The organism is Saccharothrix xinjiangensis (assembly GCF_039527585.1).
Lineage (GTDB): Bacteria > Actinomycetota > Actinomycetes > Mycobacteriales > Pseudonocardiaceae > Actinosynnema > Actinosynnema xinjiangensis.
Map to the genome: position 1 here is coordinate 284,316 of NZ_BAAAKE010000001.1, position 56,715 is coordinate 341,030.

The 56,715-nt window shown below is 73.8% G+C and carries 55 protein-coding genes and 1 pseudogene (2 of these 56 running past the window's edge); 18 read left to right on the forward strand and 38 right to left on the reverse strand.

From position 1 onward, the window contains the following. Positions 1 to 1,042, forward strand: the 3' portion of a protein-coding gene (locus tag ABD223_RS01335) for a glutamate-cysteine ligase family protein (RefSeq protein ID WP_344033928.1). The gene continues 458 nt to the left of window position 1, outside the view; 1,042 of the gene's 1,500 nt are visible here — the last part of the coding sequence; the start codon falls outside the window, past its left edge; the stop codon is at positions 1,040 to 1,042. A gap of 436 nt (positions 1,043 to 1,478) precedes the next feature. Here the strand turns inward: ABD223_RS01335 and ABD223_RS01340 are convergent, their stop codons facing one another. Continuing rightward, positions 1,479 to 1,889 (reverse strand): hypothetical protein, encoded by a 411-nt coding sequence (locus tag ABD223_RS01340; protein WP_344033929.1) that lies wholly within the window; start codon positions 1,887 to 1,889, stop codon positions 1,479 to 1,481. A 4-nt stretch (positions 1,890 to 1,893) separates the two neighbouring features. Beyond that, entirely contained in the window at positions 1,894 to 3,510 is a 1,617-nt protein-coding gene (locus ABD223_RS01345) for an ABC-F family ATP-binding cassette domain-containing protein (RefSeq protein WP_344033930.1), read from the reverse strand. 104 nt (positions 3,511 to 3,614) lie between these two features. Between ABD223_RS01345 and ABD223_RS01350 the strand changes: the two genes are divergently transcribed. Continuing rightward, on the forward strand, positions 3,615 to 4,244 hold the full coding sequence (locus ABD223_RS01350; protein WP_344033931.1) for a superoxide dismutase: 630 nt from the start codon (positions 3,615 to 3,617) through the stop codon (positions 4,242 to 4,244). Positions 4,245 to 4,410: 166 nt separating this feature from the next. Here the strand turns inward: ABD223_RS01350 and ABD223_RS01355 are convergent, their stop codons facing one another. The 4 genes from ABD223_RS01355 to ABD223_RS01370 all read right to left on the reverse strand — a co-directional run bounded on the left by ABD223_RS01355 (position 4,411) and on the right by ABD223_RS01370 (position 9,395). Then, positions 4,411 to 5,166 (reverse strand): ABC transporter permease, encoded by a 756-nt coding sequence (locus ABD223_RS01355; RefSeq protein WP_380646579.1) that lies wholly within the window; start codon positions 5,164 to 5,166, stop codon positions 4,411 to 4,413. A 720-nt stretch (positions 5,167 to 5,886) separates the two neighbouring features. Then, complete coding sequence (locus ABD223_RS01360) at positions 5,887 to 7,236, reverse strand: MFS transporter (protein ID WP_344033933.1); 1,350 nt, start codon at positions 7,234 to 7,236, stop codon at positions 5,887 to 5,889. 4 nt (positions 7,237 to 7,240) lie between these two features. Further along, on the reverse strand, positions 7,241 to 7,690 hold the full coding sequence (locus ABD223_RS01365; protein WP_380646380.1) for a MarR family winged helix-turn-helix transcriptional regulator: 450 nt from the start codon (positions 7,688 to 7,690) through the stop codon (positions 7,241 to 7,243). 235 nt (positions 7,691 to 7,925) lie between these two features. After that, the gene (locus tag ABD223_RS01370; protein ID WP_344033936.1) at positions 7,926 to 9,395 is read right to left on the reverse strand and encodes an NCS2 family permease; all 1,470 of its coding nucleotides are present in this window, start codon (positions 9,393 to 9,395) and stop codon (positions 7,926 to 7,928) included. A 73-nt stretch (positions 9,396 to 9,468) separates the two neighbouring features. On the opposite strand from ABD223_RS01370, the gene ABD223_RS01375 reads away from it, so the two are divergent. After that, the gene (locus tag ABD223_RS01375; protein WP_344033937.1) at positions 9,469 to 9,741 is read left to right on the forward strand and encodes a DUF2530 domain-containing protein; all 273 of its coding nucleotides are present in this window, start codon (positions 9,469 to 9,471) and stop codon (positions 9,739 to 9,741) included. A gap of 34 nt (positions 9,742 to 9,775) precedes the next feature. Here the strand turns inward: ABD223_RS01375 and ABD223_RS01380 are convergent, their stop codons facing one another. Together ABD223_RS01380 and ABD223_RS01385 are read right to left on the reverse strand one after the other, a co-directional pair. Next, on the reverse strand, positions 9,776 to 12,607 hold the full coding sequence (locus ABD223_RS01380) for a sacsin N-terminal ATP-binding-like domain-containing protein (RefSeq protein ID WP_344033938.1): 2,832 nt from the start codon (positions 12,605 to 12,607) through the stop codon (positions 9,776 to 9,778). Further along, on the reverse strand, positions 12,604 to 13,506 hold the full coding sequence (locus ABD223_RS01385; RefSeq protein ID WP_344033939.1) for a DUF3027 domain-containing protein: 903 nt from the start codon (positions 13,504 to 13,506) through the stop codon (positions 12,604 to 12,606). Before ABD223_RS01385 ends, ABD223_RS01380 begins: the two co-directional genes overlap by 4 nt. Before the next feature lie 58 nt (positions 13,507 to 13,564). On the opposite strand from ABD223_RS01385, the gene ABD223_RS01390 reads away from it, so the two are divergent. From ABD223_RS01390 to ABD223_RS01400, 3 genes are all read left to right on the forward strand, one after another. Further along, the gene (locus tag ABD223_RS01390) at positions 13,565 to 14,338 is read left to right on the forward strand and encodes a glutaminyl-peptide cyclotransferase (protein WP_344033940.1); all 774 of its coding nucleotides are present in this window, start codon (positions 13,565 to 13,567) and stop codon (positions 14,336 to 14,338) included. A gap of 71 nt (positions 14,339 to 14,409) precedes the next feature. Beyond that, positions 14,410 to 16,170: an MFS transporter gene (locus ABD223_RS01395; RefSeq protein WP_344033941.1), complete on the forward strand. Its 1,761-nt coding sequence runs from the start codon at positions 14,410 to 14,412 to the stop codon at positions 16,168 to 16,170. A 67-nt stretch (positions 16,171 to 16,237) separates the two neighbouring features. Next, a complete protein-coding gene (locus ABD223_RS01400) occupies positions 16,238 to 16,708 on the forward strand; it encodes a DUF2771 family protein (protein WP_344033942.1) in 471 nt (156 codons plus the stop codon). 3 nt (positions 16,709 to 16,711) lie between these two features. Here ABD223_RS01400 and ABD223_RS01405 read toward each other — a convergent pair whose 3' ends face one another. Beyond that, positions 16,712 to 17,098, reverse strand: coding sequence for a cold-shock protein (locus ABD223_RS01405; protein ID WP_033432288.1), 387 nt, complete (start codon positions 17,096 to 17,098; stop codon positions 16,712 to 16,714). A gap of 126 nt (positions 17,099 to 17,224) precedes the next feature. Between ABD223_RS01405 and ABD223_RS01410 the strand changes: the two genes are divergently transcribed. Beyond that, positions 17,225 to 17,422: a hypothetical protein gene (locus ABD223_RS01410; RefSeq protein ID WP_344033943.1), complete on the forward strand. Its 198-nt coding sequence runs from the start codon at positions 17,225 to 17,227 to the stop codon at positions 17,420 to 17,422. Here the strand turns inward: ABD223_RS01410 and ABD223_RS01415 are convergent. Continuing rightward, positions 17,382 to 18,032 (reverse strand): HAD family hydrolase, encoded by a 651-nt coding sequence (locus ABD223_RS01415; RefSeq protein WP_344033944.1) that lies wholly within the window; start codon positions 18,030 to 18,032, stop codon positions 17,382 to 17,384. The two genes, ABD223_RS01410 and ABD223_RS01415, sit on opposite strands and share 41 nt — an antisense overlap. A 43-nt stretch (positions 18,033 to 18,075) precedes the next feature. Here ABD223_RS01415 and ABD223_RS01420 point away from each other — a divergent pair, with 43 nt between their 5' ends. Next, positions 18,076 to 18,675, forward strand: a complete 600-nt coding sequence (locus tag ABD223_RS01420; RefSeq protein WP_344033945.1) for a TetR/AcrR family transcriptional regulator — start codon at positions 18,076 to 18,078, stop codon at positions 18,673 to 18,675. Positions 18,676 to 18,857: 182 nt separating this feature from the next. On the opposite strand, the gene ABD223_RS01425 is transcribed toward ABD223_RS01420, so the two are convergent. Continuing rightward, the gene (locus tag ABD223_RS01425) at positions 18,858 to 19,832 is read right to left on the reverse strand and encodes a Gfo/Idh/MocA family protein (RefSeq protein ID WP_344033946.1); all 975 of its coding nucleotides are present in this window, start codon (positions 19,830 to 19,832) and stop codon (positions 18,858 to 18,860) included. Between the two features lie 32 nt (positions 19,833 to 19,864). Between ABD223_RS01425 and ABD223_RS01430 the strand changes: the two genes are divergently transcribed. Then, complete coding sequence (locus ABD223_RS01430) at positions 19,865 to 20,239, forward strand: YccF domain-containing protein (protein WP_344033947.1); 375 nt, start codon at positions 19,865 to 19,867, stop codon at positions 20,237 to 20,239. Positions 20,240 to 20,469: 230 nt separating this feature from the next. Here the strand turns inward: ABD223_RS01430 and ABD223_RS01435 are convergent. The 4 genes and pseudogenes from ABD223_RS01435 to ABD223_RS01450 all read right to left on the reverse strand — a co-directional run. Next, a pseudogene (locus ABD223_RS01435) lies at positions 20,470 to 21,240 on the reverse strand (metallophosphoesterase); the annotation flags it as partial. A gap of 302 nt (positions 21,241 to 21,542) precedes the next feature. Then, positions 21,543 to 22,283 (reverse strand): maleylpyruvate isomerase family mycothiol-dependent enzyme, encoded by a 741-nt coding sequence (locus ABD223_RS01440; protein WP_344033948.1) that lies wholly within the window; start codon positions 22,281 to 22,283, stop codon positions 21,543 to 21,545. 47 nt (positions 22,284 to 22,330) lie between these two features. After that, the gene (locus ABD223_RS01445; protein WP_344033950.1) at positions 22,331 to 23,137 is read right to left on the reverse strand and encodes an HAD-IIA family hydrolase; all 807 of its coding nucleotides are present in this window, start codon (positions 23,135 to 23,137) and stop codon (positions 22,331 to 22,333) included. An 18-nt stretch (positions 23,138 to 23,155) separates the two neighbouring features. Then, entirely contained in the window at positions 23,156 to 23,620 is a 465-nt protein-coding gene (locus tag ABD223_RS01450) for a MarR family winged helix-turn-helix transcriptional regulator (RefSeq protein ID WP_344033952.1), read from the reverse strand. 112 nt (positions 23,621 to 23,732) lie between these two features. Between ABD223_RS01450 and moaA the strand changes: the two genes are divergently transcribed. The 3 genes from moaA to ABD223_RS01465 all read left to right on the forward strand — a co-directional run bounded on the left by moaA (position 23,733) and on the right by ABD223_RS01465 (position 26,095). Then, on the forward strand, positions 23,733 to 24,791 hold the full coding sequence (gene moaA / locus ABD223_RS01455; protein WP_380646373.1) for a GTP 3',8-cyclase MoaA: 1,059 nt from the start codon (positions 23,733 to 23,735) through the stop codon (positions 24,789 to 24,791). Position 24,792: 1 nt separating this feature from the next. Further along, positions 24,793 to 25,047, forward strand: a complete 255-nt coding sequence (locus tag ABD223_RS01460; protein WP_344033955.1) for a MoaD/ThiS family protein — start codon at positions 24,793 to 24,795, stop codon at positions 25,045 to 25,047. Positions 25,048 to 25,426: 379 nt separating this feature from the next. After that, complete coding sequence (locus tag ABD223_RS01465; RefSeq protein ID WP_344033956.1) at positions 25,427 to 26,095, forward strand: transglycosylase family protein; 669 nt, start codon at positions 25,427 to 25,429, stop codon at positions 26,093 to 26,095. Positions 26,096 to 26,175: 80 nt separating this feature from the next. Here ABD223_RS01465 and ABD223_RS01470 read toward each other — a convergent pair whose 3' ends face one another. The 5 genes from ABD223_RS01470 to ABD223_RS01490 form a co-directional block, all read right to left on the reverse strand. After that, positions 26,176 to 26,601 carry a molybdenum cofactor biosynthesis protein MoaE gene (locus tag ABD223_RS01470; RefSeq protein WP_344033957.1) on the reverse strand — a complete coding sequence of 142 codons (426 nt, stop codon included), beginning with the start codon at positions 26,599 to 26,601 and terminating at the stop codon, positions 26,176 to 26,178. Continuing rightward, positions 26,598 to 27,071, reverse strand: coding sequence for a MogA/MoaB family molybdenum cofactor biosynthesis protein (locus ABD223_RS01475; protein WP_344033958.1), 474 nt, complete (start codon positions 27,069 to 27,071; stop codon positions 26,598 to 26,600). Before ABD223_RS01475 ends, ABD223_RS01470 begins: the two co-directional genes overlap by 4 nt. Continuing rightward, entirely contained in the window at positions 27,068 to 27,541 is a 474-nt protein-coding gene (moaC, locus tag ABD223_RS01480; protein WP_344033959.1) for a cyclic pyranopterin monophosphate synthase MoaC, read from the reverse strand. The genes ABD223_RS01475 and moaC overlap by 4 nt, the downstream gene beginning before the upstream one ends. Positions 27,542 to 27,601: 60 nt before the next feature. Next, complete coding sequence (locus ABD223_RS01485) at positions 27,602 to 28,990, reverse strand: NAD-dependent malic enzyme (protein ID WP_344033960.1); 1,389 nt, start codon at positions 28,988 to 28,990, stop codon at positions 27,602 to 27,604. Positions 28,991 to 29,110: 120 nt separating this feature from the next. Further along, positions 29,111 to 29,296 (reverse strand): hypothetical protein, encoded by a 186-nt coding sequence (locus ABD223_RS01490; RefSeq protein WP_344033961.1) that lies wholly within the window; start codon positions 29,294 to 29,296, stop codon positions 29,111 to 29,113. A gap of 442 nt (positions 29,297 to 29,738) precedes the next feature. Between ABD223_RS01490 and ABD223_RS01495 the strand changes: the two genes are divergently transcribed. Continuing rightward, a complete protein-coding gene (locus ABD223_RS01495; RefSeq protein ID WP_344033962.1) occupies positions 29,739 to 32,003 on the forward strand; it encodes a helicase-associated domain-containing protein in 2,265 nt (754 codons plus the stop codon). 141 nt (positions 32,004 to 32,144) lie between these two features. Here ABD223_RS01495 and ABD223_RS01500 read toward each other — a convergent pair whose 3' ends face one another. The 4 genes from ABD223_RS01500 to ABD223_RS01515 are packed head-to-tail and all read right to left on the reverse strand — an operon-like array spanning position 32,145 to position 37,285. Beyond that, the gene (locus ABD223_RS01500) at positions 32,145 to 32,750 is read right to left on the reverse strand and encodes a GTP-binding protein (protein ID WP_033432210.1); all 606 of its coding nucleotides are present in this window, start codon (positions 32,748 to 32,750) and stop codon (positions 32,145 to 32,147) included. Next, positions 32,731 to 33,501, reverse strand: coding sequence for a DUF742 domain-containing protein (locus ABD223_RS01505; RefSeq protein WP_344033963.1), 771 nt, complete (start codon positions 33,499 to 33,501; stop codon positions 32,731 to 32,733). The genes ABD223_RS01500 and ABD223_RS01505 overlap by 20 nt, the downstream gene beginning before the upstream one ends. 29 nt (positions 33,502 to 33,530) lie before the next feature. Then, positions 33,531 to 33,950 carry a roadblock/LC7 domain-containing protein gene (locus ABD223_RS01510; protein WP_344033964.1) on the reverse strand — a complete coding sequence of 140 codons (420 nt, stop codon included), beginning with the start codon at positions 33,948 to 33,950 and terminating at the stop codon, positions 33,531 to 33,533. Next, complete coding sequence (locus ABD223_RS01515; RefSeq protein ID WP_344033965.1) at positions 33,947 to 37,285, reverse strand: nitrate- and nitrite sensing domain-containing protein; 3,339 nt, start codon at positions 37,283 to 37,285, stop codon at positions 33,947 to 33,949. The genes ABD223_RS01510 and ABD223_RS01515 overlap by 4 nt, the downstream gene beginning before the upstream one ends. Positions 37,286 to 37,771: 486 nt before the next feature. On the opposite strand from ABD223_RS01515, the gene ABD223_RS01520 reads away from it, so the two are divergent. Then, the gene (locus tag ABD223_RS01520) at positions 37,772 to 38,707 is read left to right on the forward strand and encodes an ABC transporter substrate-binding protein (protein ID WP_344033966.1); all 936 of its coding nucleotides are present in this window, start codon (positions 37,772 to 37,774) and stop codon (positions 38,705 to 38,707) included. A 57-nt stretch (positions 38,708 to 38,764) separates the two neighbouring features. Here ABD223_RS01520 and ABD223_RS01525 read toward each other — a convergent pair whose 3' ends face one another. The 3 genes from ABD223_RS01525 to ABD223_RS01535 form a co-directional block, all read right to left on the reverse strand. Next, positions 38,765 to 39,658: an LppU/SCO3897 family protein gene (locus ABD223_RS01525; RefSeq protein WP_344033967.1), complete on the reverse strand. Its 894-nt coding sequence runs from the start codon at positions 39,656 to 39,658 to the stop codon at positions 38,765 to 38,767. Positions 39,659 to 39,730: 72 nt separating this feature from the next. Further along, positions 39,731 to 40,204 carry an LppU/SCO3897 family protein gene (locus ABD223_RS01530; RefSeq protein ID WP_344033968.1) on the reverse strand — a complete coding sequence of 158 codons (474 nt, stop codon included), beginning with the start codon at positions 40,202 to 40,204 and terminating at the stop codon, positions 39,731 to 39,733. A gap of 56 nt (positions 40,205 to 40,260) precedes the next feature. Beyond that, positions 40,261 to 41,550, reverse strand: coding sequence for an LppU/SCO3897 family protein (locus ABD223_RS01535; RefSeq protein WP_344033969.1), 1,290 nt, complete (start codon positions 41,548 to 41,550; stop codon positions 40,261 to 40,263). A gap of 138 nt (positions 41,551 to 41,688) precedes the next feature. On the opposite strand from ABD223_RS01535, the gene ABD223_RS01540 reads away from it, so the two are divergent. The 3 genes from ABD223_RS01540 (at position 41,689) to ABD223_RS01550 (ending at position 45,051) form a co-directional block, all read left to right on the forward strand. Further along, positions 41,689 to 43,350: a DNA repair helicase XPB gene (locus ABD223_RS01540; RefSeq protein WP_344033970.1), complete on the forward strand. Its 1,662-nt coding sequence runs from the start codon at positions 41,689 to 41,691 to the stop codon at positions 43,348 to 43,350. A gap of 96 nt (positions 43,351 to 43,446) precedes the next feature. After that, positions 43,447 to 44,085: a hypothetical protein gene (locus tag ABD223_RS01545; protein ID WP_344033971.1), complete on the forward strand. Its 639-nt coding sequence runs from the start codon at positions 43,447 to 43,449 to the stop codon at positions 44,083 to 44,085. A gap of 9 nt (positions 44,086 to 44,094) precedes the next feature. Beyond that, on the forward strand, positions 44,095 to 45,051 hold the full coding sequence (locus ABD223_RS01550; protein ID WP_344033973.1) for an o-succinylbenzoate synthase: 957 nt from the start codon (positions 44,095 to 44,097) through the stop codon (positions 45,049 to 45,051). Between the two features lie 41 nt (positions 45,052 to 45,092). On the opposite strand, the gene ABD223_RS01555 is transcribed toward ABD223_RS01550, so the two are convergent. The 8 genes from ABD223_RS01555 to ABD223_RS01590 form a co-directional block, all read right to left on the reverse strand. Beyond that, positions 45,093 to 46,151, reverse strand: coding sequence for a CapA family protein (locus ABD223_RS01555; RefSeq protein ID WP_344033974.1), 1,059 nt, complete (start codon positions 46,149 to 46,151; stop codon positions 45,093 to 45,095). 47 nt (positions 46,152 to 46,198) lie between these two features. Next, the gene (locus ABD223_RS01560; RefSeq protein ID WP_344033975.1) at positions 46,199 to 46,819 is read right to left on the reverse strand and encodes an SRPBCC family protein; all 621 of its coding nucleotides are present in this window, start codon (positions 46,817 to 46,819) and stop codon (positions 46,199 to 46,201) included. Further along, positions 46,816 to 47,694, reverse strand: a complete 879-nt coding sequence (locus tag ABD223_RS01565; protein ID WP_344033976.1) for an FAD binding domain-containing protein — start codon at positions 47,692 to 47,694, stop codon at positions 46,816 to 46,818. Before ABD223_RS01565 ends, ABD223_RS01560 begins: the two co-directional genes overlap by 4 nt. Continuing rightward, positions 47,691 to 50,123, reverse strand: coding sequence for a xanthine dehydrogenase family protein molybdopterin-binding subunit (locus ABD223_RS01570; RefSeq protein WP_344033977.1), 2,433 nt, complete (start codon positions 50,121 to 50,123; stop codon positions 47,691 to 47,693). The genes ABD223_RS01565 and ABD223_RS01570 overlap by 4 nt, the downstream gene beginning before the upstream one ends. Continuing rightward, positions 50,120 to 50,638 carry a (2Fe-2S)-binding protein gene (locus ABD223_RS01575; protein ID WP_344033978.1) on the reverse strand — a complete coding sequence of 173 codons (519 nt, stop codon included), beginning with the start codon at positions 50,636 to 50,638 and terminating at the stop codon, positions 50,120 to 50,122. The genes ABD223_RS01570 and ABD223_RS01575 overlap by 4 nt, the downstream gene beginning before the upstream one ends. A 78-nt stretch (positions 50,639 to 50,716) precedes the next feature. Then, a complete protein-coding gene (locus ABD223_RS01580) occupies positions 50,717 to 51,823 on the reverse strand; it encodes an XdhC family protein (RefSeq protein WP_344033979.1) in 1,107 nt (368 codons plus the stop codon). Continuing rightward, positions 51,816 to 52,901, reverse strand: coding sequence for a vWA domain-containing protein (locus ABD223_RS01585; RefSeq protein WP_344033981.1), 1,086 nt, complete (start codon positions 52,899 to 52,901; stop codon positions 51,816 to 51,818). Before ABD223_RS01585 ends, ABD223_RS01580 begins: the two co-directional genes overlap by 8 nt. Before the next feature lie 19 nt (positions 52,902 to 52,920). Further along, a complete protein-coding gene (locus ABD223_RS01590) occupies positions 52,921 to 53,781 on the reverse strand; it encodes an AAA family ATPase (protein WP_344033982.1) in 861 nt (286 codons plus the stop codon). A gap of 344 nt (positions 53,782 to 54,125) precedes the next feature. On the opposite strand from ABD223_RS01590, the gene ABD223_RS01595 reads away from it, so the two are divergent. Continuing rightward, entirely contained in the window at positions 54,126 to 54,347 is a 222-nt protein-coding gene (locus ABD223_RS01595) for a PspC domain-containing protein (protein ID WP_344033983.1), read from the forward strand. A 12-nt stretch (positions 54,348 to 54,359) separates the two neighbouring features. On the opposite strand, the gene ABD223_RS01600 is transcribed toward ABD223_RS01595, so the two are convergent. The 3 genes in view from ABD223_RS01600 to ABD223_RS01610 are tightly spaced (each overlapping or abutting the next) and all read right to left on the reverse strand, a layout consistent with a single transcriptional unit that may run on beyond the window. Further along, the gene (locus tag ABD223_RS01600) at positions 54,360 to 55,715 is read right to left on the reverse strand and encodes a beta-N-acetylhexosaminidase (protein WP_380646363.1); all 1,356 of its coding nucleotides are present in this window, start codon (positions 55,713 to 55,715) and stop codon (positions 54,360 to 54,362) included. Further along, a complete protein-coding gene (locus ABD223_RS01605) occupies positions 55,712 to 56,557 on the reverse strand; it encodes a carbohydrate ABC transporter permease (RefSeq protein ID WP_344033984.1) in 846 nt (281 codons plus the stop codon). Before ABD223_RS01605 ends, ABD223_RS01600 begins: the two co-directional genes overlap by 4 nt. Continuing rightward, on the reverse strand, positions 56,554 to 56,715 hold the end of the coding sequence (locus ABD223_RS01610) for a carbohydrate ABC transporter permease (protein WP_344033985.1). Its footprint extends 792 nt past the window's final position; only the last 162 of its 954 coding nucleotides appear in the window; its start codon lies beyond the right edge, outside the window — the gene reads right to left on this strand; it ends in the stop codon at positions 56,554 to 56,556. Before ABD223_RS01610 ends, ABD223_RS01605 begins: the two co-directional genes overlap by 4 nt.

Genomic DNA, 56,715 nt, shown 5'->3' on the forward strand with positions numbered 1-56,715 from the left:
CGACCGGATCCTCGCCGAGCGCGGCGAGGAGGTCGCGCTGAACATGGAGGGCGCGCCGCTGCCGGGGCGCGCCGGGGAGCGGCTGTCCAGCTACGCCGAGTCGATCATGCCGGAGGCGGCGTGCACGTCGGTGCAGCTGCACCTCCAGGTCGCGCCGGACGACTTCGCGGCCCACTGGAACGCGGCGCAGGCGCTGGCCGGGGTGCAGGTGGCGATCGCGGCGAACTCGCCGTTCCTGCTCGGGCGGGCGCTGTGGCACGAGACCCGCATCCCGCTGTTCCTCCAGGCGACCGACACCCGCACGCAGGAGCTGAAGAACCAGGGCGTCCGGCCGCGCGTGTGGTTCGGGGAGCGGTGGATCACGTCCATCTTCGACCTGTTCGAGGAGAACGTGCGCTACTTCCCGGCGCTGCTGCCCGAAACCGGCGACGAGGACCCGGTGGACGTGCTCGGCGCGGGCGGCACCCCGTCGCTGACCGAGCTGCGCCTGCACAACGGGACGGTGTGGCGCTGGAACCGGCCGGTGTACGACGTGGTGGACGGCGTGCCGCACCTGCGGGTGGAGAACCGGGTGCTGCCGGCCGGGCCGACGGTCCTGGACACCATGGCGAACGCCGCGTTCTTCTACGGCGCCCAACGCGCCCTGACCACCTCGGAACGTCCACTGTGGAGCCAGATGTCGTTCCAGGCGGCCGAGGAGAACCTGTACTCGGGCTCGCGGCACGGCATGAACGCGCAGCTGTACTGGCCGGGGATCGGCTGGGTGCCGCCGGACGAGCTGGTCCTGCGCCGACTCCTGCCGCTGGCGCACGAGGGGTTGAAGGACTGCGGGGTGTCCGACGAGGCGCGCGAGCGGTACCTGGGCGTGATCGAGGCGCGGTGCCTGGCGCGCCGCACGGGGTCCCAGTGGCAGCGCGAGACCGTGACGCTGATGGAGGAGAGGGGCGTGAACCGCGACGAGGCGCTGTCGGCGATGCTCGCGCGGTACGTCGAGCTGATGCACGAGGGCGAACCGGTCCACACCTGGCCGGTCACGCCGTGAGCGCGCCGGGGTGCGCGTTCCCGCGCCGGGGTGCGCGTTCCCCGGCTGTCGGGACGCGCACCCCGGTCACACCGGTCGTCCTGAACGCCCGTAGGTGAGCCGCCGCAACAGGGACTCGACCGACTCCCGGCCCCCGGCCCCGCCCGACCCCCGGCGTCCGCCCGGCCCCCGACCCCCGGCGTCCGCGCGGCCCGGGGAGCGCCGCGAGCGCCACGGTGCCCAGCCACGTGACCACCGCGATGCCCGACGCTGCGGCGTCACCCACGCGCGAACCCGCACCACCCGCGTACTCGTCCCGCCCTGCCCCACCCCCGCCCGCCGCGCCGCCTCCATATCTCGGCAACGTCGACGGCGTTGACATCGATCCCGGATCCGGCGCCGTTAACTCGTACGTGTCGTCCTTCTGACGACACGTACCCGCACGGCAGATCCCGCCTCAGCGGCGACGGCCGGCCTTCAGCGGTGCCACGTCGGCCCCGTCGTGCGTGTTGCGGCACTCGTCGGGCGTCACCGCCTCGACCGCGAGCGTCAGCATCCCCTTCACCCCGGTGTAGATGCTCTCGCCCATCGACGCCAACGAGGTGTGCACGCGGTTCGAGTCGGAGAAGTCGCGCTCGTCCTTGGTGCGCTTCTTCCCGGCTTCCTCGGGCTTGGTCGCACTGCGCAGGTTGACCTCCAGCCACGCGGCCACCTCCGCCGGCGTGGTGAGGACCTCCTCCGGCGTCCGCTCCAGGCGCTCGGACCTCGGGGACGCGTGATCAAGAGAGGTGTGCTCCACGTACGCGTGCCAGTGCGTGTTGCGCAGCGACCACGTCTGCTCGATCGGCCAGTCCTCCTCGGTGTCCATGCGTCTATCTTGCCAGGGCTGTCACGTCCAGGGTGTGGTCCACCCCCACCGCCTTCGCCAACCTCCGGTCGTGCGTCACCAGCAGCAGCGTGCCCGCGTAGTCCTCCAGCGCCCACTCCAGCTGTTCGATGGCCGCCAGGTCGAGGTGGTTCGTCGGTTCGTCCAGCACCAGGCACGTGGTGCCGCGCGCCTGGAGCACGGCGAGCCCGGCCCGGGTCCGCTCGCCCGGCGACAGCGACGCCGCAGGTCGCAGCACCGCGGTGGCCCCGACGCGGAACTTCGCCAGCAGGGTGCGGGCCTCGACGTCGGCGAGGCCGGTCAGCCCGGTCACCACCTCCAGCACCGGCGTGGTCACCGCGAACTCGGCCCGCAGCTGGTCGACCTCGCCCACGACCACGTTCGGTCCTTCGCCGCGCGAGCCGGCGGTCAGCGGCAGGCGGCCGAGGAGGGCTGCCAGCAGGGTCGACTTGCCCGAGCCGTTCGGTCCGGTGATGCGCCAGCGCTCGCCGGCGCCGACGGTCCAGTCGACCGGGCCGAGCGTGACGTCGCCGCGGCCGAAACGGGCGCCGCGCAGGGTGAACGCGACCTGGCTGCCGCGTCCGGCGCTGGGCAGGGTCAGCCGCAGCTCCCACGGTTCGCGTGGTTCTTCGACCTCTTCCAGCCGTTCCAGCGCGCGTTCCGCGGCGGACGCGCCGCCGGCGGTGTTCTCGGCGCCCTGCTTGCGCGCGAACTTGATGTTCTTGTCGCTCTCGTCGGACTTGGCGTTGCGCCGCACGCCGGCCCTGGACCACTCGCGCGCCTGCCGGGCGCGTTGCACGAGCCCGTCCCGTTTGGCGGCGTACGCGTCGTAGTCCTCGCGCGCCCGCCGCCGGGCGTTGGCCTGTTCCTGGACGTAGGCGTCCCAGCCGCCGCCGAAGACGGTGACCCGGTGGGTGAACTCGTCGAGTTCGGCGACGGCGGTGGCGGTGCGGGCGAGGAACTCGCGGTCGTGGCTGACCAGGACGGCGGCGGCGGGGCTGCGGAGGACGTGGTCCTCCAGCAGTTCCAGGCCGGCGAGGTCGAGGTCGTTGGTCGGTTCGTCGAGCAGCAGCACGTCGGCGGTGGTCAGCAGGACGGCGGCGAGCCTGAGCCTGGCCGACTGGCCGCCGGAGAGCTGGTCGGCGCCGCGGCCGTCGAGGAGGCCCGCGGGCAGGCCGAGCCGGTCGCAGACCTCGTCGGCGCGTTCGTCGAAGTCGGGCGCGCCGGAGGCGGTCCACTCGTCGAACGCCCGCGCGTAGGTGTCGTCGGCGCCGGGCGCGCCGTCGGCGAGCAGGCTGGTGGCCTCCTCGAACGACCGGACGGCGGCGGTGACGCCGGTGCGGCGGGCGAGGTGGTCCCGCAGCGACTCGCCGGCGTGGACGGAGGTCTCCTGCGCGAGGTGGGCGACCGCGCCGCGGGCGGTGACGGAGCCGTGGTCGGGTTTGAGCTCGCCGGCCAGGACCCGGAGCAGGGTCGACTTGCCGGCGCCGTTCGGCGCGAGGAGGCCTATGCGTTGGCCTGCCGGGACGTCGAGGTCCACCTCCGAGAGCACGGTCCGCGGACCGAACGACAGCGTGACGTTCCGGGCTGTCAGTACGGACACGTCCCCGATGGTGGCAAACCGACCGTGGTGGGCGCACCCGACTTTCGCGTCCTCCCAGTTGCAAGTAGATTGCAACTACAAGTGATCTGCAACGAGGGGATGCCATGGCGCGGTACGTCCTGCCGGACCTGGAGTACGACTACGGCGACCTGGAGCCGGCGATCATCGGCGAGATCAACGAGCTGCACCACGGCAAGCACCACGCCGCCTACGTCAAGGGCGCCAACGACACGCTGGAGCAGATCGACGAGGCGCGCGACAAGAACTCGTTCGGGTCGATCGTCGGGCTGGAGACCACGCTCGCGTTCCACCTGGCGGGCCACGCGCTGCACCAGGTCTGGTGGAAGAACCTGTCCCCGAACGGCGGCGACAAGCCGACCGGCGAGCTGGCCGCGGCGGTCGACGAGCACTTCGGGTCGTTCGACGGGCTGCGCGCGCAGCTCACCGCGGCGGCGGGCAGCATCCAGGGTTCGGGCTGGGGCGTCCTGGCGTGGGAGCCGATCGGGCAGCGGCTGATCACGCAGCAGCTCAAGGACCACCACTCGAACCTGTCGATCGCCACCACGCCGCTGCTGGTGTTCGACATCTGGGAGCACGCCTACTACCTGCAATACCGCAACCTGAAGGCGGACTACATCTCGGCGCTGTGGAACGTCGTGGACTGGGACGACGTCGCGGCCCGCTTCGAGGCGGCCCGCGCGGGCCGGAACGGGCTGCGGCTGCCGCAGCAGTGAGCGCACGGCCGGGTCGACCCCCGGCGGTGGTGGATCTTCGGCGGTGGATGCTCCGACAAGCCCTCACCGCCGAACTCGACGAGGCCCCGCCCCCGGCGGTACGACCGGGGGCGGGGCCTCGTCTGTTCCCGAACTGACTGCCGCTCCCACCACGAAGCGACGCGACTTAGGTTAGCCTAACATCACCTTCTTGGGAACCCCGCCGCACCAAACCGCGCGCGACCAGCTCCACCACCGCGATCGCGGTCGACTCCACCAGCAGCAACCCCAGCAGCACGACCAGCTGGAGCGCACCCGCCTGCCACACCGGAGCTCCGCCGAGCAGCATCCCGACGAACGCGCCGGGCAGCGTCACCAGGCCGACCGTCCGGGTCTGGTCGAGCGCCGGCAGCAACGCCTCGGCGGCGGGCCGGCGCACCAACTCCCGCACCGCGACCGGCTCGGTGAAGCCCAGCGCCAACGCGGCCTCGTACTCGCCGTGCCGGTCGCGCAGGGTGTCGAGGGCCCGCCGCACGGACAGGGTGGTCGCGGTCATCGCGCCGCCGACCAGGATGCCGCCGACCGGCACCAGCGCGATCCCCTCCACCGGCACCAGACCGCTGACCAGCAGCACCGCGATGGTCGGCCCCGTGCCCGCGAGGATCGCGACGGCCACCCACCACCCGCGACGACCGGTCTTCGCGCGCGCCGCCGACGTGCCCGTCGCGACCACCGCCATCAGCAGCAGGAACGCGGCGGTCAACGGCAATGAAGCCAACACCGCCACGATCACCGCCGACACGACGGCCAACTGGACCGCCGCGCGCAGGGCCGCCCGAACCACCGGCCGAGGCGAAGCCAACCCACCCGACCACAACACCGCGCCCGCGCCGGCGGTGAGCACCAGGCACACGACGAGCAGGCGGCCCCAGTCCGCGTTGATCACCACAACCCGATTGTGAGGTTCCACCACCACGAGCACCTGCGGTAGCCTGAAGGCGGATGTCATCATGTCGATGACACGAACGAGCTAACGGCACCGAATGCGGGATCAATGTCAACACCACGAACGTTGCCGGAAACATGGAGGCGGCGCACGGCGGATGGCATGGGCACGCGGCGATGAGGGATGGCGATCAGGGATGAGGATGAGGTGAGAGGAAAGGAGGAGATGGGAGAAGGACGAAAGGTGGGCGGGAGGCGCTGGGCCAAAGCTCAGGCACGAGACCTCTGAGCCCAGGCACGGAGGCGACGAGGCCCGAGCACAGAAGTGGCGAGACCTGTGCGCGGGGGCGGCGCGGCCTGAGCGTGGAGGCGCGAGGCTCAAGCGCAGAGCTGGCCGCAACGCGAGCTAGGGATAACTCAGCCTGGACCAGAAATAGCTTGGCCTGAGTTGGAGATACTCCGCCTCGGGTCGGAGATGACTGAGCCGGGATTGGAGACAGCTCGGGCTGGGCTGGAGCCAGCTCAGCTCAGGTTCGACGACAGAGCCCAGCCCCAGAACTGGACCCGGACCTGGACCTGGACCTGGAGACGGCTTAGCCCAGGTCCGAGGTCGGCTCGGCCCAGGAACAGCTGGGCACGCTCTGGGGGAGGGAGCGAGGTGCGGCCCTGAGACAGCGCCGACCGAGGCGCGCGCGGCACTGAGGTAGTGCGGCTCAGCTCAAGCTCGGAGGCGGCGGCGCAGTCCGAGGCGGGGCATTGGCAGGGTGATCCCACCGCGACGGGCCAGGACTATGCCGCCGATCAGGGCTGCCAGGATTGAGACCACGCCGCCGAACACTATGGGTGCGCGGGCGGTGAAGTGTTCGGCCAGCCATCCCATCACCGGGCCGCCTACCGGGTTGCCGCCCAGGAACACCAGCATGTAGAGGCCCATGACGCGACCGCGCATGGCGGGCTCGACGGCCAGCTGGACCGTGGCGTTCGCGGTGGTCGTGAAGGTCATCATGGCGATGCCTACCGGGATCAGGGCTGCGCCTGCCAGCCACATGGTGGGCATCAGGCCGACCACGATTTCGAGTACGCCGAACGCCAGGGCGCCGGTGATCAGCAGGCGCAGGCTGGGTTTGCCGCGCGTGCTGCGCTTGGCGGCGAGGGTCGCGCCGGCGAACGTGCCGATCGCGAGCATGGTGGACAGGAGGCCGTACGCGTCGGCGTCGCCGCCGAAGGTGTTGCGCGCCAGCACGGCCAGGGTGACGAAGAAGTTCAGGCCGAACGTGCTGATGAAGAACACCAGGAACAGCAGGATCACCAGGTCGGGCCGTTTACGCACGTATCGCAGGCCGGCGCGCAGCTGGCCCTTCTCACGCGGCACGGGGGCGCCTCGGTGCAGTTCGGTGGCCCTCATCAGCAGCAGGCCGCCGATCACGCCGATGAACGTGACGGCGTTGATCAGGAACACCCAGCCGGTGCCGACTACGATGATCATGATGCCGGCGACGGCCGGGCCGATCATGCGGGCCAGGTTGAACGTCATGGAGTTGAGCGCCACGGCGTTGGCGATCTGGTCGCGGCCGACCATTTCGACCACGAAGCTCTGCCGCACGGGAGTCTCGACCGCCGACACGGCACCGAGGAGCAGGCACAGCAGGTAGACGTGCCACAGCTGGGCCACGCCGGTGACGTCGAGCAGGCCGAGGACCAGGGCGCACAGGCCCAGGCCGGTTTCCAGGACGAGGAGCAGCTTGCGCTTGTCCATCCGGTCGGCGAGCACGCCCGCCCAGAGGGACAGCAGGAGGGTCGGCGCGAACTGGAGGGCGGCGGCGATGCCGAGTGCGACCGGTGAGCCGTCGGACAGTTCGAGGACGAGCCAGTCCTGGGCGACGCGCTGCATCCACAGGCCGATGAGGGAGATGACCTGGCCGGAGGCGTAGAGGCGGTAGTTGCGGACTTTCAGGGAGGCGAACATGCCGGCGCGCTTCGGCGGTGGCGGTGGCGGTGGCGGGAGTGCGGGTGCGGTCGAGTTGGGTTCGAGCTGGTCCGCTCCTGCACCACCCGCGTACGCCGGCACGTCGTTACTGCCCCGCCATCCTGTCGATTATCCCGGCGGCGCGCGAGAGCACGCCCCGTTCCTCGGGTGTCAGCTCGGCGAGGCGCTTGTCGAGCCAGGCCTCGCGGGCGGACACCTCGTCGTTGATGTAGCCCTGGCCCGCCTCGGTGAGTTCGACGATGGCCTGGCGGCCGTCGGTGGGGTGGGGGCGGCGGGTGGCGAACCCGTACTCCTCCAGGGCGGCGATCACCCTGGTCATGGAGGGGGGTTGGACGCCTTCCCGGGCGGCGAGCTCGCCGGGTGTCAGGGGTCCGCACTTGTGCAGCGTGGACAGCGCGGACACCTGGGTGAGCGAGATCGTGGAGTTGACCCGCTGGGCGCGGAGCCGTCGGTTCAGCCGGACCACGGCCAGCCTCAGTCGGCTCGCCAGTCCGGGTTCCACCTCGATCTCCGTCACGTAGTTAGCATACCTCACGATCTCGCTTCCCGTCCTGGTGAAGTGCGCCGGGTCGCCCTTCGGGGCGGGCTGGGTCGCCCGCCGAAGCGGGTCGGGCCGCCCTTCGGGGCGGGCTGGGTCGCCCGCCGAAGCGGGTCGGGCCGCCCTTCGGAGCCGGCGGGTCGCCCGCCGAAGCAGGCGGGTCGCCCGCCGAAGCAGGCGGGTCGCCCGCCGAAGCAGGCGGGTCGCCCGCCGAAGCGGGTCGGGTCGTCCCTCAGGCGTTCAGCAGGGCCTGGATGGGGCTGATCGCGAAGTAGACGACGAACGCCGCCGCCACCACCCACATGAGCGGGTGAATGCTGCGTGCCCGTCCGGTGAGGGCTCGCAGCAGCACGTAGCTGACGAAGCCGGCGCCGATGCCGTTGGCGATCGAGTAGGTGAACGGCATGATCACGATCGTGAGGAACGCGGGCAGCCCGACGGAGAAGTCGGTGAAGTCGATCTCCTTGATCTGGGCGATCATCAGCGCGCCGACGATCACCAGGGCGGGCGCCGCGGCCTCGATCGGCACGACCGCGTAGAGCGGGGTGAGGAACATGGCGGCCAGGAACAGCAGGCCGGTGACGACGTTCGCCAGGCCCGTGCGCGCACCCTCGGCGATGCCGGACGCCGACTCGATGAAGACGGTGTTGGACGACGACGAGGCCACGCCGCCCGCGACCGCGCCCACGCCGTCGACGAACAGCGCCTTGGACACTCCGGGCAGTTGGCCGTCCTGGCCGATGAGGTTCGCCTCCTTGCCGAGGCCGGTCATGGTGCCGACGGTGTCGAAGAAGTCGGTCAGCACGAGCGTGAACACCAGCAGGGCGGCGGTGATGGCGGGCAGGCGGGTCCAGGCGCCGAAGGAGACGTCGCCCAGCAGCGACAGGTCGGGCAGGCCGAGCACCTGGTCGGGCAGCGCCGGGTAGCCGAGGTTCCAGCCGGTGGCCCTGGTGCCCTGCGACGGGCCGGCGTCCACGATCGCCTCGATCACGACGGCCAGCACGGTCGCGGAGAGGACGCCGATGAGGATGCCGCCCTTGACCTTGCGGGCGACGAGGATGGCGGTCAGCACGAGGCCGACCACGAACACGAACGTGGGCCAGGAGGCGATGGAGCCGTTGATGCCCAGGCCGACCGGGACGGTGGTGCCGGCGGCGTCGGGGACGCGGCGCACGAAGCCCGCGTCGACGAGGCCGATGAAGCAGATGAACAGGCCGATGCCGACGGCGATGGCGGCTTTCAGCTCGGCGGGCACGGCGTTGAACACGGCGGTGCGCACGCCCGTGACGACCAGCACCAGCACCACCAGGCCGTTGACCACGACCAGGCCCATGGCCTCGGGCCAGCTGACCTGCGGCACGATCGAGACGGCCACGAACGAGTTGATGCCCAGGCCGGTGGCGAGCGCGAACGGGTAGTTGGCGACGAGTCCGAACAGGATCGTCATGACGCCCGCGACCAGCGCCGTCACGGCCGCGACCTGGGGGATGGTGAGGACGTTGCCGAGGACGTCCACCTTGGCGGACGGGTCGTCGGCGGCGAAGCTGCCCAGGATCAGCGGGTTCAGCACGACGATGTAGGCCATCGTCACGAACGTGACGAGGCCGCCGCGCACCTCCCTCCCCACCGTGGACCCGCGTTCGGTGATCTTGAAGAACGAGTCCAGCTTGGAGCGCGGCGGCGTGTCGGCGGCGGTGGCCATCTCATCTCCTCGGTCGGTGTGGCGAGAGGCAGAGCGTGCCCCACCCGTGTTTCGGGGAGGTAGCCTGCCTGACGTGGCAGAACAGGACGCAGCCGACCTCCCCGCGCCCCCTCCCCTGCCGCCGCGGCTGGCGGATCCGGTGCCGGCGATCCTCGGCGGGGCGGTGGTGTGGTTCCTGGCGTTCGCGGTGGTGCTGGTGTTCTGGCGGGAGCAGCAGACGCTGCTGTGGACGTGCGTGTCGGGCTGGGCGCTGGGCCTGGCCGGCTACGGCGTGTTCACGTGGCAGCGCTCGGCGGTGCGCCGCGGGAAGCGGACCGCGCAGCAGGGGCAGGGGCTCACCGACTAGGGACGACCGCGCATCGGCCGGGCCGACCAGCGGATCAGCCGAGCAGCACCGAGGGTGTCGGGTCGGTGATCAGGGCGGTGAAGGTGTGGCGGTCGTCCCACCGGCCGACGGTCCAGGCCAGGGCTCGGGCCAGGCCCTCCGGGGTGTCGGCGGCGTGCACGACGTCGCCGTCGACCCACCACGACACCGCGTGCTCCTCGTCCTCGGCGGACACCACCAGGTCGTCGTGCACGACCACGGTGCCCGTGGGCAGGTCCACGCCGAGCAGGTCGCACGCCAGGCGCACCGCGCCCAGGTCCGACCACACCACCTCGTCGCCGTCGCCGACGACCGCGCCCGAGACCTCCTCCGACGCGAGCGGCAGGGCCAGCAGTTCCGCCAGGACCGGCGCCGAGCCCTTCGAGGCCAGCACCTGGTCGGGTGGCAGGACCCCCAGCAGCCACGGCAGGTCCAGCACGAGCACGTCGTCCGCGGGCACGGCGGCGCCGGTCAGCGCCCGCACCCGGTCCGGCGGTTCGGCGCTCACCGAGTCCGCCACCTCCGCGAGCAGGGCGTGCACCCGCAGCACCAGGGCGTCGGACAGCTTGCGCGCCGGGTCGCCCAGGCGTGCCAGGAGGTCTTTCGCGTCGTCCTCGTCGGCCACGTCCAGCGCCGTGCGGACCCCGGCGGCGGCCAGCACGTGCGCGGGCACGTCGACCTCGGGGACCACGTCGTACAGGCCTTCGAGGGCTTCCGCGCCGGGCAGGCGCCACGCGCCGAGCGGCTCGCCGTCCAGGGTGGCGTAGCGGGCCAGCCACCACGAGGTGTAGCCGTCGGGTTCGGTCACCGCCCGCCACACGGCGGGGTCGGCCGCCATCATCGCCAGTGCCCGCGGCCACGCGTCGCGCGCCACCAGGTCGAGGTCGCGCACGCCCAGGACCCGTGTGGGCGGCACGTCGAACCCGTCCCACCAGTAGCCCTCGTCGGCCAGGTCGTGGTCGGGTTCGGTGGGCGAGTCGTCCTCGACGACGGTGAACCCGTCGACGACGCCCACGGCGGTGAGCACGTCGCGCGGCCACGCCGTCGCCACGGCCGCGGCCAGCACGCCGAACGGCGCGTCGGCCTCCAGCACGTCCAGGAGCTTCGAGTCGGGCAGCACCAGTTCGTCGGCGCGCCGCCAGTCGCCGTCGGCGGAGGGCAGGGCCAGTTCGCCCAGCCACGGCCGCCCGCCGGCCAGCTCCACCAGCCGCAGCACGGTGTCCGCCAGCTCCGGCCCGTCCATGGCGGGGTCGTCCTGGCTGTGCCGGACGGCCTCGCGCACCGCGTCGGAGTCCAGCAGCTCGGCGGGTGTGGCCTCGGTGGCGCCCAGTCGCAGCAGCAGCGGGTGCGCCGCCTCGGGGTGCGCGATCCGCAGTCCCGGCACCGGCACCAGCTCGGCGCCCACCAGCACGCCGCGGGGGCTGCCGACGAGGCGCCCGTCCGCCAGCGGCACGGGCAGCGCGCCCATGGCCTCGCGGGCCGCCGAGTCGACGTCCGCGACCGGTGACAGCGCCTCGTACACCTGCCGCCACCACGACGGGTCGCCGCCGACGCCCGCGAGCGCGTCGACGACCTCCGCGATGGTCATGCGCGGCACTTCCAGCGCGGCCAGCGCCTTGGCGTGCGGCGGCAGCGTCAGCTCGTGGTCGAGGAGGCCGGGCACCACGTCCTCCAGCAGCTCCACCAGGTCGAACGACGCGACGTCCAGGACCTTCACCGAGGCGGGCGCGGCCCACTCGCCGTCCGCGAGGGGCAGCCAGGCCGCCGAGCGGAGCGCCGCCAGCACACCGGTCCGCAGCCGGTCGTCCACTTCGGACAGGGGGAAGCCGGGCAGCGGCACCAGCGCGGTCCGCTCCGCGGCGGGCAGCGCGGACACCAGCGCCGGGTAGGCCGCGGCGGCCCGGTCCAGCACGAACGCCGCCGCCGCGCCCGCCAGCACGCGCCGCCGCGACGGCTCCACCGGCAGCGTCGCGATCAGCCGGGCGGGCAGGGACAGCTTCTCGTCGGTGGGGGTGGGGGCGTGCAGCACGTCGCCGGACAGCGGTTCGTCCATCGGCCACGCCCAGCACACCGACCACCGGGGTCGTGATTCGACGCCCGCGACCAGCTCGCCGGGCAGCTCGCCGCCGTCGCGGCGCACCAGCCAGCGCCGCGGCCCGGCCGGGCCGGTCAGCTCCACCACGCCGTCGGACTCGGACCGCTCCCACGCGTCCGCGCCGACCTCGACGCGCCGCAGCCCCGGCAGGGCCAGCAGCAGGTCCGGCGCCTGCGCGGCGAACTCCGCCAGCAGCCCGCCGGGGTCGGTCCTCAGCGGCAGCCGCACCTCGGTGTCGAAGCCAGCGGGCGGGCCGGCCTCGTCGGTCGGCCACACCAGCCGCAGCACCGGCACGTCACCGCCGCGCGCGGACGCCAGCTCGGGCACCAGCTCGCGGGTCCGGTCGGCCGAGAACGCCACGCCGCCGCCGCGCGACACCACGCGCGGCGCGTCGGTCACCGCCAGCACGGCCGCGAACCCGACGCCGAACTGGCCGACGGCGCCCGCCGACTTCGACGACGCCCGCAGCGACGCCAGCGCCGCGACCCCGGCGGCGTCCAGGGGCGCGCCCGTGTTCGCCGCCCGCAGCTCACCGTCCACAACGGACAGCCGCAGCACGCCGGGTTCCGCGCCGGCCGCGTCGGCGGCGTTCTGCGCCAGCTCCACCAGCAGCCGGTCGCGGTAGCCGCCGAGCCTCAGGTCCTCCTCGGCGTTGGCGTCCTCGCGGAACCTCGTCGGTGACCCGCGCCACGCGGCCAGCACCGACTCGCGCAGCGCCGCCGTGCCGAACGGGTCACCCAGCTCGGGGCTCACCGCCCGCTCTCGTCGGCCGGGGCGGGCTCGACCCCCGGCGCCCCGGCGTCGGCGGCCGCGGCCCGGTCGACGGCCGACACCTCGCCGGCGGGCTCCGCCACGGCGTCACCGGGCGCCAGGCCACCGGACACCAGGCCGCCGGGCGCGTTCGCCTCCACGTCCAGCACCGCGTCGTCGTAGACGAGGTCGGCCACCGGCACCGACGAACCGCCCTCCACCTCGACCTCCGAGTGCGCCCCGCACCCGTACTCCACGTGCACCACGTGCCCGTCGGCGGGCGTCAGCTCGTTCGCGCACACCCCGAACGCCGCGCCGAGCGACCCGGCGATCCGCTGGTAGAAACCGCACGTGCCGCAGGTCGCGGGCGCGCTGCGGGCCATGTCGCTGCGCGGGCCGAAGTCGCCGCCGTGCCACCGCCGGGCCGAGTCGAGCACGCCCTCGCGGGACAGCACCCGCACGCGCCCGAGCCCCGCCTCCAGCGCGACCTCCTCCACGGCCGGGTCGTCGGAGGCGACGTAGCCGGGCGCCAGCCGCGGGTCGTCCTCCTTCGCCGGCAGCAGGTCGCCCACGCCCAGGTCGCCCGCCCGCACCCGCTCGTGCCACGGCACCCAGTCCGGCGCGACCAGCGCGTCGTCACCGGGCAGCAGCACGACCTCGCTCACCGACAGCGGCGTGCCCTCGCCCGCGAACGACACGGTGGCGGCCCAGTTCCAGCCCCGGTAGCCCGCGTGCCTGGCCTCGAACAGGTGGGTGACCGCGGCCTCGTCCTCCGCGACCACGCCCACGTGGTCGCCCACCGCCTCCGGGCCCGCCTCCTCCCGCGCGGCGGCGCGGGCGAGCCGGACGGCCGCGTCATCGGCGAGCACTGGATGGGGCTGCTGGGTCGGCGTGGCGGTCACAGGGTGAATTGTGCCGCACGTCTTCGCACTCCCGCGCACACGTGCCACCCTTTCGGGCGTGCGGTGGCTCCTGGTGGCGGTGGTCCTTGTCCTGTCGGCGGCGTGCGGGGGCCCGCCGAGCGGCCCAACCGGCCGGTCCGGCGACGTGCCGACCGGCTTCGAGGTGCTGGGCACGCTGCCGCACGACACCGGGGCGTTCACGCAGGGCCTGGAGCTGGCCGACGGCGTCCTCTACGAGGGCACCGGCCTGGAGGGGCGGTCGTCGATCCGCCGGCTGGACCCCGGCACCGGCGAGGTGCGGCAGCGCGTCGACCTGCCCGCCGACCTGTTCGGCGAGGGCATCACCGTCGTCGACGACCGGCTCTGGCAGATCACCTGGCGCGACGGCGTGGCCATCGAACGCGACCGGCGGACCCTCGAAGAGGTGAGGCGCGTCACCTACGAGGGCGAGGGCTGGGGCCTGTGCCGCGACGGCGACCGGCTGGTCATGAGCGACGGCACCGACGAGCTGACCTTCCGCGACCCGCGCACCTTCGCCGAGACCGGCTCGACCCGCGTCACCCGCGACGGCCGGCCGGTCACCGAGCTGAACGAGCTGGAGTGCGTCGGCGGCCGGGTGTGGGCGAACGTGTGGCACACCGACGAGGTCGTGCGCGTCGACCCGGCGGACGGGCGGGTCGACGCGACCGTGGACCTGTCCGGGCTGCGACCGGGCGACGTGCCCGCCTCGGACGTGCTCAACGGCATCGCGGCCGTGCCCGGCACCGACGAGTTCCTGGTCACCGGCAAGAACTGGCCGACGATCTTCCGGATCAGGTTCACCGGCGGGTGAGCCCTCGCCGGGCCGCCCCGGGGGCGGTCATTGCGGGGACAGGTCGCCTCTGGTGAGGCAGGATTGGTGAGGTGACGCCCCCTCGGCCGGAAGACCCGTCGCGGCGGTACCCGTGGGAGGACGACGAGTACAAGCCGCGCACCCGGCCGTACCCGACCCCCGGTGAGCCGCCGCCGCTCGACACCGGGCCGCGCGGGACCCGGCCGGAACCGCGCCCGGACGCCGAGTGGCCCGACCCCCGCGCCACCCGACCCCGCTCCGCCCGGCCCCGCGCCTCCGACCCGCGCCCCACCGAGCCTCACCTCTCCGACCCCCGCGCCACCCGGCCCCACGCCTCCGAGCCCCACACCGGCGGCCCCTGGACCGGTGAGCCGCGCACCAGGCCCACCCGCGGCGCCGAGTCCCGGCACGAGGACGACCGGCGCGCCGAGGCGTCCGCCCGCTTCGCGCCACCACCCGACGACCGGCCCACCGCGCCCACCGCGCCACCCCCGCCGAAGAAGCTCACCGTCACCCGGGTCGCCTGGTTCCGCACCCGCCAGCTCACCGGCCGCGCCCTGGCCACGTTCCGCCGCGCCGCGCACGCCGACGGCGCCAAGCAGTCCGGCCTGTCCTCCCTCACCTACGCGGTGATGCTGAACTACGCGGCCGACGCCGCGATGGCCGTCGCGCTCGCCAACACCCTGTTCTTCTCCGCCGCCACCGGCGAGAGCCGCAGCAAGGTCGCCCTGTACCTGCTGATCACCGTGGCCCCGTTCGCGCTGGTCGCCCCGGTCATCGGCCCGGCGCTGGACCGCCTCCAGCACGGCAGGCGGCTGGCGCTGGCCGCGTCGTGCGTGCTGCGCGTGCTGCTGTCGGCGGTCATGGCGCTGAACTTCGACAACTGGGCCCTCTACCCGGCGGCGCTGGGCAGCATGGTGCTGTCGAAGTCGTTCACCGTGCTCAAGGCCGCGATCACGCCGCGCGTGCTGCCGCGCGAGATCACCCTGGCCAAGACCAACGCCCGGATGACGGTGTTCGGCCTGGCCGCGGGCGGGGTGTTCGGCGCGTTCGCGGCCGGGTTCGCGAACCTGTTCGGCTCGCCGGGCGCCCTGTGGTTCACCGCCGTGCTGTCCGCCGTCAACGCCTGCTACTGCCTGCGCATCCCGGCGTGGGTGGAGGTCACCGAGGGCGAGGTGCCCGCGTCCCTGCGCGCCAAGCCGAAGAAGGCGAGCCGGCAGGCGCTGGGCCGCACGGTCGTGGTGGCGCTGTGGGGCAACGGCGCGATCCGGATGCTCACCGGTTTCCTGATGCTGTTCGCCGCGTTCGTGGTGCGCGCCCAGACCGAGGGCGACGCGTTCCTCCAGGTCCTGCTGCTGGGCGTGATCGCGGCGGCCGCGGGCGTCGGCAGCTTCCTCGGCAACGCGGTGGGCGCGCGGCTGCACTTCGGCGCGCCCGACCAGGTGGTGATCGGCTGCCTGGCCGCGGCGCTGGTGTCCGTCGTCGTGGCGGCCGTGCTGCCCGGCCTGACCACCGCGGCGGTCGTCGGCCTGGTCGGGGCGACGGCCAGCTCGCTGGCCAAGGTGTCGCTGGACGCGGTCATCCAGGACGACGTGCCCGACGAGTCGCGGGCCTCCGCGTTCGGCCGGTCCGAGACGATCCTCCAGCTGGGCTGGGTGTTCGGCGGCGCGCTCGGCGTGCTGCTGCCCACCGAGTACTGGATCGGGTTCACCGTGCTGTCGGTGCTGCTCGCGGTCGGCCTGGCGCAGACGATCCAGACGCGGCGCGGCTCCACGCTGATCCCCGGCCTCGGCGGCGACCGCCCCCTCAGGCCCACCGCGGTCACCCCGTGAGACCGGCGCCGCCGGGCCGGCCACCTCGCCGGACCGGCCGCACCGCGGCCCCGTAGGCTCGACGGCCGTGCGCCGAGTCCTGCTGCCCGTGCTCCTGCTGCTCCTGACGACGGCGTGCGCCGCGCCGCACCCGCCCGAGGTGACGTTCTACGCCGACGGCGAAGCGGTCGACGTGCCGCCGTTCGACGACTGCGACATCGACGCGGAGAACTGCCGGCGCGACCCGGCCGGCGAGGGCTCGCTGCGGGTCCGGCCGGGCAGGCCCGTGCAGATCTCCGTGCCGGGCGAGGTCGCCGACACCGCGTGGGGCGTGAACTTCCGCTACCGCGACGCCGCGGGCGTCGAGCAGGAACCCGGCCGCAGCGCGGTGTTCACCGTCAGCGACCCCAGGCACGCCTACACGCTCACCCTGCCGAACCCCGGCGACCAGTTGCTCGGCGTCGAGGTCCAGCAGCTGAGCAGGCGCATCCAGACGAGCACCACCGGCGCGTTCGACTTCGTCGCGCGCCGGGTGTGGGTGCTCACCGCGGAGAGCTGAGGTCTACGGGTCCAGCTCCCGCGCGACGGCCCGGACCACCTCGGCGATCAGCTTGGTGTTCTTCCGGTCCGGGTACCGGCCGCGGCGCAGCTCGGGCTGCACCTTCAGCTCCAGCAGCTTGATCATGTCCTCGATCAGGCCGTGCAGCTCCTCCGCCGGTCGGCGCCGCGCCTCGGCCACCGAGGGCGCCGGGTCGATCAGCCGCACCGACAGCGCCTGCGGGCCGCGCCTGCCCTCGGCCATGCCGAACTCGATGCGCTGACCGGCCTTCAGGCCCTCGACACCGGGAGGCAGCGCGGATTTCCGCACGTAGACGTCTTCGCCACCGTCCTGGGTGACGAAGCCGAAACCCTTCTCCGAGTCGTACCACTTGACCTTGCCGGTCGGCACCGCGCTCACCAATCCCTGGGTCATCCACACGACGAACGCGCCCGGGGCGTGCCCAGGGCGCGTCCCACCAGACTAGCCAGAACACCGCCCCCGGGGCACCTCCGATAGCGGGACTACCCTCTGGGTGTGTCGACCTCGAAGCTGATGCCCCTGGCAGTGGCCCTGTTCGCGCTGGGTGTCGTGGCCATCGTCGCGATGTTCGTCGTGGGCGAACGGGGACTGCCCGCCTGGGTGTTCGCCGCCGGGTGGCTGCTGGCGCCCGCCGGCCTGGCGCTGGGCGTGTTCAGCGCGGTGCGGGACTCCCGGCGCCCCCGCCGGCGCTGAGCCGGGCCGCGTTCGCGCGCAGCCAGTCCGGGAAACCGGTCAGGTCGGGCAGCACCACGTCCGCGCCCTCCGCGGTCAGCTCGTCCGCGGCGCACGGCCCGCTGACCACGCCGACCGCCACCGCGCCGGCGGCCTTCGCGCCGCGCACGTCACCCACGTGGTCGCCCACGTAGACGGCCGCGCCGTGCGCCTTCAACGCCTCCGCCTTGCCGGTCGACCACAGCTCGCCGAACAGGTGGTCCACCTCCCAGTCGAACGCGGCCAGGTGCAGAGCCGCGTTCGGCCGGTACTTGCCGGTGACCACGAGCGTGGTCCCGCCCAGCTCGCGCACCGCGGCAAGCGCTTGCGCCGCGCCGGGCAGCGCGACCGTGGCCGGGATGACGATCTCCGGGTAGAGCGCGCGGAACCGGTCCACCAGGGCCGGGATCTCCTCCTCGGGCACGCCGAAGCCCCGGTAGGTCATGTCGAGGGGCGGGCCGAGGTTCGCGGCGAAGTGGGCGCCGTCGAGCGGGTGGCCCGACTCGGCGGCCACGGCGTCCATCACGGCCGCCATGCCCGGACGCGGGTCGATCAGGGTCATGTCCAGGTCGAATCCCACGGTCAACGGCACGACCCGACTCTAACCGCGCGGCCGCTGTGCCAAGCTTTGCGCCGTGACGGAACTCACCCGGTCCCTGCTGGAAGCGGCCGTGGACCTCGTCGCCGAACACGGTTCCCGCGGCCTGCGCATGGTGGACGTCGCCACGAGGGCCGACGTGAGCAGGCAGACCGTCTACAACGAGTTCGGCAACAAGGAGCGACTGGTCCAGGCGGTCGCGCTGCACAAGACGGCCGAGTTCCTGGACGGCGTGCGCGAACGCCTCGCGTCGGCCGCCGACCCGGTCGACGGCCTGCGGCGGGCGATCACGTTCGCGTTCGACCTGGCCGGCCGGGACCCGCTGGCGAAATCGGTGCTGAACGGGGCGAACGCCGAGGACATGCTGCCGTTCCTGACCACCAAGGGGCAGCCGGTGCTGACCCTGGCGACGGCGGTGTTCGCGCAGCACATCAGCGGCAACTGGTCGGGGGTGGCGGCGGAGCGGGTGCAGCTGGTCGCGGAGACCGTCGTGCGGGTGGCGCTGAGCCACCTGCTGACGCCGGGGAACCGGAGCGTGGACGCGGTGGTGCTGGTGACGCTGGCCCTGCTGCCGCCTCGCCCGGAGCGGCGAGCCCAGGACCAGCAGGGGTCCCCCGCAAGGGGACCCCTGCTTTGATCTTACCGAGGGGGTACGACAATTTCGGCCGGGCGAGGTCAGGCTAGGTCGGGCCAGATCGAGCGCGGTCAGGCTGGTCGGGCCAGGTCAGGCTGGTCGGGTTGGGTCAGGCTGGATCGGGCGAAGTCGGGCGAAGTCGGGCGAGCGTGCCGTGGAGGTGGTCGCGCCCCGGCGTGGCCCGGCTACCGGGCTTCCAGGTCCCCGTAGGTCAGGCCGACCTGCTCGGCGGCGCGCGTCATGGTGCGCATGATCGCCAGCGACTCGTCCAGCGTCATCGACGGGCTCTCCGTCTCCCCCGCCCGCACGCGCCGCACGACCTCGCGCAGCTGCGGCACGTAACCCGCGCCCTCCTGCTCGTGCCGGCGCTCCTCGCCGTTGACGATGATGCGGCTCGGGTTGTACATCGCCTCCGGCAGCTCGACGAGGCCCTCCGTGCCGTACACGACCGCGCCGTCCTTGAGGGGGCTGCGCAGCGACGAGCCCAGCAGCGCGTGGGCGCCGCCCTCGTAGCCGAGCAGCACGCCCAGCTCCGCGTCCACACCGCCGACCAGCGACCCGTGCGCGTGGACGACGTCCGGCTCGCCCAGCAGCAGGTGCGCGAACGACACCGGGTAGATGCCCAGGTCGAACAGCGAACCGCCGCCCAGCTCCCGGTTCCACAGGCGGTGCCCCGGGTCGTGCGGCAGCGGGAAGCCGAAGTCGGCCCGGACCGACCGGACCTCGCCGATCTCGCCCGCCCGGACCAGCTCGCCCAGCTCGACGACCAGCGGGTTGAACCGGGTCCAGATGGCCTCCATCAGGAACAGGCCGCGCTCGCGCGCCAGGTCCACCACGTCCTGGAGACCCGCCGAGGTCAGCGTGGCGGGCTTCTCGCACAGCACGTGCTTGCCCGCCTCCAACGCCGCCCGGGTCACCTCGTGGTGCTGGACGTGCGGCGTCGCGACGTAGACCACGTCCACGTCGGGGTCGGCGAGCAGGTCGCGGTAGTCGCCGTAGGCGCGCGCGATCCCGTGCTTGGCCGCGAACGCCTCGGCCTTGGGCAGCGCTCGGGACGACACGGCGAGGACTTCGACGTCGGGCAGCAGGCGGAGGTCGCCGGTGACGACGTCGGCGATGCCGCCCGTTGCCACGACGCCCCAGCGGAGTTGGTTCACCACGAGCGCGCAGCTTAATCGGGCAAGATGGACGGGTGAGGCTCATCCTGAACGTGATCTGGCTGGTGCTCAGCGGCTTCTGGCTGGCCGTCGGGTACGTGCTCGCGGGGATCGTGTGCTGCGTGCTGATCATCACGATCCCGTGGGGGTTGGCGTCGTTCCGCATCGCCAACTACGCGCTGTGGCCGTTCGGTCGCACCGTGGTGGACCGGCCGGGCGCGGGCACGCCGTCGCTGCTCGGCAACATCATCTGGATCCTGGTGGCGGGCATCTGGCTCGCCATCGGCCACGTGGTGACCGGCATCGCGCTGTGCGTGACGATCATCGGCATCCCGCTGGGCATCGCGAACTTCAAGCTCGTGCCGGTGTCGCTGGTGCCGCTGGGCAAGGAGATCGTCCCGGCGCCCTGAGCAACCCGGCCGCCAGAGCCACCCGGGCACCCGGGCACCCGGGCGACCTGATCACGCCGGGCGGGGGCTCAGCTGCCGCCCGGCTGTCCGGCGTCCGCCCGCTCGCCGGCCTCCGGCTCGGCCGTGTCCGACTCGCCGGCGTCCGGCTCATCGGCATCCGACTTGTCGACATCCGACTCACCGGCGTGCGGCTCGTCGGCGTCCGGCTCCTCGGCAGGGCCCGCGTCGTCCAGCCGCACCACCAGGCACGGCCCGCCGCTGTAGAGGCCCGCGTCGACGGCCAGGACCCTGTCGTCGGCGTAGCGCAGCGGCCCGTCGATCTGCTGCGGCGCCACGCCCAGCTGGTCGGCGATCACGCTGTGCCCGTGCACCACCTCGTGACCGCCCAGCACCTCCAGCAGCTCGGCGGCCACGGCGGCCCCGTCCGGGCCGCGGAAGGCGTAGCGGGTGGTCATCTTGCGCCAGCACTCCCACCACTGTTCGAGGTCGTCGCCCTTGAGCACTCCCCGGACGGCCCGGTTGACCTCGTCGATGGTGGCGCCCCACTCCAGGTAGGCGAGGGTGTCGGAGTGCATCAGCAGGTGGCCGTCGACCTCGGCGAGCACCCGGCGGCTGGTGAGCCAGTCGATGTGGTCGTCGGTGAGGCGGTCCTGGTCGCTGCGCAGGCCACCGTTGAGGAGCCAGCTGCGGGCGAAGCTGCGCGGGGTCGGTGCGCCCGGGACGTTCTCGTCGCCGAAGCGGTGCATGCCCAGCAGCAGCACCTCGTGGTTGCCGACCAGCGCGTCGACCCGGCCGCCGCTCTGCTCGGCGAGGCGCATCACGAACTCGATCACCCCGATGCCGTCCGGGCCGCGGTCGACGAAGTCGCCGAGGAACCACAGCTCCGCCTCACCACCGGACCAGTTGCCGTCGGCGTCGACCAGGCCCGAGGCGTGCAGGGCGCGGGTCAGCTCGGCGAGGTGCCCGTGCACATCGCCGACCACGAAGAGCGGTCGTTCCACACTGCGACGATAGGCGACATGAGGGGGCGCTGCCCAAAAGTCGATCAGTGGCCGGCCGGGCGACTTCGGCCTGACCGCCCCGCCTCCCCCGCGGGGGTGAGCCGACGGTGGCCCGCCGTGACGCCACGGCTCCGCCACGCGTTCACCGACCCGGGCCGCGACGGTTTTCAGCGCGCCCCACCAGCGCCCCGTCCCGACCGCAGCAGTCCCACCCATGCCCACCCGCAGCTCATACCCGACCAGGACAGCCTTCAACCTGCTTCGACCGCAGCCCAGCCCAGCCAAACCGAACCCGAACCCGGCTAGCTCAACCGCGGCCAGGCCAACAGCGCCTCCACGCCGGCCTCGTCACCCGTCACGGTCACCTCCTCCCGCGCCACGCGACGCCACAACAGGAGGTAGAGCTGCTCGGCCGTGCCCGACACCCGGGCGCCCGGCTCACCCCCGGCCACCCTCCGGGGCTCGCCTGCACCGCCGCCCTCACCGCCACCGGCGCCGACCAGCCACCGGTCACCCGTGTCGGTCGCCACCAGCTCCACCACCAGCGGCCCGCGGGCCCACTCCGGCCCGTGCAGGAAGCGGTCCAGGAACTCGCCCACCCCGTCGGCCGCCAGCTCAGCCGGGATCGGCTCGACCCGCCCCACCGCGTTCCACGCGTCCCAGCAGTGCACCACCGCCTCGTGCGCCTGCCGCCAGGCCACGTCCGCCGCCGTGGCGCGCTCCTCGTCGTTCCACCACACCCACACCGGCGTGTCCGGCGGGTACTCCCGCTGCACCGCCAGGTAGCGGGCGCTGATCTCCCGCCACCCCTCGACCCGGTCGGGCCCCGGGTCGGCGGCCCGCCGCGCGGCGTCCTCGTCCGGCACGCCGCCCCGGGCCAGCAGCACCAGCATCCACCACGACTGCACCTCGGCCAGGTGCGCCACCAGGTCGTCCACCGTCCACCCGGGACAGCTCGGCACGGCCGCGCCGGGGTTGCCGGTCACGGCCTCGGTGAAGGACTCGCTGTACGCCTCGGTGACGGCGATGTGGTCGATACCCATGCCGGCACGCTAGCGCCGGGGTACGACAATTCCGGCGGACCGGCCGCTCACACGGGGTTCGGCTCGTCCTCCGGGAACGGGTCGTGCGAGGAGCCGACCAGCTCGGCGATCGACTTGAGCACCCGCGTCGGCCGGAACGGGTACAGCTCGGCCGTCGACTCGGCGGAGATGCCGGACAGCACGAGGATCGTGCGCAGCCCCGCCTCCAGGCCCGAGCGCACGTCGGTGTCCATCCGGTCGCCGATCATCAGGGTGTTCTCCGAGTGCGCCCCGAGCGCCCGCAGCGCGGACCTCATCATCAGCGGGTTCGGCTTGCCCACGTAGTACGGTTCGCGGCCGGTCGCGCGCTCGATCAGCGCGGCGACGGCGCCGGTGGCGGGCAGCGAGCCCTCGCGCGACGGGCCGGTCGCGTCGGGGTTGGTGGCGATGAACCGGGCGCCCTCCTCCACCAGCCGGATCGCCTTGGTGATGGCGGTGAAGCTGTAGGTGCGGGTCTCGCCGAGGACCACGTAGTCGGGGTCGCGGTCGGTGAGCACGTACCCGATCTCGTGCAGCGCGGTGGTCAGGCCGGCCTCGCCGATCACGAACGCCGAGCCGCCGGGCCGCTGCGAGTCGAGGAACCGCGCGGTGGCGAGGGCGGAGGTCCAGATCGCCGCCTCCGGCACCTCCAGGCCGGTCCGGGACAGCCGGGCGCGCAGGTCGCGCGGCGTGTAGATGGAGTTGTTCGTGAGGACCAGGAACGGGATGGCGTTCGCGGTCAGCTCGGCGACGAACTCGGCCGAGCCGGGGATCGGGTGCTCCTCGTGCACGAGGACGCCGTCCATGTCCATCAGGTAGTTCCACTGAGCGGCCATGGGCGACATGCTGCCGGCTCAGCCCCCCGCCACGCGCTGCCGGAACGCCTCGACCAGCTCCCGGTGGTACCGCTCCAGCACGGCCCGCTCGTCGGGGCTGAACCGGGACAGCACCTCGCGCAGCGTCCGCCGCGAACCCTCGAAGAGCTGGGTGAACCGGTCCTCGTCGCCCGGCACGACCTCGACGAGCACCTTGCGCCGGTCGTGCGGGTCGCGGACGCGGCGGACGTACCCGGCGCGCTCCAGCCGGTCGATCACGCCGGTCACCGCGCCGGTGGACAACCCGGACAGCTCGGCGATCCGGCCCGCCGTGACGGGTCCCTCGGCGCGCGCGGCGAGGTCGAGGCACTTGCCGTCGGTGGGTGACAGGCCCATCCGCTCGGCGGCCCGGACGTGCAGGGTGGCGGCGAGCTCACCGGCTTCCCGCGCGTAGGCGCCGAACCGCTCCAGCTCGTCGACGGGAACGTCGTGCTCACTGGTCATGGCAGGCAATTTAGCGGCCGGCGCGCCGGTCACGGCACCGTCGTCCGGGCCCCGGGACGCCGCCGCCGCGATTTCCGGTGAGCACGGACCGGCCCCGATTACCCTGGGGCAGGTGACAGCCGTCGAGTTGGGGATCCCCGTCGTGCGCGCCACCCCGGACGCGTCGGCACGTCCGGCCTCACCGCTGCTGGTCGACCGGTTCGGCCGGGCGGCGACCGACCTGCGCGTGTCGCTGACCGACCGCTGCAACCTCCGCTGCACCTACTGCATGCCCGCCGAGGGCCTGGACTGGCTGCCGAAGCCGGACCTGCTCACCGACGACGAGCTGGTCAGGCTGATCGGCATCGCGGTGACCCGGCTCGGCGTGACCGACGTCCGCTTCACCGGCGGCGAGCCGCTGCTGCGGCCGAACCTGGACGACGTGGTGGCGGCCACGGCCGCGATGGCTCCCCGGCCGCGGATCTCGATGACCACGAACGGGTTGACCTTGGCGAAGCGGGCCGCCGGGCTGGTGGCCGCGGGCCTCGACCGGGTGAACGTGTCGCTCGACACCCTCGACCCGGCCCGGTTCACACGGTTGACCAGGCGCGACCGGTTGGACGACGTGTTCGCGGGCCTGGCCGCGGCCCGACGGGCGGGACTGGCCCCGGTCAAGGTCAACTCGGTGCTGATGCGCGGGGTGAACGAGGACGAGGCCGTGCCGCTGCTGCGGTTCTGCCTGGAGCACGGCTACCACCTGCGGTTCATCGAGCAGATGCCGCTGGACCCGCAGCACGGCTGGGACCGGGACGGCATGGTGACCGCGGAGGAGGTCTTGACGGCGCTGCGGGCGGAGTTCTCGCTGGCGCCCGCACCCGGCGAGCGCGGTGGCGCGCCCGCCGAGCGGTGGCTGGTGGACGGCGGGCCGGCCGCGGTCGGCGTCATCGCGTCGGTGACGCGGCCGTTCTGCGCGGCGTGCGACCGGACCCGGCTCACCGCCGACGGCCAGGTGCGGAACTGCCTGTTCAGCCAGTCGGAGACGGACCTGCGGGCCCTGCTGCGCGGTGGCGCGCCGGACGAGGAGGTCGCGGACCTGTGGCGCGCGAACTCGTGGGCGAAGGCCGCCGGGCACGGCATCAACTCGGCCGGGTTCAGCCAGCCCGACCGGCCCATGAGCGCGATCGGAGGGTGAGTTGCGGCTGACGGTGCGGTACTTCGCGGGCGCGCGGGCGGCGGTGGGCGTGGCGGACGAGAGCTTCGAGCTGCCCGACGAGGCCCCCACGGTGGCCTCGGTGCTCGCGGCGGTGCGCGACCGGCACGGCGATCGGGTGAAGCGCGTGCTGCCCGCGTGCAGCTTCCTCCTGGACGGCGTGGCGGTCCGCGATCCTGACACGACGGTGTGGTCGGGGTCACAACTCGATGTGTTGCCGCCCTTCGCCGGAGGCTGACAGCCCCTCCCCGGATGGATTAACACGTGAGCCAGACCTCACTTAACGTGATTTATTGCGGCCGATCTCGGAATGGAAACAGACCGATAACGGTGCTCTGACCTGGCTAAACGGTGCAGTCGGGGGGTCACCCCATAGCGTTACGGTGACGTCGATCACAGCTCGATTCGTTTGGCGTGAGCTCCCCCGGTTACGTACCGTCGCTCCTCGGTTGGCCCCGACCGACCACGAGCACGACCCGGGACGCCACGCACCGAACCTGTCCACCGGCCCCCGGGAACACCCCCCGAGCGAGAGAACTCCGCCGGACAGGAAAGCTGGGCGATTCCCGGGCCCCGAACCCGGACCGCCCGAGCAGGTGCGACGGGCTGAGAGGGAAATGGCTTCTTACCGAGGCAAGCACCGCACGACCACCACCACCAGCACCGCGGCCCGCGGCATCGCGAAGGTCGCCGTCGCCGGCGTCATCGTCGGCACCCCGCTGAGCCTGGCCGCCGGCACCGCGAACGCCCAGAGCGTGAACTGGGACGCGGTCGCCGCGTGCGAGAGCGGTGGCAACTGGAGCATCAACACCGGCAACGGCTACTACGGCGGTCTCCAGTTCCTGCCGTCCACGTGGACGGCCAATGGTGGCAGCGGCATGCCCCACCAGGCTTCCCGCGAGGAGCAGATCCGCGTGGCCGAGAACGTCCTGCGCACGCAGGGCATCGGCGCCTGGCCCGTCTGCGGCCCCAAGGGCCTCGGCGGCGGCGCGGCGGCCCCGGCGCGGCCCGCCCCCGTCCAGCAGCAGGCCCCGGTCCAGCAGGCCCCGGTCCAGCAGCAGCGGACGTCGGCCCCGGTGCAGCAGGCCGCCCCCGCCCCCGTCGTGGTGGCGCTGCCGACCAGCAACCCCGAGGGCGACTACGAGATCAAGGCGGGCGACACCCTGTCGAAGATCGCCGACGAGCTCAAGGTCGAGGGCGGCTGGACCGCGCTGCACGAGCTGAACAAGGACTTCATCCCGAACGCGGACCTGATCATGCCGGGCCACAAGATCGCCACCAAGTGATCCCGGACCCCGCGATCCGGTCGGCGTGAGCCGGCACGGGCCCGACCGCCTTCCCCTCGGCGGTCGGGCCCTGGGCCGTCTCACGGCATGTTGACCCACTCGTCGCTGCCGTCGGCGAACACCTGCCGCTTCCACACCGGCAGCCGGCGCTTCACCTCGTCGACCAGCTCCGAGCACACGTCGAACGCCTCGCGGCGGTGATCGGCCGACACCGCGCACGCCAGCGCCACGTCCCCGATCGCCAGCGCGCCCACCCGGTGCGACACGGCCACCGCCCGCACCCCGCCGAACCGCGCCACCACGTCCGCGACGACCTCGGCCACCACCGCGGCGGCCGTCGGGTGGCCGACGTACTCCAGCTCGCGCACCGACCGGCCGCCGTCGTGGTCGCGGACCACGCCGGCGAAGGTCACCACCGCGCCGGCGGCGGCGTGCTCCACCAGCTCCGCGTGCTCGCCCACCGACAGCGGCTCGCCGCTGACGGTCGCGCGCAGGACCTCCGTCACGCGTGATCACCTCCGGCCACCTGGTCGACCGCGTGCTCCAGCACGGTCCCGAGCACGTCCAAGCCGTCGCGCACCCCGCCGGTCGACCCCGGCAGGTTCACCACGAACGTGCGGCCCGCGACACCCGCCACCCCGCGCGACAGCACGGCCGTGGGCACGCGCGGCCACCCCGCCAGGCGGATCGCGTCCGCCACGCCCGGCACCTCGTAGTCCAGCACCGAGCGGGTCGCCTCCGGGGTGCGGTCGGTCGGGCTGACGCCCGTGCCGCCGGTGGTCACCACCACCGCCACGCCGTCCGCCACGGCCCGCCGCAGCTCCTCGGCCACCGGCTCGCCGTCCGGCACCACCACCGCGTCCGGCACGTCGTAGGACCGCTCCCGCAGCCACGCCACGATCACCGGCCCCGAGCGGTCCTCGTAGACCCCGGCGGACGCGCGGTTGGACGCCGTGACCACCCTCGCGCGCCTCACGGGCGCTCCCAGAGGCCGGTCTTGCCGCCTTCCTTGCGCTCCACCCGCACGGCGTCCAGCTGCGCCGCCGGGTCGACCGCCTTGACCATGTCGTGCAGCGTCAGGCCCGCCACGGTCACCGCGGTCAGCGCCTCCATCTCCACGCCGGTGCGGTCGGTCGTGCGGACGGTCGCCGTGATGCGCACCTCCGCCTCGCCCGGCGCCAGGTCCACGGTCACGCCCGACAGCGCGATCGGGTGGCACAGCGGCACCAGCTCCCAGGTCCGCTTCGCGGCCATGATCCCGGCGATGCGGGCGGTGGCCAGCGCGTCGCCCTTGGGCAGGCCGTCGCGGACGAGCAGCGCCACCACCTCCCCGGTCGTGCGCAACACGCCGGAGGCGACCGCGGCGCGCGTGGTCGGCTCCTTGCCGGAGACGTCGACCATGCGCGCCGCGCCCGTGGCGTCGACGTGCGTGAGGTGCTCGCTCATACCGGCGATGCTAGGCCGCACCCGACCACCCGCCGGGCCCAGGCCGGCGCGCCGCCGGGCTCAGGCCGCCCCGGTCGCCGCCTTCCGCACCGCCTCGGCCACCGCCGGCGCCACCGTGCTGTCGAACACGCTGGGCACGATGAACGAGGCGTTGAGCCGGTCGCCGTCCACCACGTCCGCGATGGCGTTCGCCGCGGCCAGCAGCATCGAGTCGGTGATGGAGTGCGCGTTGGCGTCCAGCAGGCCCCGGAACACGCCGGGGAACGCCAGCACGTTGTTGATCTGGTTCGGGAAGTCGCTGCGCCCGGTGGCCACGATGGCGGCGTGCTTCTGCGCCTCCATCGGGTCGATCTCCGGGTCCGGGTTGGCCAGCGCGAACACGATCGCGTCGGGGTTCATCGTGGCGACCTGCTCGGCGCCGAACAGGTTCGGGGCCGACACGCCGATGAACACGTCCGCGCCGACCAGCGCGTCGTGCAGCCGGCCGCTGACGTTGGACCTGTTCGTGGCGGCCGCGATCGACTTCAGGTTGTCGTCCAGGCCGGGCCGGTCGCGGTGCACGATGCCGTCGACGTCGACCGCGACCACGTCACCGGGGCCCTGCTTGAGCAGCAGCCGGATGATCGCGCTGCCCGCCGCGCCCACGCCGCAGACCACGATCTTGCAGTCGTCGATCTTCTTGCCGACCACGCGCAGGGCGTTGCGCAGCGCGCCGACCACGACGATCGCGGTGCCGTGCTGGTCGTCGTGGAAGACCGGGATGTCCAGCTTCTCCCGCAGCCTCGCCTCGATCTCGAAGCAGCGGGGCGCGGCGATGTCCTCCAGGTTGATGCCGCCGTAGACGGGGGCGATCAGCTCGACCGCGCGGATGATCTCCTCGGTGTCCTGGGTGTCCAGGCACACCGGCCAGGCGTCCACGCCCGCGAACTTCTTGAACAGCGCGGCCTTGCCCTCCATCACCGGCAGCGCGGCGGCCGGGCCGAGGTTGCCCAGGCCGAGCACGGCCGAGCCGTCGGTGACCACGGCGACGGTGTTGCGCTTGATGGTGAGCCGGCGGGCGTCGTCGGGGTTCTCCGCGATGGCCTGGCAGATGCGGGCCACGCCGGGCGTGTAGGCGCGGGAGAGGTCGTCGCGGTTGCGCAGCGGCACCTTGGACGAGATCTCGATCTTGCCGCCGAGGTGGACCAGGAACGTCCGGTCGGACACCTTGCGGACCGCGACGCCCGGCAGCAGGCCGAGGGTGTCGGTGATGTCCTTGGCGTGGTTGGCCGACAGGGCGTTGCAGGTGAGGTCGATGATCACCCGGTCGCTGTGCGACTCGACGACGTCGAACGCGGTGATGACCCCACCGGCCCGACCGACCGCCGAGGCGAGGTCGCCCGCGGCCGACGCCGACGGCGGGGCCTCCAGGCGGACGGTGATCGAGTAACCAGGGCCGGGGACCGGCACGGCGAACCTCCCAGGACTGCGCAGCTCAAGAGGCCGTTGAGCGTAGTCCCGGCAGAATTGCGGAACGCGCGCGGCTCGTTCACCGCGCGCGTCCGTGTGTTAGTGGGTCGCCGGCCTGCGCTACCGGTTGATCTCGGTCACCGGGTGGTGGTAGCCGAGGTCCTCGACCGGCAGGGGGAAGGTGACCTTGCCGAACGGGGACAGCGCGCCCTGGACGTCGGCGGCCAGCTCGCTGACCGCGTACTTGCCGTCCGCGGGCGGCTCCGGCCAGTTCGGGTCGATGCGCTCGGGGCGGGCCTTGGCCACGGTTCCTCCTCGGTGTTGCCTGCGTCGGGTCAAGTGTGCCTCACCGGGCCGTTCCGGTCGGCCGGCGGTGCCGGGACCGAAATCCGAGAGACGCGTCACTTGTGCGATACCTAACCGTCCGCCGCACCCTCGAACCGCCCACCCACCACCCAACCCGCGCGTGTCCTCCACTCAGACATCGCGAGTCGTACGTTCAAGCATCACGAGTCGTACGTCCAGGACCGGCGAGTTCAGCGTTCAGGACCGGAGCGGCTGGTCGGGCGGGGTGCGCGAGTGTTGAACTCAGGGGTCCTGGACGTACGACACGATGGTCCTGAACGCACGACTCGCGGTGTCGGAGTGGAGGACACGCGGTGTCCGGGTGGAGGACACGCGGTGTCGGAGTGGAGGACACGCGTGGGGGGTGGAGGTGGGGTGGGGGGTGGCATATACCGTGGTGGGGATGTCCGGCGTCACCCTTGCCGAGTGGCTGCGGGCGCGGGAGGACGCCGCGCTCGTGGCGTTGTTGCGCGCGCGGCCGGACCTGGCCACGCCGCCGCCGGCCGACACGGCCGTGCTGGCCACCCGGATCGGGTCGCGGGCTTCGGTGGCTCGGGCCTGCGAGGACCTCGACACGTTCACGCTGACGGTGCTGGAAGCGCTGCTGGTGTTGGACGCGGATCTGTCGCCCGTGCCGGTCGAGCGGGTGGACGCGCTGTTCCGAGGTGGTGGCGAGGGGCTGGGCGGCGTTCGGGTCGCGGTCGGGGTGTTGCGGGAGCGGGCGTTGCTGTGGGGCGACGACCAGGCGATCTCCGCGTCCCCCGCCACCCGGGACGCGGTCGGCGCCTTCCCGTGCGGGCTCGGGCGGTCGGTGCCGGGGTTGGCCGACGTCGAGGTGGACGAGCTGCCCGAGGACGAGCGGCGCGTGCTGCGGGCCCTCGCCGCCGGGCCGCCGGTCGGGCAGACCAAGGACGCGGCCCACGTCGTCTCGCTCGCCAACGCCAGGACGCCGATCCAGAAGCTGCTGGCCAGGGGGCTGCTGGTGCGCCGCGACTCGCTGACCGTCGAACTGCCCCGCGAGATCGGCCTGAAGGTGCGCGGCGACCGGCCGCTGGGCGACGTGCGGGTGGACGAGCCGCCGCTGGGCACCACCGACCGGGAGCCCGCCACCGTGGACCGCACGGGCGGCGGCGTGGCGCTGGAGCTGTCCCGCCACGTCGAGGCGCTGCTCAAGAGCTGGTCGGACGAACCGCCCCCGGTGCTGCGGTCCGGCGGTCTCGGCGTGCGCGACCTGCGCAAGCTCGCCAAGGACCTGGACGCCGACGAGCGCCGCGCCGCGCTGCTGGTCGAGCTGGTCGTCAACGCGGGCCTGGTCGCCGACAGCGAGGGGACCGAACCGGAGTGGGTGCCGACCACCCAGGCCGACGCCTGGCTGGTGGCCGCGCCCGAGCACCGGTGGGTCGCGCTCGCCCAGGCGTGGATCGACCTGCCCCGCCTGCCCGGCCTCATCGGCCGGCGCGACGACCGCGACCGCCTGCTCAACCCCCTCGCGCCCGAGCTGAACCGCCCGGCCGCGCCCAAGGACCGCAGGCGCGCCCTGGAGGCCCTGGCCGCCCTCGACCCGGGCGTCGCGATCACCGACCCGGACGAGCTGGCCGCCGTGCTGGCCTGGCGCGCCCCCCGCCACGGCGGCCGCCTGCGCGACGAGCTGGTCCGCTGGACCGTGGAGGAGGGCACCCAGGTCGGCGTGCTCGCGCTCAACGCCATCACCGCCCAGGGCCGCACCCTGCTCACCGAGGGCCCCGGCCCGGCCGCCAAGCGCCTCGGCGACGCGCTGCCCGCACCCGTGGACCACGTGCTGGTGCAGGCCGACCTGACCGTCGTCGCACCCGGCCGCCTCGACCCGGAGCTGGCCGACGAGATCGAGCTGGTCGCGGACGTCGAGTCGGCGGGCGGCGCCACCGTCTACCGCGTGCGCGAGAGCTCGGTGCGCCGGGCGTTCGACGCCGGCCGCAGCGCCGCCGACCTGCACGAGCTGTTCCGGTCGCGGTCGCGCACCCCGGTGCCGCAGTCCCTGACCTACCTGATCGACGACGCGGCCCGCAAGCACGGCAGGCTGCGCGGCGGCGCGGCCGGGTCGTTCCTGCGCTGCGACGACCCGGTGCTGGTCGCCGAGGTGCTCGCGCACCCGACCGCCGAGCGGCTGGAGCTGCGCCGGATCGCGCCGACCGTGCTGGTCAGCCCGCTGCCGCTGGCCGAGGTGCTGGACGCGCTGCGGGCCGCCGGGTTCGCGCCCGCCGCCGAGGGCCCGGACGGCCGGGTGCTCGACCTGCGCGAACGGGGCCGCCGGATCGCGGGCAAGGGCCGCCGCAGGCCCGCGCCGCCCACCCCGCCGTCGGACGAGCAGCTGGGCGAGCTGGTCCGCCTGGTCCGGGCGGGCGACCGCGCGGCGACCACGGCGGGCGGCACGAGGGTGTCGGTGCCCGGCAACCTGGGCGCGGGACCGTCGGCGACGCTCGCCCTGCTCCAGCAGGCCGCCAGGCAGGGCCGCAACGTGCTGGTCGACTTCGTCGACGGCCACGGCACGGCGGCCCGCCGCGTCATCACGCCGCAGGTGGTGGGCGGCGGCGTGCTGGAGGGCGTGGACGTCAGCTACGGCGAGGTGCGCCGCTTCCCGCTGCACCGCATCACGTCCGCGGCGCTGGTCGAGGACGACACCCGGCCGTAGGCGCCGGGCACCGGGCCGTGGACGGCCTCTGCCGAGCCGTGCCGTGGACGACCCCGAGTCAGGCCAGGGCCTTGCCGTGGACGTGCGGCAACGCCGGTGGTCGGGGTCAGCCGGCCACCGGCGCGAGGACCGCGGGGGCCCTCAGCCCGCGCGCACCGACATCCACTGGCGCATGGCGTGCTCCACCAGCGTGATGAGCGTCTGCTTCGTGGACTGCCGGTTGCGGGCGTCGCACGTCACTATCGGCACGGACTGGTCGATGGTCAACGCCTCCCGCACGTCCTCGATGCGGTGGTGCAGCAACCCGTCGAAGCAGTTCACGCCGACCACGTACGGCAGCTGCCGGTCGTCGAAGAAGTCGATCGAGGCGAACGCGTCGGCCAGCCTGCGGGTGTCGACCAGCACGATCGCGCCGATGGCGCCGCGCACGAGGTCGTCCCACATGAACCAGAACCGGTGCTGGCCCGGTGTGCCGAACAGGTACAGGATCAGGTCCTGGTCCAGCGACACCCGGCCGAAGTCCATGGCCACCGTGGTCGTGACCTTGTTCGGCGTGGCCGAGAGGTCGTCGACCCCGGCGCTGGCCTCGGTCATCACCGCTTCGGTGGTCAGCGGAACGATCTCCGACACGGAACCGACGAACGTCGTCTTGCCCACGCCGAACCCGCCCGCCACCACGATCTTCGCGGAGGTCGTCGGCTTCCGCGCGCCTTCGGCCGCGTTGGGGCTAGAGCCTGCGAAGCCCACTGAGCACCCTCTCAAGGAATTCAATGGAAGGCCGGTCCCCAACGACCAAGCCGCCCTGGTGAATCAAAACCAAACCCATGCTCGCCATGTCGCCGATCAGCACCCGCACGACGCCCAGGGGCAGGCGCAGGTGCGCGGCGACCTCGGCCACCGACCTGGTGTCGGTGCACAGCCCGCAGATGGACCGGTGCTCGGGCAGCACCGCCGCCTCCCGGTCCAGGCCCTTCTCGCTGGTGGACACCAGCGCCTCGATGGCCAGGTCGTAATCGGGTCGGGTGCGCCCGCCGGTGCGGGTGTACGGGCGGACCAGCGAACCGGACTCCTCGGACGGTTCCGGGGTGGGTTCCTGCCGTCGCACGACCGGCTGCGGACCGGTCGTGTACGGCACCTGTTCCGGCACGCTGTCGGGCAGGCCGTGGGCACCGAACAGGTCTGCGCCCGGACCCCCGAACAGCCCGCTGCCGTACCCGTCGATGTCGAACCGGTTGGGGACGTCGTCGTAGTCGTACGACGAGTCGTCAACCTCACGCTGTGACATGTCGCCTTGCCCCTGCCCTGTGCCTTCGACCCGCGGTGGTCCCGGTGCCCGCTCCGACCGGCGGCCCGACCACGAGTTCGGTGCGTCCTCGGCTTCCTCGTCCTGTGCGGGGTCGGCATCCGGCTCAGCGAATCGGAAGCCGCCGACCGCCCACTCCTGGTAGTTGAAGTTCCTACCGAAGCGGCGGCCGCCGGCACCAGATCGTTCAGCCATTTACCTTCACCCCCACGATCTCATGAGGACTACCGCCGAACCACGCCCTGGAGCTGCGCGCGCAGCTCCGGGGTCAGCTGCTGGCCCACGCGCTCGACCAGGAGGGTCATCTCGTACGCGACCAGGCCGATGTCGCAGTTGGGCGCCGCGAGCACGGCCAGGCACGACCCGTCGCTGATCGACATCAGGAACAGGTAGCCCCGTTCCATCTCGACCACCGTCTGGTTGACCACACCCGCTTCGAAGCAGCGGGCTGCGCCCTGGGTGAGGCTGACCAGGCCGGAGGCCACGGCGGACAGTTGTTCGGCGCGGTCGCGGGGCAGGCCCTGCGAGCCGGCGAGCAGAAGCCCGTCGGCGGACACGACCACGGAATGCGCTACACCGGGAACCCGGCGCACGAAGTCGGTGATAAGCCAACCAAAGCTTCCTGGCTGAGCTGCGGTCGTCACTCCTGCTCCTCGTCTTGCCGGCTCGACATGTCACCAGCGTAAGCGTCGATCAACGCGTGTCGCCCTCGACGGACGCCCTGCTGAAGACTCGACATGCGTCCACGGATCGCGTCAGCCGATCGTGGTGGCAGCGGGGGCCGCTGCGGTTGGCGCTCCGCCTGGGGCTTCGGCGCGGCCGATCCGGGCACGAGCTGGGCCTTGGGCACCCGCTTGGGCAAACCCGCCTCCGTCTTGGTCTCGGGGGCCTTGTTCAGCAAGGACTGCGCCGCCTGCCAACCCTCGTCGGCAGGCGACTGCCACACCGACTCGGCGTCCCCCGGTCCGGGGTCGGCGACCGGCTCGGGCTCGGTCACGCGGGACACCTCCGCAGCGCGCTTGGGCAGGTTGTTGGGCGAGCCGGGCTGCCGCTTGGGCAACCCACCCCCGATCAGGGTAGGCGTGCCGTTCTCGGCGTCGCGCTCGGGCAGCCCGTTGCCGTTCTGGCTCACGTCGAGGGTGCCGCGCTGCGCGAGCGCGTCGCCGGGGTCGACGTAGGAGGTGTCGCCGATCGCCGGGTCGGCGAAGCCGGAGGCGTCCCGGCCCGGCGCGGTCCGCCCGAACCCGGTCGGCGCCTGCTCGGCGGGCGCCTCCGGGGTCGCGGACCTGGACCGACGGGTCGGCAGGGGCGCCGCCGCCTCGGGCTCGACGGCGGGCGGCACGGCCTGCGCGGTGGCCGCGGAGGTCTCGCTGCCCACGGCCTGGAACCACTGCGACAGGACCGCCTCGTAGATCGGCAGCCGCTCGGTGGGCGCGTCCAGCTCGACGTCGGCGGGCCGGGCGGGCACGGGCGAGGTGCCGTTGCGGTGCGCGGGCCCCGGCTCGTCGGCGGTGAAGTCCGCGCCGAACCCCGCGGCGGGCGTCACGTCCGGCTTCGCGTCGAAGTTCGCGTCCACCGCCGCGGCGAACTGCGCGGTCTCGAACCCGTGCTCGTAGGCCGGGTCGTGCCCGTCGCGGTCCTCGTAGGCGGTGAACAGGGTCGGCTCGCCGAACGACCCGGACGGCTCGTGCTCCGCGTCGCGCGCGTCGGACGCGGGCAGCCACGGCTGGGAGATCTCCTGCGAGGTCTCGGCCGGCGCCTCGGCGACCGGCGCCTCGCCGAACGCGGGCAGGCGCGCCGCGTCGTGCTCGCCCTCGCCGCGCACCAGGCTCACCGGGAACGCGGGCTGCTCGTCCTCGACCCGGGGCAGGCTCGGGAAGCTGGGGAAGCTCGGCTCGTCGTCGGGGCGGGTCGAGCCGCCGAGGCCGAACGCGCCGGCGATGCCGGACGCGCGCTGCGCCGAGTTGCCGCCGCCGAACGCGGGGGGCGGCGGTTCCATCGGCGCGCCGGGCTGCTGGACCAGCGTCTCGGGCACCAGCACGAGCGCGGTGGTGCCGCCCTCGATGTCCTCGTTGGGGCGCAGCCGCACCCGGATGTCGTGGCGCTTGGCCAGCCGCGCGACCACGTACAGGCCCATCCGGCGGGACACCGACACGTCCACGTCCGGCGGGTCGGCCAGCCGCTCGTTGGCGTCGTTGATCTCCTGCTCGCCCATGCCGACGCCGCGGTCCTGGATCTCGACGGCCAGCTCGCCCTTGCGGGTGCGGGCCGTGCGCACGGTGACCTTGGTCACCGGGTCCGAGAACACGGTGGCGTTGTCCAGCAGCTCCGCGATCAGGTGCACGAGGTCGTTGACCGCGCGGCCCTGGACGGTCAGCTCCGGCGCCTGGCCGACCTGCACGCGGGCGTACTGCTCGACCTCGGACACCGCGGCGCCGAGCACCTCGGCCACCGGCACGGGGCGGGTGAGCCGGCGCGACAGGTCGGTGCCGGAGAGGACCAGCAGGTTCTCGCTGTTGCGCCGCATCCGGGTGGCGAGGTGGTCCAGCTCGAACAGGCTGGCCAGCTGGTCGGGGTCCTGCTCGTCCTGCTCCAGCCGGTCGATCAGGTTCAGCTGGCGCTCGACCAGGGCCTGCGAGCGGCGGGACAGGTTGACGAACATCGAGTTGACGTTGTCGCGCAGCAGCGCCTGCTCGGCGGCCAGCCGCACCGCCTCGCCGTGCACCGCGTCGAACGCGCGGGCGACCTGGCCGACCTCCTCGCGGGTGGTGATCGGCACCGGCGCGATGGCCGTCTTGGCGGCTTCCTCGGGGTTCGGGGCCTTCAGGATCGCCCCGACCGCCTCGGGCAGGCCGCGATCGGCGACCTGGAGGGCGGTGCGGCGCAGCACGCGCAGCGGGTTGAGGATCGACCGGGCCACGAACAGCGCCATGACCAGGGCCAGCAGCAGCGCGCCGAGCACGATGCCGGAGTCGCGGAACGCCGCGGCGCGGGCGAAGCCGGTCAGCTCGTTGGTGCGGCTCTGGAGCTGCTCCAGGAGCAGGACCTCCACGTCCCGGGTGAGGTTCACGGTCAGCGTGGAGGCGATGTCCCACTTCTCGGGGCGCAGCGTCTCCAGGTTGCGGCCCGCGCCGGCCAGGTTGAGCGCCGTCTCCTGCATGTCGTTCGCGGTGTCGACGATCAGACCGGTGACCGTGTCGTCGTAGATCTTGGCCTGGTCGGGGGTCGCGGACTTGCGGAAGTCGTTGCGGGCGGCGTCCAGCTCGGCGTTGGCCGCGAGCAGCTGGCGCTGCTGGCCCGCGCTGAACGTGCCGCGCTGGAAGACGTCGAGCATGATGCCGCGCTTGCGCGACTCCTGCTCCTTGATGCGGGCGATGGCGTTGGTGGCCAGGTGCAGCCGCACCAGCTCGGGGTGGTTGATGCCCGCGATGGCCTGCTCGCCGAGGTCGAGGAGGCTCTCCACCGACTCGGAGTAGGTGCGCAGCACCGCGTCGGACGGGTACTGGGTGTCGCGGACCGCGTTGCGGAGGCTGTTGAGCCGGTTGAGCTGGTCCGACGCCCGGTGGAACCGGGTGACCACGTCCTCTTCCAGGTCGCCGCTCAGCTCCAGGATGCGGCCGTTGAGCGCGTCGATCTCGTCGTTGACGCGGCGCAGCTGCCGGTCGAGCACGACGCGGTCCAGCTCCTTGCCGGAGGCCACGTGGCTGGCGCTCAGGTCCCGCTCGCGCTGGAGCTGCTGCACCAGGTCCGCGACGGCCGCCTCCAGCTGGATCTGGTTGGCCAGGCGGTTGAACTCGGTCGCGTCGGTGAGGTCGGACTGCACCCGCAGCCCGCCCAGGGCGAGCGCGGCCACGGTGGGGATGAGCAGGACGGCCGCCAGCTTGGTGGGCAGCCGCCAGTTGCGCAGCCGCCACGCGGCGGGGCGCGCCTGCTGCTCGCGCGCTTCGGTGCTGGGGCCGGCACCCGGGGACTCGGTCACAGTTCCATCACTCAGCGCAGCCAGTCCGTCACCCGTTCCGGGGCTTTCCGAGCGCGGTGGAATCCCCACGCCTGACTGGCTGGGACCTCTCTCTCGACGGGCCACCCTGGGCTTCCTCTTCCGACAGCAGTGGTTCCCCGGCCTCTCCCCAAGGACCGAAGCATGGACTCTGAATTAGGGCCGAATTGCAGCACAGGAGGGGTGGTGCCGGCTAGGCACCCCTCCCCCGCACAGGGGCACGACCGTCCGCAACGACCGGTGCCACCGGCCGGCAGCGTAGTGCGCGACCCCTGCCCCGGGGAAGACTCCGGAAGCACTCACCGTATCGGAGCAGGGCTGTCGTTTCATACCTCTGGGTGGTTACCATCCCCCGCATCGACAAGTGCGTCGAAATATTCGTTGATCAAAAAGACCCCGCTGCACGAGGTCATCCAGGCGAGAGGTGCCATGCCTACCCCAGCGCGTGTTCTGCGACGTGCGGCAGCGTTGTTCGCGTGTGCCGCGACCCTGACGGCGTGCGGACTGCTGCCCGGCACCGACGGTGACGACCGCCCCGAGGTGGAGCGCAACACGCTGCGCATCGGCGTCCTGCCCGTGGTGGACGTCGCACCGCTGCGGCTCGCCCTGAACGAGAAGCTGTTCGAGCGCGCCGGCCTCCAGGTGCAGCTGGTCACGGTCGGCGACGAGACCGAGGGCATCAAGCAGCTCGACACCACCCTGGACATCACCTGGGGCAGCCACGTCAACCTGCTCCGCGCGTTCGCCGAGGGCACCCAGCTCCAGCTCCAGGGCGAGGCCTACCAGGCCGGTTCGAACACGATGGCGCTGGTCACCCTGGACAACGCCTACGACAGCCCGGACAAGCTGGCCTCGCCGCGCATCGCCGTGAACACGCTGGGGAACATCGGCGCCCTGACCACGACGACCATGCTGCGGACCGCCGGCGTGGAGAAGCAGGGCATCCGGCTCCAGGAGATGCCGTTCGAGCAGATGGTCGACGCGATGCGGGCCGGGACCGTGGACGCGGCCTGGATGACCGAGCCGTTCATCACCCAGGCGCAGCGCAACGCGGGCGCCCGCGTCCTGGCCGACACCGCGATCGGCCCGACCAAGGACTTCCCGGTGTCCGGCTACGCGTCGAGCAAGAAGTTCGCCGAGGCCAACCCGCGCACGCTCACCCTGTTCCGGCAGGTGCTGCGGGACGCGCAGGAGGCGGCGTCGAACGACAAGCTGTCCGTGCAGGACGTCCTCACCAGCTACATGGACGTCGACCAGCAGACCGCCGCGCTGGTGTCCATCGGCACGTTCCCGCTGTCGCTCAACCCGGCCCGGCTCCAGCGGGTCGCGGACATGATGGACACCGAAGAGGTGCTGCCCGAGCGGCTGGAGATCAGCGACATGTTGCCGCCGGGAACCACTTAACGACGGAGAGTCATAAGGGGGCCTTCAATTGCGAGAAGGCCCCCTCTTTTTTCGCATTCAGGCGCGGGTGAGGCAGATCGTGGTTGCCGGGAGCGAGTAAACGACCACCGTGTCACCGCTCGCGCACGCGTTCTCGTCGCTGCCGCCGATGACCCGCTCGACCTTGAAAGCGTTGGGTGTACCGCAGGTCACCTTGGTGGTTTTGGCCGCCACAATGGTGCCCTCCTGCTTGAAGCAGTCGCCCTCCGCCGCGTTGAGGACCAGGCACAGCTTGTAACCGTCGCTGCGGCGACCGCCGGTGCTGTAGAACTCGGTGTAGTCGCCCTCCGGGCAGGCGTCGGCGCCGCTGCCCAGGCGGGTCGCCACCTTGAAGGCGGCCTCGGGCGCGCCGCAGTCGACCTGCTCGGCCTCGGACTCGGTCACGCTCACCGAGTCGATCTTCAGGCAGTCGCCCTCCACCGCGCCGCCGGGACCGCCGGCGTTGCCGATCATGCCCACGACCGTGAGGCCGGCGACACCCAGCACGACCACGCCGACCAGTGCTTTGACGCCTTGGGAGAGGCCCCTCTTGGGCGGGGGGAAATGCTGGCCGCCCGCCGGGTACGGGGGGTGGGCGGGCTGGGCGTAGGGCTGGGGGTAGCCCTGGGGGTGACCGGGCTGGGGGTGGCCGGGCTGGGCCGGGGCCGCGTAGCCGGTCTGGCCGGGCGGCGGGTAGGCGGGCGGCGGGAAGCCCTGGGGGTGGCCGGGCTGCGGGTAGGCCTGGGCCTGGCCGGCGGGCGGGTGGCCGGGCTGCGGGTAGGCCTGGTCGGGCTGCGGGTGGCCGGGCTGGCCGGGCTGCTGGGGGTGGTGGCCGGGGAAGCCCTGCGGCGACGGCTGGCCCCAGGCCGGCTGCTGGGGTGGCGGGAAGCCCTGGGGCTCGCCGTAAGGCGGCTGGTTCGGGGGCGTGGTCACCTGCGTTCCTCTCGGTAGGCGAGCGGAACGTACCTCCGGGCGGCGCCCCGGCGCAGCCGAATCAGCGGCCGGTCACAGGGGGCTGCTCAGGCAGAAGGTGACCTCGGGTTCGGGGTAGCGGACCGTGGGCTTGTCACCGCAGTCCACGATGCCCTTCGTGGCCTTGAGCACGCGGACCGCGCCGGCCGCGCCGCAGTCGACCTTGCGCAGGCCGGTGCGCGGGTCCCGCACGTAGCAGGAGCCCTCGACGAAGTTGGGGATGAGGCAGAGGGTGAACTCGCTGGTGAAGGTCGTGTAGGGCGCGCCGGCCGGGCACTGCGCGGCCTCGTCGACGACCTTGGCGACCCTGACGGCGGCCGTGGCGTCCGAGCAGTCCGCGATCTCGTACCGGTCCTTGTCGCCGTTGCCCTCGACCCGCCCGCAGGAGCCCGGCGCGGGGCCGGGGGAAGAGGCGTCGCCGTCACCGCCGCCGAGCAGCGGCATCGCGAACGCGAGCGCGATGACCACCGCGACCGCGCCGACGCCCCACCGGATCTTCGTGCGCATGATCCGGGGCATCGGCGCGGTCGCGACGCGACTTGAGCGGGTTCACCCGCGCGTGTTCACTCCTCGGCCGGCGCGAGGCAGTAGGTGACCGGCGGCTGGGGGTAGGACATGCCGGCGGAGTCCGGGCAGGCCTCCAGGTCGGCGGAGCCCTGGATCACCCGGGTGACCTTGATCGTCTCCGCGCCCGCGCACTCGGACTGGTCGAACCCCGTGCCGGCCTCCTCGGGCTGGTAGCAGGCGCCCTCGACCATGTTCGGCAGCAGGCACAGCTTCTTGCCGCCGTCGCCGTCGGCGACCTCGGAGTAGATGCCCTCCTCGGGACAGGCGGCCTCCATGTCGTCGACCACCGCGCCGATCTTGAACGAGGCCTGGTCGTCGTCGCAGTCGAGGCTCTTGACCTCGGGGTTGTCCTCGAACTCGGAGGTGACGTCGACGCAGTCGCCCGCCTCCGTCGAACCGCCGCCCGCCAACCGGACCACGCCGAACACGACCACGGCGGCCAGCACGACGATCGCGGCGACGATGAGGACCTTCTTGCCCGTCCCGGACGGCCGGTCGTCGCGGTCGCCCGCGTCGCCCGCCTTCGGGACGGCGGCGGAACCGGGGTCGGCGGGGGTGGGCGCGGGCGCGGAGGTCCCGCCGGCGGCGGTGGCGCCGGAGCTGGTCGAGCCGGCGGTGGTCGAAGCGGGGGTCGCCGTCGAGCCGGGGGCGATCGAGTCGTCGATCGAGTCGGCGGGCGCGGCGCCGGGCGCCGGGGCGCCGGGGCCGGGCGGCACCTCGCCGACCGGACGGGCGGGCGGCACGCCGCCACCGGCAACAGCGGCGCCGGCAGCAGCGCCACCGGCGGCAACGGCATTCCCGGCCACCCCGGCGTCGGCGCCTCCGGCCACGCCGGAGCCGGCGCCACCCGTCGTGCCCGCACGGCCGGCGGGTTCGTCGGCCGCCGCACCGCTGACGGCGGACGCGGCGGCCACCCCGCCCCCGGTCGGCGGCTCGTCGGCGGCCGGCTCGCCGGTCCCGGTGGCGACCGGGTCGGCGGAGGGCGCGGGTCGGGCGCCGGTCACGGCCGTGGGGCCGGCGGGGGTGGCGGGCTCGTTGCCGGCGACCGGCTGCTCCCGCGCGCCCGCGCCCGCTTCGGGGCGGACCTCCGGCTCCCCGGCGCCCGAGCCGAGGCCGGTGGACGCCGGGGTCGTCAACCCGGGCCCGTCGGCGGTCGCGGCGGCGGCTTCGGAGGCGGCGATGCGCTCGGCGTCGGCCGGCGGCACGTCCCGCGCGTTCGGCGAGGCGGACCCGCGTGGGGTGGGCTTCGGCGCGTCCTCGGCGGGCTGGTTCGGCTCGTTGCTCATGATCATCCTCGCTGGACGGGTGCGCGTGACGACCCAGAAGGTAGTCCCAGGGTCGTGACCAGGCGCACACGCGGTCGGGCACCGGACTTGCACGTGGTGGGCACACTGGAGGTACCCAATCGACGGGAGTGCGCACCAGTGACCGACGGCCCCTTGATCGTCCAGTCGGACAAGACCCTCCTGCTGGAGGTCGACCACCCGCTGTCGGACGACGCCCGCACCGCCATCGCGCCGTTCGCCGAGCTGGAGCGGGCCCCCGAGCACGTCCACACCTACCGGGTCACGCCGCTGGCCCTGTGGAACGCCCGCGCCGCCGGCCACGACGCCGAGCAGGTCGTCGACGCCCTGGTCCGCTTCTCCCGCTACCCGGTGCCGCAGCCGCTGCTGGTGGACGTGGTCGACACCATGGGCCGCTTCGGCCGCCTCCAGCTGGCCAACCACCCGGCGCACGGCCTGACGCTCGCCTCGCTGGACCGCGCGGTGCTGGAGGAGGTGCTGCGCCACAAGAAGGTCAAGCCGATGCTGGGCGCGCGCATCGACGACGACACCGTGATCGTCCACCCCAGCGAGCGCGGCCGGCTCAAGCAGCTGCTGCTCAAGATCGGCTGGCCCGCCGAGGACCTGGCCGGGTACGTCGACGGCGAGGCGCACCCGATCGAGCTGGAGGAGGACGGCTGGCAGCTGCGCGACTACCAGCGCAGGGCCGCGCAGGCGTTCTGGGCGGGTGGCTCCGGCGTGGTCGTGCTGCCGTGCGGCGCGGGCAAGACGCTGGTCGGCGCGGCGGCCATGGCCGAGGCGGGCGCGACGACGTTGATCCTGGTCACCAACACCGTGGCCGGTCGCCAGTGGAAGCGGGAGCTCATCGCGCGCACCTCGCTGACCGAGGAGGAGATCGGCGAGTACTCGGGCGAGCGCAAGGAGGTCCGCCCGGTCACCATCGCCACCTACCAGGTGATCACCCGCAGGTCGAAGGGCGAGTACAAGCACCTGGAGCTGTTCGACTCGCGCGACTGGGGCCTGATCGTCTACGACGAGGTCCACCTGCTGCCCGCCCCGGTGTTCCGGATGACCGCCGACCTCCAGTCCCGCCGCCGCCTCGGCCTCACCGCGACGCTGGTCCGCGAGGACGGCCAGGAGGGCGACGTGTTCTCGCTCATCGGGCCCAAGCGCTACGACGTGCCGTGGCGCGACATCGAGGCGCAGGGCTGGATCGCGCCCGCCGAGTGCACGGAGGTCCGGGTCACCCTCACCGACAACGAGCGCCTGGAGTACGCGACGGCCGAGCCGGAGGAGCGCTACAAGCTGTGCTCCACGGCCCGCACGAAGCTGCCCGTGGTGAAGGCGATCCTGGGGCGGCACCCCGGCGAGCCGGCGCTCGTGATCGGCGCGTACCTGGACCAGCTGGAGGACCTGGGCGAGGCCCTGGACGCGCCGGTGATCCAGGGTTCGACGAAGAACAAGGAGCGCGAGGCCCTGTTCGACGCCTTCCGGCGGGGCGAGCTGAGCACGCTGGTGGTGTCGAAGGTGGCGAACTTCTCCATCGACCTGCCCGAGGCGTCGGTGGCCGTGCAGGTGTCCGGCACGTTCGGGTCGCGGCAGGAGGAGGCCCAGCGCCTGGGCCGGCTGCTGCGCCCCAAGGGCGACGGCAGGCAGGCCCACTTCTACTCGGTGGTGTCCCGCGACACCCTGGACACCGACTACGCCGCCCACCGCCAGCGCTTCCTGGCCGAGCAGGGCTACGCCTACCGGATCGTGGACGCCGACGACCTCCTCGGCCCGAAGCTCCCCGAGGTCGGCTAGCGGCGCGCCGCCCACGCGCTCGCGGGTGCGGGGCGGGAGACTCGACCCGCTGGGTCGGGCGGACCGTGAAGGACTCGTGATCGCGATGGAGGACCGGTGACGCGGCCACCCCGCTGGTGGATGTGGCGACCGGGGTCGGACCGGGCGCCCGCCGCGCGGGTCGCCCGCCGGCGGTTCCGGCGGGCGCAGGTGGGCCCCCTGCTGCTCCCCGCCGCCCTGGTGGCGTGCGCGTTGGCGGTGGTCGGGCCGTCGCCGTGGTGGTCGGTCGGCCTGGCGTGCGCGCCGGTGGTGGTCGTGTGCCTGGTCGCCGCCTTCCCCGGCCGCGTCGCCGACCGGGACCTGGCGCTCGCCGCCGCCGACACCGACGTCGTGCACGAACTCCAGTTCACCGACCCGGACCAGCGGCGGCGCGCGAGCCGGATGTGCGGGCACTTCGACGCCGTGCGCGGCCTCGACCCGGGGCGGGTGGCGCGCGTCGAGCACCAGCTGTGGCGGGCGCTGGTCGCCCTGCGCGACTCGCAGGGGCGCCGGGAGTCCCTGCGCCGGACCGGGAACCGCCCCGGCCTGGCCGCCGAGCTGGCCGGGGCGACCCGGGAGCTGGGCGAGCTGGACCGGCGCGTGGACCGGTTCGCCGACGCGCTGCGCGTGCTCGCCGAGGAGTTCGACGTGGAAGCGCCCGACCCGGACCTGTCGGACAGCGCGCTGCGCCGCGTGGCGGCCCTCGACCCGCTCTAGGATCCCCCGGTGCTGGTGTATTCGATCCCGATGCGCAACCGGTTCCGGGGCATCACGGTGCGCCACGGCGTGCTGCTGGAGGGCTCCGCCGGGTGGGGCGAGTTCTGCGCCTTCGAGGACTACTCCGACGCCGAGTCCGCGCCGTGGCTGGCGTGCGCGCTGGAGTCCGCCGAACGGGGCTGGCCCGCGCCGGTCCGCTCGGAGGTGCCCGTCAACTGCACGGTCCCGGTCGTCTCCCCCGGACGCGCGCACGAGATCGTCGCGGCGTCCGGCTGCTCGACCGCCAAGGTGAAGGTCGCCGACCCGGGCACGCCGCTGCGCGACGACCTGGAGCGGGTGGCGGCCGTGCGCGACGCCCTCGGCCCGGCCGGCGCGGTCCGGGTGGACGCGAACGCGGCGTGGGACGTGGACACCGCCGTGGCCGCCGTCCGCGAGCTGGACCGCGCGGCGGGCGGGCTGGAGTACGTCGAGCAGCCGTGCCGGTCGGTCGGGGAGCTGGCGGCCGTGCGCAGGCGGGTGGACGTGCGGATCGCGGCGGACGAGTCGATCCGGCGGGCCGAGGACCCGATGAGGGTGGCCGTGGCGGGCGCGGCGGACGTGGCGGTGATCAAGGTCGCGCCGCTGGGCGGGGTGCGGCGGGCGCTGGCGGTGGCCGAGGCGTGCGGCCTGCCGTGCGTGGTGTCGTCGGCCGTGGAGTCGTCGGTGGGCCTGGCGGCGGGGCTGGCGCTGGCCGGCGCCCTGCCCGAGCTGGACTTCGCGTGCGGGCTGGGCACCGCGTCCCTGCTGGACGGCGACGTGACGACCGACTCGCTGCGCCCGGTGGGCGGCAGGCTGCCGGTGCCGTCGAGGCCGCCCGCGCCCGACCTGTTCGCCGGTTTCGCCGCCGACGGGGCGACGGCGGCCCGCTGGCTCGACCGGCTCGACCGGGTCCGGGGTGTGCTCGACCGCGGAACTCGGGGGTCCTGAGCGTTCGACACGGTGGACCCGGGCGTTCGACTCGCGGGGGCTCAGGGGTGGGTGATGGGCGCGCCCAGGCTCCGGACGATGCCGTCGGTGCGGGTCAGGGCCTCGGTGCGGCGCGGGGTGGCGGGGACGCGGGTCAGGTCGACCACGCGGATCGGCGGGCCGAACTCGACCAGGGTCGGCACGTAGGACGCCTCGGCGACCGACCAGCCCGAGGGGCCCTTGACGAACCGGAACCGGGTGACGATGCCCTCCTCGGTGATGCCGCGCGGCTCGGAGTGGCGCGCCACCTCGTTGCCCATGCCGTAGACGACCCACTTGCCGTTGACCTGCTCGATCGGCTGCACGGCGTGCACGTGCGTGCCGATGATCAGGTCCACGGCCGGGTCGGCCAGCACCTCGCGGGCCACCTGGCGCTGCTGCGGCGTGGCCTCGTGCTGGTACTCGTTGCCCCAGTGCAGGCTCGCGACCACCACCTCGGCGCCCGCCGAGCGGGCCGTGCGCGCCGCCTCCAGCACGCCCTGGGTGGTCAGCTGGTTCGCCATCCACGGCTCCGGCAGCGGGATGCCGTTGAAGCCGTAGGTGAACGCGATGTGCCCGACCTTCACGCCGTCGACGTCCAGCAGCAGCGGGGTCGCGGCCTCCTCCGGCGAGCGGAACGACCCGGTGTGCCCCAGGCCCGCCGCGTCCATCACGTCCAGCGTGGTCCTGATGGCCGGCGCGCCCCGGTCGAGGGTGTGGTTGGAGGCGGTGGAGCAGCTGTCGTAGCCGATGTCCTTCAGCGCCGCCGCGATTTCGGGCGGCGCGCTGAACGCCGGGTAGCCGTAGGTGGGCGCGCCCGGCGCGGACAGCGGCGTCTCCAGGTGGCAGAGGGACACGTCGGCGTCGACGGCCTGCCGCAGGCCTTCGAGCAGCGGCACGAAGTTCCGGGCGCCGTCCCGGTCGGCCTGCTCGGTCAGCGCCGGGTGGATCAGGACGTCCCCGCCCGCGGCGAGCGTGAACGACGGCGGCTCGGGCGCGGCCGAGGACGTCGTGGCCGGCGCGGTCCGGGGCGTGGTGACCACCACGGGCGAGCCGGTGCAGGCCACGGCGGCGCAGGTCACGGCGGCGCAGGCGACCAGCCCGAGGACCGGCCGCCTGCCGCGCGCGTTCAGCGGTGCCGCCCGCGCAGGCCGCGGACGAGCAGCGCCAGCGCCACCACGCCGGCCACGACCGGCAGCGCGCGCTTGAGCACGGGGACGCCGGCCGCGTCGATCAGGTCGAGGGGCTCGTCCGGCACCGCCCTCAGGTGGGGCCGGCTCTCCTGGGTTGTCACCTCCTCAGCTTCCGCCGGCGCGAGCCGCGTCGCCAGGTGTTCGGCGAACTCGGCCACGACCTTGCCGCCGGCCTCGCCGATCAGGCCGCGCCCGAGCTGGGCGGGCCGGCCGGTGACGGCCAGGTCCGTGACCACGGAGACGTCGGTGCCCGCCGCGACCGGGGTGAGCGCGACCGACACGGTGGCGGACGCGGTGCCGTTGCCCCTGGTGTCCTTGCCGGAGGCCTTGAGCACGGCGGCGTGCACGCGCTCGTCGACCGAGGTGAACTCGCCCGCGCCCCGGTAGAGCAGGGTGACGGGCCCGAGCCTGACCTTGACCGTGCCGGTGAACCGCCGCCCGTCCACGCCGGTGAGGGTGGCCCCGGGCAGGCACGGCGCGACCCGCTCCGGGTCGAGCAGCGCCTCCCACACCGCCGGCACGGGCGCGGGCACGGTGAACCGGTGCTCCAGCTTCACGCGCCCACCGCCGACTCCACCGCCGCCTCGACGGCCGCGGCCAGCGCACGCCGGGTCAGCACGCGGGCCAGGTGGGACCGGTACTCGGCGTCGGCGTCGGCGTCCACGGGCGGGTCGGCGCCCTCGGCGGCGCGCTCGGCCGCGGCGGCGATGGCGCCGGCGTCGGCGGGCTGCCCGACCAGCGCCTCCTCCACGCCGTGCGCCCGCAGCGGGGTCGGCCCCATGTTCGTCAGCGCCACCCTGGCCCGCTCGACCCCGCCGTCGACGACCTCGACGGCCGCGGCGACGCCCACGATCGACCACGCCTGGGCGACCCGGGCGAACTTCTCGTAGCGCGCGCCCCAGCCGGTCAGCTTCGGCACGCGCACGCGCGTCAGCAGCTCGTCGGGCGCCAGGGCGGTGGTGAAGTGGTCGACGAAGAACTCCGCCGCGGGCACCTCGCGCGTGCCGCCTGGCCCCTCGCACACCATGACCGCGCCCAGCGCGAGGGCGGGCGCGGCCAGGTCGCCCGCCGGGTCGGCGTGGGCGAGCGAGCCGCCGAACGTGCCCCGGTTCCGGACCTGCGCGTCGGCCACGGTGCCGGTGGCCAGCCGCAGCAGGCCGGCGTGCCCGGCGACCAGGGGGTCGAGCAGCACCTCGCGGTGCGTGGTGAGGGCGCCGACGAGCAGCGAGTCGCCGTCGTCGTACACGCCGGCCAGCTCGACCAGCCGGGACAGGTCCACCACGAGGGTGGGCGCGGCCAGCCGCATCCGCAGCACCGGGATGAGGCTCTGGCCGCCCGCCATGGCCTTCGCGTCCTCGCCGCCCTCCGCCAGCGCCCGCACGGCCTGGTCGACCGAGGTGGGCGCGAGGTAGTCGAACGCCGCGGGGATCACCGGGCGCCCCCGCTCGCGTCGAGGGAGCCCAGGCCGCCGCCCGCGCCGGGGGTGGCGGGCAGGTCGGTTCCCCGGTGGTGGACGGCCCGCCACACCCGCATCGGCGTGCACGGCATCTCCACGTCGGTCACGCCCAGGTGCCGGACCGCGTCCACGACCGCGTTGACCACGGCCGGGGTGGAGGCGATGGTGCCCGCCTCGCCGACGCCCTTCACGCCGAGCGGGTTGGACGCCGCCGGCGTCTCGGTGCGGTCGGTGGTGAAGTGCGGCAGGTCCGCCGCGGAGGGCAGCAGGTAGTCGGCGAGGGTGGCCGTGGTGAGCGTGCCGTTCTCGTCGTGCACGGCCTCCTCGAACAGGGCCTGGGCGATGCCCTGCGCCAGGCCGCCGTGCACCTGGCCCTCGACGATCAGCGGGTTGACCACCTTGCCGACGTCGTCCACGCACGCGTACGAGCGGATCCGCACCGCGCCGGTCTCGGTGTCGACCTCGGCCGCGCACAGGTGGGTGCCGTGCGGGTAGGAGAAGTCGTCCGGGTCGAACGTGGCCTCGGCGTCCAGGCCGGGTTCCACGCCCTCGGGCAGGTCGTGCGCGACGTGCGCGGCGACCACCACGTCGCCGAGGGACATCGTGGTCGAGGTGCCGCGCACGCCGAACGCGCCGTTCGCGAACTCGACGTCGCCCTCGCCGACCTCCAGCAGGTGCGCGGCCACGGCCCGGGCCTTGGCCAGCACCTTGTCCGCGGCCAGCGCGACCGCGACGCCGCCGACGGCCAGCGACCGGGAGCCGTAGCTGTCCATGCCGCGGTGGGCGACGCGGGTGTCGCCGTGCAGCACCTCGACGTCCTCGAACGCCACGCCGAGCCGGTCGGCCACGATCTGGCTCCACGCCGTCACGTGGCCCTGGCCGTGCGGCGAGGTGCCGGTGATCAGCTCGACCTTGCCGGTGGGCAGCACCCGGACGGCCGCGTGCTCCCAGCCGCCCGCCGCGTACCGCAGCGCGCCGAGCACGCGGGACGGCGCGAGCCCGCACATCTCGGTGTAGGTGGAGACGCCGATGCCGAGCTGCACCGGGTCGCCCGCCGCGCGCCGCTCGGCCTGCTCGGCGCGCAACGCGTCGTAGCCGAACAGCTCCTTGGCGCGGGCGGTGGCGGCCTCGTAGTTCCCGGTGTCGTAGGTCAGGCCGGCGACCGTGGTGAACGGGAACTCGTCGTGCCGGATCCAGTTCTGCTCGCGCAGCTCCAGCGGGTCCCGGCCCAGCTCGGCGGCCAGCTCGTCCATCAGCCGCTCGATCGCGAAGGTGGCCTCGGGGCGGCCCGCGCCGCGGTAGGCGTCGGTCGGCACCTTGTTGGTGAACACGTTGGTGCAGGTGAAGCGGTAGGCGGCGAACTTGTAGATGGCGTTGAACATGAACGCGCCCAGGATCGGCACGCCCGGCGTGAGCAGGCGCAGGTAGGCGCCCATGTCGGCGAGCAGGTCCACCCGCAGGCCGGTGACCGTGCCGTCGCGGCGGGCGGCGAGGGTCAGGCGTTGCACCTGGTCGCGGCCGTGGTGGCCGGACAGCATCGACTCGGTGCGCGTCTCGGTCCACTTCACCGGCTTGCCGAGGCGGCGGGCGACCAGCAGGGTCAGCACCTCCTCGGGCGTGACCTGGAGCTTGCCGCCGAAGCCGCCGCCGACGTCCGGCGCGATCACCCGGAGCCGCTGCTCGGGGATGCCGGTGACGGTGGCCAGCATCCAGCGCAGGACGTGCGGCACCTGCGTGGACGACCACACGGTGACCGAGTCCGGCGCCGGGTCCACCACCACCGAGCGGGGCTCCAGGAACGCGGGGATCAGCCGCTGCTGGCGGAACGTGCGCCTGATGACGACCTCGGCGTCCGCGATCACCCGGTCGACGTCGGCGCCGGTGCCCGCCTCCGCGGAGTCGAACACCCAGGTGGCGCAGGTGTTCGTGCCGAGGTCGGCGTGGACGGGGTCGGCGCCGTCGGCGGCCGCGGCCACCACGTCGAGCACGACCGGCAGCTCCTCGTAGTCCACGTCGACCTCGGGCAACGCGTCCTGCGCCTCGGCCGCGCTCCGGGCCACGACCAGCGCCACGGCCTCGCCCGCGAAGTTGACCTCGTCCACGGCCAGCGCCGGCGCGGGCGGGATCAGGATGTCCTCGGTGATCGGCCACGCGCACGGCAGGCTGCCCTGCTCGTCGGCCAGGTCCCGGCCGGTGAGCACGGCCAGCACGCCGGGCATCCGGGCCGCGGCGGCGACGTCGACCGAGGTGATCCGGGCGTGCGCGACGGGGCTGCGCACCACCGCCAGGTGCAGCATCCCGGGCAGCTGGAGGTTGTCGGTCCACCGGGTCGCGCCGGTGATCAGCCGGGCGTCCTCCTTGCGGCGGCGCGCCTTCCCGATCTCGGGTCCCGCGGTGGCGGTCATGCCGCGTCACCCGCGTTCGCCCCGGTGTTCGCCCCGGCGGCGCCCGTCCCGGCGGCGTTCAGGCGCGCGGCGGCGTCGCGGACCGCGCGGACGATGTTCTGGTAGCCGGTGCAGCGGCAGAGGTTGCCCTCCAGGCCGTGGCGCACGGCGTCGTCGTCGGGGTCCGGGTCGTCGGCCAGCAGGTCGACCACCCGCATGATCATGCCCGGGGTGCAGAAGCCGCACTGGAGGGCGTGGTTGTCGTGGAACGCCTCCTGCACGGGGTGCGGCCGGCCGTCGCGGGCCAGCCCCTCGACGGTGGTCACCTCGCGGCCGTCGGCCTGCACCGCGAGCACGGCGCACGACTTCACGCCGCGGCCGTCCAGGTGGACGGTGCAGGAGCCGCAGTTGCCGGTGTCGCAGCCGATGACCGTGCCGATCTTGCCCAGACGTTCGCGCAGGTGGTGGACCAGCAGCGCGCGGGGTTCGACCTCGTCGCTGTAGGCCACCCCGTCCACGGTGACGGTGATCCGCATGAACCCTCCCGACGGTGGTGGTGATGGGGGTCACACCGAGCCTGCTCCGGGTCGCCGCGCCGGACAACCCTCGGGGCCTCAACCGTGGATGGCGCCTTCGGTCCGGCTCAGCCGCGCGCCGCCGCCGCCCCACCGCAGGGCGATGATCTCGGCGGCGATCGAGACGGCCGTCTCCTCGGGCGTGCGGGCGCCGAGGTCCAGGCCGATCGGCGAGGACAGCCGGGCGAGGTCGCCCTCCGCCACGCCCGCCTCGCGCAGGCGGCGCAGCCGGTCGTCGTGGGTGCGGCGGGACCCCATCGCGCCCACGTAGCCGAGGTCGAGCCGCAGCGCGACCTCCAGCAGCGGCACGTCGAACTTCGGGTCGTGGGTGAGCACCGCGACCACCGTGCGCCCGTCGACCTTCCCGGCGCCGGCCTGCTCGGCGAGGTAGCGGTGCGGCCAGTCCACGACCACCTCGTCGGCGCCCGGGAACCTGGTGCGCGTCGCGAACACCGGCCGCGCGTCGCACACCGTGACGCGGTAGCCGAGGAACGAGCCGAGCCGCGCCACGGCGGCGGCGAAGTCGATCGCCCCGAACACCAGCATCCGGGGCGGCGGCTCGAACGAGTTGACGAACACGGTCAGGCCCTCGCCGCGCCGCTGCCCGTCCGGCCCGTAGCGCAGGGCGCCGCTGCGACCGGCGGCGAGCAGGCCGCGCGCGTCGTCGGCGACGGCGTCCCGCGCCCGGTCGGACGGCACGTCGCCCGCCACCCGGTCGGGCCGCACCACCAGGCGGCGGCCGACCCACTCGGGGTGCTCGACGACCGTGGCCACGGCGACGGGCTCACCGGCCCGCACCGCGTCGACCACACCGGCCAGCTCGGGGAAGGTGCCCGCGCCGACCGGCTCCACGTAGACGTCGATGATCCCGCCGCAGGTCAGGCCGACCGCGAACGCGTCGTCGTCGCTCACCCCGTACCGCTGGAGCACCGGCCGGCCGGCCGCGACCACCTGCCGCGCCAGCTCGTACACCGCGCCCTCGACGCAGCCGCCGGACACGCTGCCGACCACCTCCCCGTCGGCGCCGACCAGCATGGCCGCGCCGGGCGGGCGCGGCGCGGAGCTGAACGTGGCCACCACGGTGCCGACGCCGACGGTCTCACCCCGTTCGACGCGACGGGCCAGTTCGTCGAGGACATCACGCAAGTCGAACCTCCTCCAGCAGTTCCCGCAGGGTGTCGAGGCTGTGCCCGGCGAGCAGCCGGTCCACGTGGGGCAGGGCGGCGGCGATGCCGGACTGCACCGGCAGGTACCCGTCGTGGCCCGCGTGCGGGTTGACCCAGACGACCCGGTGCGCCAGCCGTGCGAGCCGCCGCGCCTGCTCGGCGAGCAGCGCCGGGTCGCCGCGCTCCCACCCGTCCGAGCAGATCACCACGACCGCCCGCCGCGCGACGCCGCGCTGCCCCCACCGGTCGAGGAACGCCTTGAGCGTCTCGCCGAGCCGCGTGCCGCCCTCGAAGTCGGGCACGGCGCGGGCGGCCGCGGCGAGCGCCCGCTCGGGGTCGCGGTGGCGGAGCTGGCGGGTGACGCGGGTGAGCCGGGTGCCGAGCGTGCAGACCTCCGCGGGCATCGCGCGGGCGACGACGTGGGCGAACCGCAGCAGCGCGTCGGCGTAGGGCTTCATCGAGCCGGAGACGTCGACCAGCAGCACGACCCGGCGCGGCCGGTCGGCGCGGCGGCGGCGCGCGAGCCGGACCGGTTCGCCGGTGGCGAGCAGGGCGCGCAGGGTGCGGCGTGGGTCCAGGTCGCCCCGCCGCGCGGGTTCGGCGCGCGGGGACCGCCGCCGGGGCGCGACGGGCCGCAGGGCGTCCAGCAGCTCCGCCAGGTGCCGCTTCTCGGCCGGGCCCAGCGCGGCGATGTCCTTGTGGCGCAGCACTTCCGCGTCACTGGCCGCGACCTTCAGCGTGGGCGTGCGCCCGTGCTGCCCGGCGTCGGCGCTCAGGGTGGCGACGTCGCTCGTGCGGCGGGCGCGGTCACGGGCGTGCGGGGCCCGCGGCCGCTCGCCGCCGAACCAGGCCGTGAAGGCGGCGTCGTAGCGGGGCAGGTCGTCGGGTTCGGAGCACAGCGTGAGCCGGCCCGCCCAGTAGACGCGCTCCGCGGTGAGGTCGAGGTGGTCGAGGGCGCCGACGAAGGCCCGCGCCCGGTCCGGCCCGCACGCCACGCCGGCGTGCCGCAGCGCGCGGGCGAAACCCACGAGCCCGGTCACCGCGCCGGCGTCGGTCATCACCCGATTGTGCGCGCGGTCAGCCGGTGAGGACACCGGCCGAAAGGGCGCGCCGCGTGTCCTCCCGGTACTTCAGCACCGCGCCGAGCGTGACGGCGGCGGTCTCCGCGTCCAGCTCCGCGCACCCGAGGGCGAGCAGCGCCGCCGCCCAGTCGATCGACTCGGCGACACCGGGCGGCTTGACCAGGTCGAGGTCCCGCAGCCGCCGCACGGCCCCGGCGACCTGGGCGGCCAGGCGCTCGTCGACGCCGGGCAGCCTGCGGCGCAGGATGGCGACCTCCCGCGCCAGGTCGGGGTGCTCCAGCCAGTGGTAGAGGCAGCGGCGCTTGAGCGCGTCGTGGACCTCGCGCGTGCGGTTGGAGGTCAGCACCACCAGCGGCGGGGTGGCGGCGGTGACGCGGCCCAACTCGGGGATGGTCACCGCGTTCTCGCCCAGCACCTCCAGCAGGAACGCCTCGAACTCGTCGTCGGCCCGGTCGACCTCGTCGACCAGCAGCACGCACGGCGACCGCTCCAGGGCCTGGAGGAGGGGGCGGGCGAGCAGGAAGCGGCGCGTGTAGAGGGACGCCTCGGCGGCTTCGACGTCCACCGGGCCGGCCGCCTCCAGGGCGCGCAGGTGCAGGAGCTGGCGCGGGAAGTCCCAGTCGTAGAGGGCCTGGGAGGCGTCGATGCCCTCGTGGCACTGGAGGCGGATCAGCGGCAGGTCGAGGGCCTGCGCGAGCGCGACGGCGAGGGAGGTCTTGCCGGTGCCCGGCTCGCCCTCGCAGAACAGGGGGCGGTGCATGCGCAGGGCGAGGAAGGCGGCGGTCGCGAGGCCGGGGTCGGGCAGGTAGCCGACGCGGTCCAGCTCCTCGGCCAGCTCTTCGGGCGTCACGACCACGAGGGTAGGCGGATCGGGGCGCCGGGTGGGGGCGCGGGCGACTCGGCGGCACGGGCCGGCTGCCGACCCACCGGCGCGGGCCGGCTGCGCGAGCCGGTGGCGGCCGTCGGGGCGGTCACCGGCGGCCCACGTCCCGAAAGCCCGCCCCGGCCCGCGCCGCAGGTCCGGGGTCGGACTCCTCGGGGGGCGGGGCCGGGCTCCTCGGGCGGGCCGGACTCCTCCAGGGCGGGCCGGGCTCCTCGGGCGGGCCGGGCCCCTCCGGGGTGGGGTCCTGGTGAAACCCCGAGGCTGGACCAGGGTCGTTCCCCGATGTGCGGGCAGCCCCGGTCCAGCACTCTTGGGCCATGACGAACGACGTGATCGGCCAGGCCACCGACAGGGTCAAGAAGCTCCGCCGCAGCCGGGGCGACCGGATGCTCGCGGGCGTGTGCGGCGGCGTCGCGAAGCTCCTCGGCGTGGACGCGGCGCTGCTGCGGATCCTGCTGGTCGCGGCCACCCTGTTCGGGTTCGGCGCGGGCGCGGTGCTGTACCTCGCGTGCTGGATCCTCGTCCCCGAGGAGGTCTGAGCCCGAGCGGGCTCACCGGGGGAAGCCCGGCACGCCCGGGAGCGCCTGCCACGGCCGGGGGCCGTCGAGGGGGCGGTACTCGACGCCGAGCGCGTCGAGCCGCGGCAGGTGGTGCTCGGCCAGGCGGGTCAGGAACTCCGCCTCGTCGCGGTCCGGCGGGCTCCACACGACCTCGGCGAAGGCGCTCAGCCGGGGGAACGCGGCGTAGTCGAGCCGCCGGGGCGAGTCGAGGTGCTCGGTCCACAGGTTCGCCTGCGCGCCGAGCACCCGGTCGGCCGCCGCGGGCTCGTACCGGTACACGTCCTCCAGGGTGGTGGCGGTGCCGACGGGGATGGGCTCGTCGGGGTGGTCGGACTGGCGGTAGTCCAGGTAGACGTGCTGCTCCGGGCACATCACCACGTCGTGGCCGCGGTCCAGGGCACGCAGGCCGGGCTCCTCGCCGCGCCACGACGCGACGACCGTCGACGCCGGCAGGGGACCGGCGTCCAGCACCTCGTCCCACCCGAACGGCCGCCGCCCGCGCTCGACGAGGTGCTGCGCCATGCGCCGGACGAACCGGCCGTCGCCTCCCTCGGCCTCGTCGCCGCCCAGGCCGACCACCTCGCCCGGGAACACCTCCAGCAGCTCGTCGAACACGTCCCGGTAGAAGTCCAGGGTGGGCTCGTCGGCCTTGAGCACGTTCGGGTTGACGCCCCAGTCCGTCCACACCGGGCCGCCGGAGACGCCCAGCTCCGGGTAGGCGGCGATCGCCGCCTGGCTGTGACCGGGTACATCGATTTCCGGAACGACCGCTATGTGCCGCTCAGCGGCGTAGGAAACGATTTCCCTGAGGTCGTCCTGGGTGTAGTAGCCGCCGTGGGGGCGGCCCGCCGTGCCCCCCGACCTGCGGTCGCCGAACCGCGAGTCCGGGCGCCAGCCGCCGACCTCGTGCAGGCGGGGGTGGCGCTTCGACTCGAACCGCCACCCCTGGTCGTCGGTCAGGTGCAGGTGCAGCACGTTCAGCCGGTGCACGGCGAGCAGGTCGACGTACCTCAGCAGGTCGTGCTTCGGCAGGAAGTGCCGGGCCACGTCGAGCATCGCGCCGCGCCACGCGAACCGCGGGTGGTCGACCACCTCGCACACCGGCAGCCGCACCGGTCCCGGCGGCACGGCCCGGAACGCGGCGGGCCCGCTGAGCTGCCGCAACGCCTGCCGCGCGTAGAACTCGCCCGCCGCGTCGGACGCCTGGACCCGCACGCCGTGCTCGCGCGTCACGGACAGCCGGTAGCCCTCGACCGGCCCGGCGACGCGCTCGACCCGGAAATCACCGTGGAAATCGATTTCCGTCCCGTCGGCGGTCCACGACACGGGCCGCGGCAGCAGGATCACGACTTCACCGCCCCGGCCAGGCCGGCGACGAGCCGCCGCTGCACGAGGATGAAGAACAGCAGCACGGGAATCGTCATCAGCGTCGATCCGGCCATGATCGCCCCCCAGTCGTTCTGGTCGGGTTTCACGAACACCTGGAGCGCCAGCGGCAGCGTCTGGTTCTCCGCGGCGGAGATGATGAAGGTCTTGGCGAAGAGGAAATCGTTCCACGCGTGGATGAACGACAGCACGCTGGTCGCCACCAGACCCGGCGCCACCAGCGGGAACAGCACCTGCCACAGGAACCGGAACCGGGACGCGCCGTCCAGCGTGGCGGCCTCCTCCAGTTCGACGGGCACGGCCGCGACGAACCCGCGCAGCATCCAGATCGCGAACGGCAGGCTGAACGCGAGGTGCACCAGCACCAGCGAGCCGAGGTGGTTGAGCCCGAACACCGGCGCCACGTCGCGCACCGACCGCATCACGAAGAACAGCGGGATGGTCAGCGCCTCCACCGGCACCATCTGCACCACCAGCAGCATCACCAGCATGGTGGTGCGGCCGCGGAACCGGAACCGGGTCAGCGCGGTGGCCGCCAGGAACGAGATCAGCAGGCTCAGCAGCACCACCGCGACGGCCACCACGAGGCTGTTGACCAGGTAGCGGCCGAAGCTCTGCACGGTCAGCGCCCGCACGAAGCTGTCGAGCGTCGGCGCGAGCGTCCACGGCCGCGGGTCGGCCGAGATGACCTCGGCCTCGGGCTTGAACGCGGTCAGCACCATCCAGTACAGGGGGAACGCGACGACCGCGGCCACCACGACGGTGACGGTCTCGGCGATGCCCCTGGACGCACCCCGCTTCACAGCGCCTCCCCGCTCCGCCGCAGCGCCCGCAGGTAGCCGACGGTGACCAGCAGCAGGATCGCGGTGGTGACCACGCCGATCGCCGCGCCCAGCCCGTACTCGGAGGCGGCGAACGCCTGCTGGTAGGCGTAGACGTTGAGCACGAGGTTGCGCCCGGC

What these genes read in the sequence shown, in the direction of transcription:
- ABD223_RS01340 (WP_344033929.1), bottom strand. Translation starts at nt 1,889, where the DNA reads ATGGACACCGAGGAGGACTGGCCGATCGAGCAGACGTGGTCGCTGCGC.
- ABD223_RS01350 (WP_344033931.1), top strand. Translation starts at nt 3,615, where the DNA reads ATGGCGCGGTACGTCCTGCCGGACCTGGAGTACGACTACGGCGACCTG.
- ABD223_RS01370 (WP_344033936.1), bottom strand. Translation starts at nt 9,395, where the DNA reads ATGGCCACCGCCGCCGACACGCCGCCGCGCTCCAAGCTGGACTCGTTC.
- ABD223_RS01440 (WP_344033948.1), bottom strand. Translation starts at nt 22,283, where the DNA reads ATGGGTATCGACCACATCGCCGTCACCGAGGCGTACAGCGAGTCCTTC.
- ABD223_RS01445 (WP_344033950.1), bottom strand. Translation starts at nt 23,137, where the DNA reads ATGGCCGCTCAGTGGAACTACCTGATGGACATGGACGGCGTCCTCGTG.
- ABD223_RS01450 (WP_344033952.1), bottom strand. Translation starts at nt 23,620, where the DNA reads ATGACCAGTGAGCACGACGTTCCCGTCGACGAGCTGGAGCGGTTCGGC.
- ABD223_RS01465 (WP_344033956.1), top strand. Translation starts at nt 25,427, where the DNA reads ATGGCTTCTTACCGAGGCAAGCACCGCACGACCACCACCACCAGCACC.
- moaC (WP_344033959.1), bottom strand. Translation starts at nt 27,541, where the DNA reads ATGAGCGAGCACCTCACGCACGTCGACGCCACGGGCGCGGCGCGCATG.
- ABD223_RS01495 (WP_344033962.1), top strand. Translation starts at nt 29,739, where the DNA reads ATGTCCGGCGTCACCCTTGCCGAGTGGCTGCGGGCGCGGGAGGACGCC.
- ABD223_RS01505 (WP_344033963.1), bottom strand. Translation starts at nt 33,501, where the DNA reads ATGGCTGAACGATCTGGTGCCGGCGGCCGCCGCTTCGGTAGGAACTTC.
- ABD223_RS01530 (WP_344033968.1), bottom strand. Translation starts at nt 40,204, where the DNA reads ATGCGCACGAAGATCCGGTGGGGCGTCGGCGCGGTCGCGGTGGTCATC.
- ABD223_RS01535 (WP_344033969.1), bottom strand. Translation starts at nt 41,550, where the DNA reads ATGAGCAACGAGCCGAACCAGCCCGCCGAGGACGCGCCGAAGCCCACC.
- ABD223_RS01570 (WP_344033977.1), bottom strand. Translation starts at nt 50,123, where the DNA reads ATGACCGCCACCGCGGGACCCGAGATCGGGAAGGCGCGCCGCCGCAAG.
- ABD223_RS01575 (WP_344033978.1), bottom strand. Translation starts at nt 50,638, where the DNA reads ATGCGGATCACCGTCACCGTGGACGGGGTGGCCTACAGCGACGAGGTC.
- ABD223_RS01585 (WP_344033981.1), bottom strand. Translation starts at nt 52,901, where the DNA reads ATGACCGACGCCGGCGCGGTGACCGGGCTCGTGGGTTTCGCCCGCGCG.
- ABD223_RS01595 (WP_344033983.1), top strand. Translation starts at nt 54,126, where the DNA reads ATGACGAACGACGTGATCGGCCAGGCCACCGACAGGGTCAAGAAGCTC.